Origin of the sequence: Fictibacillus barbaricus (assembly GCF_031457135.1) — a bacterium.
Lineage (GTDB): Bacteria > Bacillota > Bacilli > Bacillales > Fictibacillaceae > Fictibacillus > Fictibacillus barbaricus_A.
Window position 1 is genome coordinate 1 of the sequence record NZ_JAVDWA010000008.1, and the last position, 57,671, is coordinate 57,671.

The following is a 57,671-nucleotide window of genomic DNA, read 5'->3' on the forward strand; positions in this document are numbered from 1 at the left end:
GCTATCCGAGAAATACGAGCGCTATCCGAGAAATACGAGCGCTATCCGAGAAATACGAGCGCTATCCGAGAAATACGAGCGCTATCCGAGAAATAAGAGGCTATTCCGCATATCTACACCATAATGGGAGGCGTTTTAAATTCTTCCTGCTCTGCGCCTAGACTATTCTTTAGAACTCCTTGTGCATAAACTAAGGATGTTTTTGCTTCCATGTTAAGTCCTTTGAAATCATGCTTCGAAACAGTAGTTACTAACGGAAGTTCTAACGATTTTTTTATAGATCTTAAATATTGCTGACCAGTCTCTGTCATTCCTAATACCCGTATGTAAGCAGGAGGAAGGTCTAAAATTTGGTTCATATCTTCTTTCGTAATTTTGTTTAAGACATGAAGACACGCTCTTTGAAGTCTAGTCCATGTGTAACGCTTCGTTTTGAGTGCTTTCATAAAAGATTGGAAATCAGATGATAACTTCATCGCTTCAATCATTCTGTATTCTAAGCCTTCCTCTATTTCGTAAAAAAGGTTTATTTCAGAAGGACTTGAAGATAATAGTTGGTAACGCAGGAGAGGATAAAATCGTTCCCAGTTCATTAAACAACCCTTTTTTTCGATCTCTTCTGTTAGAGATTGAAAGGTAAATGAGGGCATATAATTTTGTGCTTTTTGAATATCGTGTGAAAATACAGCTTCGCGAATAGCTGTTGCGCTGGCTATATTCCCTTTACCAAGAGAAACATCATGATAACCTGCATTTTTTCTTTTTATCGAAAATGGCGTAATTTTTGAACCGAGTATACGTGCTGCTCGAATGTATTCGAACCCTAAAATATTATTAGGTTTGCTAAGGTCTAAATGAAGCGGTTTTTCAAGTGATACATATGCTTTTGCGGCTGCACCAGGGTATGATAGTCCTTGTGACATATATTCCTGGACAAATGCATCAAACTCTTCTGACTGAGTTTCGAGCAAATCGTGCGTATTTTGAAAGGCTGTAACATCTCCAGACTCACTTCCAAAACAAAATGATTCACTGCCGACAGCCTGCAGTAAAAAAATGCTGCCAAATGCAAAACGCTGTGCATGGCTAGTTGCATAGGAATAAGGCAATTCGATAACGAGGTCTGCACCACCTGAAAGAGCCATTTTAGTTCGAGACCACTTTGAGAGAAGAGCAGGTTCCCCGCGCTGAAGGAAATTGCCGCTCATTACAGCGATTATACATGAAGCTTTTGTCACTCTTTTCGTTTCCTGTAAATGATAATAATGACCATTATGGAACGGATTATATTCTACAACAACACCGGCAGCCTTCATTCTTGCACTCTCCCTTACAGAGCTGGAATCTTTTACGTTTACATTGTACTAAAAACAGTTTAAAATCAAAAGTACTGCTGTAAAGATATCATATTGACAATTTATATTTTGACCGATATAATTACTACTGTTGCCTTGAGGTGATAAAAGATGAAATGGTCACTACAAGAATTAAAAAATTTTTACCGTAAACCGTTAACGTTTGAACAAAATGTTGATGCTAGCGGTGTGATGGAAAAAGACCAAGAGATCAGAAGCATTGAACCTGTATATGTAGAAGGACATGCAGATGTAACTCAGCAAAAAGCCACTTTTTATTTGACGATAAAAGGAAGAATGGTGTTGCCTTGTGCTAACACTTTGGTTGATGTGGAATTTCCATTTTCGGTAAAAACAACGGAAATTTTTATTTTCGATCCCAATTATACGGAATATGAAGACGAAGAAAGCCTTCATAAAGTAGAGGGACATTACGTTGATCTTCTTCCTGTCATCGAAGAGCATATTTTGCTTGAAAAGCCGTTGAAAATTACTGCGGCTGATGTTAAGGAAAGTCCAGCTCCTGATGAAGGAGAAGGATGGCAGAGGGTTACGGATGAAGACCTAAAGAATCGGGTTGACCCGAGAATGGCCGGTCTAGCTAAATTTTTTGACAAAGACAAAGAATGAAAGAATAGGTTATAATGATTCTTTCAAGACCTTTAAGGAGGTGGATACAAAATGGCAGTACCTTTTCGCAGAACATCACAAACTCGCCAAGCGAAGCGTCGTACACACTATAAGCTTTCCATGCCTGGTATGGTAAAGTGTCCACAGTGCGGAGAATACAAGTTATCTCACCGTGTTTGTCGTGAGTGTGGATCTTACAAAGGAAAAGAAGTAGTAAGCAAGTAATGAATTAATGAAAAACAGGGAGCCTTTGCTTCCTGTTTTTTCATATACATAAAAATAAAGCGTTTTCTTCGGACGGGGGTATAGAAGTTGACTGAACAACCTGTACTTTGGCACAAAAGTAATCAAATAGGCTGGATTACATTAAACCGGCCATACGTAAGAAATGCTATAAATTTTGAAGTTATGAGTAAGCTGATGGTTTACTTAAATCAAGCAAAAAATGACGATGATGTAAAAGTTTTGGTTCTTACAGGAGCTGGAACGAAAGCTTTTTGCTCTGGAGGAGATTTAAGTGCCTTTCATACTTTAAAAACAGAACAAGAAGCATTAGGAATGCTATCAGAGATGGGGAAGGTACTTGATGAATTATTTTTCTTTCCAAAACCCACTGTTGCCTTACTGAACGGATTTGCGGTCGGCGGCGGATGCGAGCTGGCAGCAGCATGTGATATAAGACTTGCGCGTGCAGAAGCTAAAGTAGGTTTTATCCAGGGTGGATTAGGGATCACAACTGGCTGGGGCGGAGGGACTTATTTGTTAGAGAGGATCAGACAGGATAATGCGATGGATCTTCTTTACAGTTCTTCTCCCATTACTGCCAAACAAGGAATGGACCGCGGTTTTATTCAGTATGTGATAAAAGGAAACAGCTTAAAAGAAACGGAACGATATTTAAGCCGCTATACGAAACAGCCTCTTGGTGTTATAACTTCTTATAAATCTCTGCAGCTGCAAAGGCTTGATAAACAGAAATTAAAAGATAATGTAAGGCAAGAGATTTCAAGATGTGCAAAACTATGGGCATCAGATGAACACCATAAAAGAGTAGATGCATTCTTGAAAAAATAAACTCTCTTCTAAAGAATTCCATTTTCTTCATGCGATGTAACGCGGCAGTGCCTGCAGGATCAGGGTGCCAACCTCCTGAGTTTTCTTCTTCCAAGGCATGCTAAGAGGAAACTCTCTTCAGCAGAATTTCTTGCAGACGCAGGAGCTGCACTTCATCTGTCTTCTCGTGTGGGCTCACCTTACCCCTTCTGGAGAGTGAGCATCCTGAATCTGAAAACAGCCAAAAAATAATTCATTCCCCTCTTTTAGTAGAATATAATGTCTATCTTTTCTACTACTAGCATATTCATATTACAAACCACTAAAATGGGGGGATCTTTATGACGATTTTGCGCCAGGATGCCTGGACACAAGAGGAAGACACGATTCTAGCTCAAGTAACACTTAAGCACATCAGAGAAGGCAGTACACAGCTAGTCGCGTTTGAAGAAGTAGGAGAGAAGTTATCACGGACTCCTGCAGCTTGCGGCTTTCGGTGGAACTCACTAATCAGGAAACAATACGAAGGTTCGATCGCAGAAGCGAAGCAAGTGAGAAAAGATCGCAATAAAAGAAAAGGAAAACAAAATGCTTCATATCCTGAAAAGACTGCAGCAATAAGCAGTCCTGACATAAAATTAAAACATAGAAGCGGAAAACGTCTTTCGATAGATGATGTTATTGTCTTTTTGCAACAGCTGCAGGAGGAGAATCCATTGACAGAAAATCTGGAATCAGAAAATAAAACGCTGCTTCTAAAAATTCAAGAGATAAAAAAAGAGAATGGAAATCTCAAGAAAAAGCTAGAAAAAGTAAAGAAGGAATTTGATGCCGTTTCCCGTGATTATAAAGAATTATTACAAATCATGGATCGAGCAAGAAAGTTAGTAGAAGTTCCTGTGAATAATTAAAAAAAGATGGCCAGCTTAAGGCCATCTTTTCTTGTTCATTGATATGCACGGAAGAATCCAGTCTTCGTGCAATTTTATGTTAGAACAATATTTGTATTCCATTGATTTTCGCAGAATATCTTCGTTAAGCGAGTCGTTGCTCGCTAACTCCTTTTGGATACCATACATATGGATTTTGTCCGCGGTCACGATCTTGATTATATGTTACCGCTTCAAAGCCCATCTTTTCCCAAAAACCGCTGGATTGCTGTCTTCCATTCGTTTTAACTGGAAGATTGAATGTTTTTGCAAATTCAACTAATGCTCTGCCAAGCCCCTTTGTTTGGTGATGCGGAAGGACTTCTAACTTCCAAAGTTCTAAATAATCTTGCGGCGGATCAAAATATTGATCATACGCAGCTTCGATTCGGTATAAGCTCATTCTGGCAACTAATTTATCACCATAATAAATGCCATAAAAAGGAGACTCGCTGTCGTTCTCTATCATATTGTCCTGGAGATCTTCAAGCATTGACAGCTCCTGCACACCATATTCTTTGAAATGCTTGAACTCTTCCAATGTTTTGTAGTTAACTAGCAATTTTTTTACTTCGTATTTAACCATATTCTCTCCCCCTGCCATCCTGTACTTTTCTCTATAGATATAGTATATACTAATTATGCTAAAAATTCTTTAAAAATAAAATATTCATTTAGTTTGCGCTTTCAAAAAGGAAATTACACGTTTTTGTCGAAAAACGTAATGTTGACAACAGGAAGGAGGATGAATATGAAAAAAATCTTAATTGCTAACCGAGGGGAAATTGCGCTTCGGATAATAAAAACAAGTAAAGAAATGGGTATTGAAACGGTGGCTGTTTTCTCTGACGCAGACAAAGACCTGCCTTATGTAAAAGCTGCTGATTATGCAGTTCATATCGGGGAGTCACCGGTCGCCAAGTCTTACTTGCTAAGTGACGTAATCGTAGAAACTGCCATTAATCATAAGGTGGATGCTGTTCATCCTGGTTATGGACTTCTATCTGAAAACGATGAGTTTGCCAAAAAAATAGAAGCTGCAGGCATAAAATTTATCGGTCCTTCACCTCAGACCATTGAGAGTATGGGAGATAAAATTATGGCCAGAAGAACGATGCAGCAAGCAGGTGTTCCAATCGTCCCTGGAACGATTGAACCTATAGAAGATGTTGAAGAAGCGGTTAAACTTGCAGAGCAGATTGGTTATCCAGTTATGTTAAAAGCAAGCAGCGGCGGCGGAGGCATCGGGATGGTAAAATGCCAAAACGAAGAAGATCTTCATAAGCATTTCATCTCAAGCCAGCAAAGAGCCAAAAACTTCTTTGGTTCAGGCAGGATGTTTATAGAAAAATGTATCGAGAATGCACGCCACATTGAAGTTCAAATTGTGGGTGATACAAAGGGGAATATCGTTCATCTGTTTGAGCGTGACTGCAGTGTTCAGAGAAGAAATCAAAAGGTAGTAGAAGAATCACCATCTCCATTTTTAACTGAAAGCTTGCGTTTGAAGATAACTGATGCAGCAGTTAATGCAGCGAAAGCAGTTAATTATGTCAATGCTGGAACAGTTGAATTTGTAGTAAGTGAAACTGGAGAATTTTACTTTTTAGAAATGAATACTCGTCTTCAAGTAGAGCATCCAGTTACTGAAAGTATTACAGGAATCGATCTTGTAAGATGGCAGCTGCAAATTGCTGATGGTGAAGAATTACCGTTGGCACAAGCAGAAATTCAAAACAAAGGACATGCGATTGAGTTTAGACTTTATGCGGAAGATCCCGTTACATTTTTTCCGTCACCTGGGAAAATAGAGAAACTCGTATGGCCAGAATTAAAAAATGTTAGAATAGACTTAGGCTACGAAGAAGGAAACCAAGTCACGCCTTTTTATGATCCTATGATCGCGAAGATAATTGTAAGCGATTTCAGCCGGGAAGCATGTCTGAAGACAGCGGCTGCATTTTTTAATGAGATCCAGATATCTGGTCTTAAAACCAACATTCCTCTTTTTCAGAACATATTAAAAGAAGAAGGGTTTGAAAATGGGGATTACACAACGGATTTCTTAGCAAAAAGGTCTGTAGCTAAACCGTAATAAACAATTAAACCGTAAAAATGAGGAGAGAGAGAAATGAAAGAAATTACAGCATCTATGGCAGGGACAGTTTGGCAAGTGTTAGTTAGTGAAGGTGATGAAGTTACAGCTGGACAAACAGTAGTGATTCTGGAGTCTATGAAAATGGAGATTCCAGTAGAAGCCGCTGAAGCGGGAAATGTAGAGAGCATCAAGTTTGCATCAGGTGATTTTGTAAACGAGGGCGACGTATTAGTTACTTTAAAATAAACGTATGCATACATTCTGAGCGGGCGCTCACTCTCTTGAAGGAGGTATAATATGGTTGCTAAACTAGAAAATCAATTAAAAGAAAAAATCGATCAGATTGAAGCAGGCGGTGCTCAAAAATATCACGAAAAAAATAGTGCTCAAAATAAAATGTTTGTTCGTGACCGTTTGCAGCAATTATTTGACAATGGAGAATATCGTGTTGAAGATGCAAAGTTTGCTAACAATCAGGCTGGAGATCTTCCTGCAGATGGCGTTGTAACTGCCATTGGTAAAGTAGGCGGTAAAACGGTTTGTGTTATGGCGAACGATTCAACGGTTAAAGCAGGTTCTTGGGGAGCAAGAACAGTAGAGAAGATTATCCGTATTCAAGAAACAGCTATGAAATTAAAAGTGCCTATGCTATATCTTGTAGATTCCGCTGGTGCTAGAATAACAGACCAGATTGATATGTTCCCAAATCGCCGTGGTGCTGGAAAAATATTTTATAATCAAGTGAAAATGTCAGGAATGGTTCCGCAAGTATGTGTCTTATTTGGTCCTTCTGCTGCTGGCGGAGCTTACATCCCAGCTTTCTGTGACATTGTGATCATGGTTGATCAAAATGCGTCAATGTACTTAGGAAGTCCGCGTATGGCTGAAAAAGTAATCGGCGAAAAGGTGACATTGGAAGAAATGGGTGGAGCAAGAATGCATTGTTCTGTCAGCGGATGCGGTGATTTATTAGCATCTGATGAAACGGAAGCGATTTCAGAAGCACGCCGTTACTTATCTTACTTTCCAGGTAACTACAAAAAAGCTGCGCCGGTTGTGGAAGCTGCGGCTCCTAGAGCAGGAAGAGAGCTAGAGGAAATTGTACCTGAAAATCAGAACGTACCATTTGATATGTATGAGTTTATTGACCGTCTTATCGATGAAGATAGTTTTTTTGAGATGAAAAAACTATTTGCACAAGAAATCATAACAGGATTTGGGCGCATGGACGGAAAGCCAGTCGGGATTATTGCGAATCAGCCTAAAGTGAAAGGCGGCGTTCTATTCGTGGATTCAGCAGATAAAGCAGCACGTTTTATTACGTTATGTGATGCTTTCTCTATCCCGCTCCTTTTCTTATCAGACGTGCCAGGGTTTATGATCGGAACGAAGGTTGAACGAGCGGGAATCATTAGACATGGAGCTAAATTAATTGCTGCGATGAGTGATGTTACCGTTCCAAAAATTTCTGTTATTGTACGCAAAGCTTACGGTGCAGGACTTTATGCGATGGCCGGCCCTGCGTTTGAGCCAGATTGCTGTTTGGCTCTTCCGACAGCCCAAATTGCTGTAATGGGACCTGAAGCTGCAGTAAATGCGGTTTATTCCAATAAAATTAATGAAATTGAAGACGTTAAGGAACGCATTCAATTTGTTCAGCAAAAACAACAAGAATATAAAGAACACATTGATATTTACAAGTTAGCGTCAGAAATGATAATCGATGATATCGTTTCACCTTCTTCATTGCGCAGCGAACTTATAAACAGATATAAATTTTATGAAAATAAAGACATGGTGTTCAGCGAACGCAAACATCCTGTATATCCAGTATAAAAATCAAGGGGCTGACCCAAAAGCGTAAAACTTTTGAGGTCAGCCCTTTTTTTATGGTTTTTCTTTTAGCTTTTTTTCTTACAGTTGATTGGAGTGCAAGCTGCGAGACTCCTGCGGAAAGCGAGCAACCTGGAACGGAAATCAAATACTTTCAACAAAATTTTACGAAAGCAGCCTTTCTCTTATATGGTAAAATGACGCTAATAATCATTTGTTTTTGGAGGTTTTTTATGAGAGTCAGTGTAATTGGCGGTGGAGCCATCGGACTATTAATATGTTATTTTCTTAAAAAAAATCATCATGATCCTGTTCTATATACGCGAACAGTTGAACAGGCAAAAACAATCAATCAAAAAGGTTTAACTTATATAGATAAATTCGATAATGGAGAAACGGTTTTTTTTGAAGCGAAATCTGTTAAAGATTTTAAAGGAAGTGAAGAATTCGGTGTGGTAACGGTTACTCAAAATGCCATAAAGGACATGCGTTTTTTAAACCAGGAATCATTTAAGGGGATGAATTTGCTGTTCTTACAAAATGGGATAGGGCATATTGAATGGCTAAATAGTTTGCCGCAAGAAAACATCAGTGTCGGTGTTGTTGAACATGGTGCAATGAAAGAAGGCTTCGCTGCTGTCAGGCATGTTGGGACAGGAAAGATTAAAGTTTCTGAATTTAAGGGAAGGTCTGCCCCAGACTGGCAGCGATTCATATTTCCAGAGGAATGTTTTCCGGTCATAATGGAAAAGGACTGGGAAATGATGCTTTATAAGAAGTTGATCATGAATGCCTCAATCAACCCTGTAACAGCGATGCTGGGTATTCCTAACGGACAGTTAATAGAAAATGATTATGCGCATAAAATGATGAAGCAACTATTTGAAGAATCCGTTTCAGCATTAGATATGAATGAGATAAAATCCACATTATGGAAGGAGTTATCAAATCTGTGCAGGACTACTTCCTTGAATCGATCATCCATGCTGAAAAGTATAGAAAGTGGTAAAGAAACTGAAATTGATGGTATTACAGGTGAAATAATAAAGCATGCGGATCGAAAAAATTTAAAAGTGCCTGTTTCCCGATTTGTTTATTATGCTGTAAAAGTATTGGAATCGAGATGATCAGCAGCTGCCGTAGTTTTTTAGGCGGAAAAACAAAGATGTTTGTAATTACAAATGGTGCTTTGAAATGGATTTTTTTAGTTTAGAGCAAATCTGTTATTATCTGATGAGTTTATTTGCTATACTCGATAAGGATGTAATTGAACGCAGAAAGGAAGTACATAAATGAGACTGGAGGAAATGAAGCTTCAAACCTCGCCATTTCTTGAAGGGTACTTACAAGCAGATTTGGATGTTGCTCGTTTTTTTGATTATCAAAAACCATACGACAAGCAGGAATGGATGAAAAGACTGCAAGAACTGAAGCGTCATCCATTTCCGAGAAAAGAACTGACAGATTATTTGGTTTCTTACAATGAAAAGATCGGCTCTTCAAACAAAACAATGAATACCATTCAAAAATTAAATAATCCTGAAACGGTAACAGTTGTCGGAGGTCAGCAGGCTGGACTTTTAACAGGACCTTTACTCGTTATATATAAATGCATTAGTATTATTCAATTGGCTAAGCAAGCAGAAAAAGAACTCGGAGTGCCGGTGATTCCTGTTTTCTGGATTGCAGGTGAAGACCATGATATGGATGAAATCAACCATATTATGCTTCCGAAAAATAATACGGCAAAGAAAACTTCATTAAAAGCAGCCTCAGCTATTAAATCATCTGCTTCACTGTGGAAATGGAATCCCGATGATGTGAAACCTTGGATTTCAGAAGTTTTCCGCTCATTCGGTGAAACGGCTTATACACAAGATTTTAAGATGGAGACTGAAAGGATTTTGGAAGAATCAGATTCCATTGTTACTTTTTTTGCTAAACTGATTACGAAATGGTTTTCAGAAGAAGGACTTGTCCTCCTGGATTCGGGAGATCCGGAGTATAAGAAGATCCAAACACCTTATCTGAAAAAGATGATCATGAATAATCCGAAAATTGATGAAGCATTCAGAGCACAATCAAAAGAGCTTAACAAATTAGGATTTAATGACCCGATTGAAATCCAACCAGATAATGCTCATTTGTTTTATACAAAAAACGATGAAAGAATCCTATTATTTAGAGATGGAAGTAATTTCACATCGAAGGAAAAGGATTTTACGATCTCTGTAAATCAGCTTTTGGTAGAAGCAGATATGCATCCGGAGCGTTTCAGCAATAATGTTGTTACCCGGCCGCTCATGCAGGAATTTTTACTTCCGACTCTATCGTTTATAGCTGGACCTGGAGAAATAGCTTACTGGGCTACATTAAGGAAAGTCTTTTACCTATTTGACCGTAAAATGCCGATTCTTACACCAAGACTGTCTGTTACGCTTGTTCCAGAAAGAACGAATCGATTATTAGAAGAAAAAGGTCTCGAAGTCATACAAGTTCTCGAAAAGGGTACTGAAACGTATAAAAGAGAATGGTTTGAAGAGAACAGGCCAGTTGAAACGAATGAAGCTGTTCAAACGGTTAAAGCAGAAATGAAAGATTCGTATTCGAAGCTCATAAAACTAGCTCAAGTCATTGATGAAAATTTATTGCCAGTGACAGAAAAGAATTTGGATCGGATTTTTTCAGAGATTGAATATATTGAGAAAAAGATGGAACAGAGGCTTCGTAAAAAAGTGAAGGTTCCCTTAGCGCAATATGATGAAATCATGTTAGACCTAAAACCGACTGGGGTACTGCAAGAACGAGTGTGGAACGTGTATCAATATATGAATGAATCGGGACCGGAATTAATAAACCAACTCGTACAATACCCTTTTACATTCAATGAAAAACATAAAATTTTATATTTATAAATTTAATAGAAATATTTAAAAAAAATCCTGTAAGACAGCAGGATTTTTTTTTTTGTACACGAATAATAGTTGTAGTGGTGAAAAGTGGAGTGTTGTGGTAGATTTAGGGGAGAAAGTGGGTGGATCATATGTTCATGGGCGAATATCAGCACAGCATCGATGAAAAAGGACGTATGATCATCCCTTCTAAATTTCGTGATGAGCTTGGCTCAGAATTCGTTTTGACACGTGGATTGGATCAATGTGTATTCGGTTATCCTTTGAATGAATGGAAAGTAATTGAAGATAAACTCAAAACTTTACCATTTACGAAAAAGGATGCCCGTGCTTTTACCCGGTTTTTCTTTTCAGGGGCTGCTGAATGCCAGCTCGATAAACAGGGAAGAGTGAATATTGCATCCACACTAAGAGACTACGCAAAACTAGAAAAAGATTGCGTAGTTATAGGTGTCTCGAATAGAATTGAAATTTGGAGTAAATCGATTTGGGAAGAATACTTCTCCAAGTCAGAAGATTCTTTCGGAGAAATTGCAGAAAGTCTCATGGACTTCGATTTATAAAACCCTATAGTTTACAGCAGAAAGGAATTTTCCATGTTTGACCATATAACCGTTTTAAAACAAGAATCAGTAGATGCACTAAACATTAAACCAGATGGAATTTATGTTGATTGTACGTTGGGTGGGGCAGGTCATAGCAGCCTCATTCTATCAAAGCTTGAAACAGGACATTTGTATGCTTTTGATCAAGATGACAAAGCCATTGAAAATGCACGGGAAGTATTGAAGGATTATGAAGGTAAGTATACGATTATTCGCAGTAATTTCCGCTACATAAAAGATGAACTGAACAATCTTGGGATAGAAAAAGTTGACGGAATTCTATTTGATCTTGGTGTTTCGTCTCCACAGCTAGATGAAGCAGATAGAGGCTTCAGTTATCAGCATGACGCTGAGCTTGACATGCGAATGGATCGTACGAGTGAGCTAACTGCACGTGAGATTGTGAATGAGTGGTCTTTTAACGAGTTGATGAAAATTATTTCTCGTTATGGTGAAGAAAAATTTGCCAAACAAATCGCTAGAAAAATTGAAGCGGCCAGAGAGAAAAAAAATATTCAAACAACTGGTGAACTTGTCGAAATAATAAAAGATGCTATACCTGCACCAGCAAGACGAACAGGTGGACATCCGGCTAAAAGGACATTTCAAGCCATTCGTATCGCGGTTAACGATGAACTAAACGCCTTTGAGGAGGCTTTAAAAGACTCAATCGAGCTTTTAAATCTCGAGGGAAGAATTGCGGTTATCACCTTCCATTCTTTAGAAGACCGTGCATGTAAAAATATACTAAAAAAAGCGAGTCAAGGCCCGGAATTGCCACCGGGGCTACCTGTGATCCCTGAAGAATACAAACCAACTTTAAAATTGGTTACGAGAAAACCTATTGTACCTGATGAGGGCGAACTGGAAGATAACAGACGTTCGAGATCAGCCAAACTGAGAGTTGCCGAAAAACAGAAATAGAGAGGAGAATTATTTTGAGCAATTTAGCATACCAAGTACAAAAACAGCAAATCCAAACACAAACTAACCCTAGAACGATTGAAGCACCAGCCCGCAAACTTTTCACAAAAGGTGAAGTTATGATTTGGGGAGTAATGGGTGTCGTATTAATCGCAGGTCTTGTGTGGTTAATTTCATTATATGCTTCTGTATACCAAGCAACTGCTAAAATTGAAACGATGCGTAATGATATTACGGCTGAATCAAAAATTGTCGAGGATTACCATCTTCAAGTTACGGAATTAAGTAACCCTGAACGTATTATGAAGCTTGCTAAGAAACAAGGCTTTGTCCTTGATAGTAAGAATGTTAAAGTGGTTGAGAATTAAAAGTAGGTGCTGTTATGAAGTTAAAGCTAAAAAGAAAAAACGTTGGAGCAGGTATCCTTATGGCTGTGTTTACCTTGCTCTTTTTTATATTAGCAAGTAAGTTCTTTGTTGTTGCTTATTCCCAGTCAGCTGAAGGTGTTGACTTGATTGAATACGGTAAAAGAAAATGGCTTAAAAGCGATGAACTCGATGCAAAACGTGGAACAATCTATGATCGCAACGGTGAGGAAATTGCTGCTGATATCCCATCTTACAGTGTAATCGCAATTCTGGACAAGAAGTATCCTAATCATGTTAAAGACCCAGAAAAAGCTGCTGGAAAATTAGCTGGAGTTCTTGATACAGATGAAGGGGATCTAGAAGATCTTCTCAGTAAAAAGGGAAGATTTCAAGTGGAGATTCCTGCTGGAAGAAAAGTCTCTTATCGTACAAAGCAAAAGATTGATCAAATGAAAATTGAGGGTATCGACTTTATAAGAGAGTCAAGACGTTATTATCCAAATCAAACCTTTGCTTCCCATGTGCTCGGTTATACAGGGAAAGGTGATGATGGTGTCCAAAAAGGACTGATGGGTCTTGAAAAATCATTGGATAAATACTTAAAAGAAAAAGATGGAAAGGTTACTTTTATCGGGGATGCCTATAGCCGTGCCATTAATGATAAAAAAGAAAAGATACAGCCGCCTAAAAACGGAAATGAAGTATATTTGACATTAGATGAGAAAATACAGCTCTACCTGGAAGAAGCGATGGGAGAAGCTGCAAAAAAATACAAACCTGAAAAACTGATCGGTGTGGTTGCGGATCCAAAGACAGGCAGAATATTAGCGATGAGCAACTATCCGTCATTTAATCCGAATGAAAAGGATATCACCAACTATACTAACTTTGCTATTTCTGATCCTTACGAGCCAGGATCGACCATGAAGATTTTTACTTTGGCCGCTGCAATTGAAGAAGGTAAATATAACGGCAATGAAAAGTATCAGTCCGGTTCGTATAAACTGCCAAACATTACCAGACCTATCTATGATCATAATCGTACAGGGTGGGGAACGATCTCTTATGATGACGGTGTTAGAAACTCTTCGAACGTAGCTTTTTCAAAATTGGTTCGTGAAAAATTAGGCTATGAAAAATTTAGAAGCTATCTTTCAAAGTTTGGGTTAGACAAAAAAACGAATATTGATTTGCCAAATGAGAAAAGCGGTTCCATTCTTTATAACTATGAGGTTGAAAAAGTAACAACAGCTTTTGGACAAGGTACTACTGTTACACCTATTCAGCAGATACAAGCAGCCACAGCAATTGCGAATGGCGGGAAAATGATGCAGCCGTACGTGATTGATAGAATCATTGATCCGAAAACGAAAAAAACGGTTTTGGCACACGAGCCGAAAGTGGCAGGCAAACCAATCTCTGAATCTACGGCCAAAAAGGTAAGAGATATTTTAGGAACGGTTGTTACCGACGGGACAGGTAAACCATATATGATTGAGGGTTACGATGTTGCCGGCAAGACTGGTACGGCGCAAGTTCCGGGAAAAGACGGCAAATATTTATCAGGCTGGGGACAAAATATATTCTCCTTTATGGGTATGGCACCAAAGGATGATCCTAAATTGCTGATGTATGTGGCGATTGACCGCCCACATGTAGAATATCCGGAAATGGGATCTACACCTACTGCGAATATTTTCACGAGCGTCATGAAAAGCAGTCTGCAGTACTTAAATATCCAGCCTGAAGCGAAAGACTCGAAACAAAAATCTGCATCTTCCAAATCCTATGGCAAAGACCTGCCTGACTTTACAGGAAAGTCTGCAAAAGAGGCAAAATCACAGCTTGAACAATTAGGTATGAATGTTACCATAATTGGGTCAGGTGATGAAGTGACGAATCAAGAACCTTATGATGGAGCATATGTCATCAAAGGGGAAAAAGTCATCCTTCGCACAAGCGGTGATGTGAAGATGCCTGACTTGAAAGACTGGTCGTATATGGACGTTTTACGCTTAAGTAAATTGATGGGATTAAAAGAAACGATTACTGGCAGCGGGTTTGCCATAAAACAAAGTGTGAAACCTGGAGCTCTCATAAAAAAAGGAGATTTCTTAGTTGTTCAGCTTGAGGAGCCGAAAGAGACGGTGCCAAAACCAACTAGTGATGGCAGCAAGAATGGCGGAGAGCAAAATACGGACGATGAAGAAACCGTTGTGACTGAATAGAATCCAGCATTAAGTTCTATGCGCTTGTGTACAAGCATATATTTGAAACGAATCATACAGGGGAGGTATATGTGTGAGAGTTTCAAATGTAACAGTACGCAGGCGCTTAATTTTTGTTCTTATATTCGGACTAGCTTTCTTTTTTGTTATATCTGTCCGGTTAGGGTATGTTCAATTTGTACTAGGAGATATGCTTACTGACAAAGCTCTGGATTCATGGAGCCGAAATATTCCATTTGAGCCGAAAAGGGGCAAGATCGTTGATAGAAACGATGTAGCCCTAGCTACAAATGTCAGTGCACCGACTGTTTTTGTTGTTCCCAGACAAGTAAAAGAAGCGGATAAAACCGCTGCTGAACTGGCTTCTGTATTAGATATTTCGAAAACGGAGGTTTTTAAACGGATCACAAAAAAAGCATCCATTGTCAGAATTGATAATGGCGGCAGAAAAATTAGCAATATAAAAGCAAAAGAAGTTGAATCGTTAAATCTTCCCGGGGTTTTCGTGGCGGAAGACAGTAAAAGACATTACCCTTTTGGCTCATACCTTTCGCATGTGTTAGGGTTTGCAGGCATTGATAACCAAGGATTAACGGGACTTGAATTGTATTATGATAAACAATTAAACGGCAAAGAAGGACATGTCTCCTTTTTCTCAGATGCGCGCGGCAGAAGAATGCCGTCTTTATCAGATAAGTACGAAAAGCCAAAAGACGGGTACGATCTAAGGCTGACGGTTGATTCAAGAGTCCAGACAATTATCGAACGTGAATTGGACATCGCTCAAGCGACATATAATCCTGATGGAGCAATTGCGATTGCAATGAATCCGAACACAGGTGAAATACTGGGTATGAGTTCACGGCCGGATTTTGACCCGGAAGAATATAAAAGGGTTGCACCAGAAGTATATAATCGCAATTTACCAGTGTGGGCACAATACGAGCCAGGTTCGACGTTTAAGATTATTACTCTTGCAGCCGCACTTGAAGAAGGCAAAGTAGATTTAGAGCATGATACATTTAATGACCCGGGTTCTATCGAAGTCGCGGGACGGAAACTGAAATGCTGGAAGGCTGGCGGTCACGGACATCAGACTTTTTTAGAAGGTGTTCAAAATTCCTGTAACCCCGGGTTTGTCATTTTAGGACAAAGGCTTGGTAAAGATAAACTATTTGAATATATTCGAGATTTTGGCTTTGGTGAAAAGACAGGGGTAGATCTTGCGGGTGAGGGTAAAGGGATACTTTTTTCGTTAAATCGCGTTGGTCCCCTGGAATTGGCTACTACTGCATTCGGTCAAGGGGTATCGGTTACGCCGATCCAGCAAGTTGCAGCTGTGTCTGCGGCCGTAAACGGAGGTTATTTGTACGAACCATATATAGCTAAAGAATTAGTTGATCCTGTTACGGGTAAAGTGGTGAGTAAACAAACACCAAAGTTAAAGAGAAAAGTGATTTCTGAGAAAACCTCAGCGGAAGTAAGGCATGCACTTGAAAGTGTTGTCGCTCAAGGAACAGGGAAGAATGCATTTGTAGATGGTTATCGAGTTGGCGGAAAAACAGGTACAGCCCAAAAGGCAGAAGGCGGAGTGTATCTGAAGAATAATCATATCGTATCCTTTATTGGGATGGCGCCTGCCAACAAACCTGAAATTGTTGTATACGTGGCTATTGATAATCCAAAAGAAACATTACAGTTCGGTGGGGTAGTTGCTGCACCAATAGTTGGAAATATTATTGAAGACAGTCTTTCAGCAATGGGGATAAAAAAGCAAAAAGGACAGATTGAAAAAGAAAAAACATGGCTGGATGCTCCGGAGATTGTTGTTCCAAACTTAATAGGCAAAAAAACGAAGGATTTAACAAACCTGCTGTATAATTTAAAAATTGATGCTTCAGGACAAGGAAGCTACATTGTGCAGCAAGCGCCTCAACCTGGCGTAAAGCTTCAGGCAGGAAAGACAATCCGTTTATTTTTGGGTGACAAAAAAGATGTAGAAGATTAAAATAAAGAATGTACACATAGCCAAGCGCGTAACCTTGCCTTGGCTTATTTTTCTTAATGGCTCTGCTTATGATGCAGTTAAACTGTGTATCCAATAAGAGTTTCTAATAATATTTATTTAATAACTGTAGGCTCTTTCTAAAAGGCTATTATCTAAAAGATTGGTGCCTTTGGATCGTATTGTTCATTTTCAACATTGACAAGTGTGATTGGATTGAACGGTGCGAGACTCCTGCGGGAGGAGCGGGGCAGGTGAGACAAATTTGGTGCAACTAGCTAGCTCACCTTACCCCTCGCGGAAAGCGAGCATCCTGTAACGGAAATCAACCACTTACAAGAGCAACAAAGTATGCGGAAATAGCTTTTTAAAAAGACTGGTGCTTTTGAGTGATTTTCGTTAAGTTCTTCACTGCAAAGTTAATTGGAGCGTAGATGGCTAGACTCCAGTGGGATTAGTGTGACAGGTAAGACCCCTTATGGCGCAATGCGCAGAGGGGGCTAACCCGCACGCCCCGCGGAAAGCGAGCCACTGAAGCGGAAATTAACCTCTTTCAAAAGCATCAAAGTTTGTGATTATTACCTAATTAATAAATAATTAACATTGACTAGAGGAGAGGTCAGGATTAAATGGAATTAAAAGAATTGCTTACATATTTAGTGAATTATGAAATGGATATAGCAGCGAATCCTGAAATTACCTCCATTGAAATGGATTCAAGGAAAGCCGGGAAAGGCTGTCTATTTATTTGTATTGAGGGTCTTGTATTTGATGGACACGATTTCGCTGAAACAGCTGCAAAGAATGGGGCAACTGCTATTTTGTCTGAAAAAGATTTAAATGTAAATGTTCCAGTAATTAAAGTGAGAGATTCGAAAAAAGCAATGGCTATTATAGCTGATGCCTTTTACGGACATCCTTCACAAAAACTCCATCTTATTGGGATTACAGGTACGAATGGTAAAACAACAACATCACACTTGATTGAAAAAGTCTTTAGCGATTCTGGGAAAACTACTGGGATGATTGGTACGATTGAAATGAAAATCAAGGATCAAAGCTATAAAGTTGCCAATACAACGCCTGATTCTTTATTTCTTCAAAATGCTTTTCATAAAATGATAGAAGAAAAAGTAGATACAGCAGTAATGGAAGTTTCATCCCATGCACTTGTTCAAGGCAGAGTGTGGGGCTGTGATTACGATATTGCCGTATTTACTAATCTTACTCAAGATCACTTGGACTATCATAAGAACATGGAAGAATATCAGTTTGCAAAAAGTCTTTTGTTTTCTCAATTGGGGAATACTTATCAAAAGTCTACAAAGAAATTTGCTGTTTTAAATAACGATGATCCAGCTTCTGAGATGTTTAAAAGAATAACATCAGCAGAAGTCATCACATACGGCATTGACAATGATTGTGATATCCGAGCGACGAATATAACAATCGGTTCTCAAGGGACTTCATTTACACTTCAAACACCAAAAAGTAAAAGAGAAATAAATTTGAAGTTAATGGGTAAATTTTCTGTATATAACGTATTAGCATCAATTACTACATGCCTGCTTTCTGGAATAGAACTTGATCAGATCATTAAGTCACTGGAGAATGTGACAGGGGTTTCAGGCAGGTTTGAACCTGTGATTGAAGGTCAGGAATTTACAGTCATCGTGGATTATGCACATACTCCTGATAGTCTTGAAAATGTGTTGCGGACGATTAAAGAGTTTGCTAAAGGATCGATTACGGCAATTATAGGCTGTGGAGGCGATCGAGACAAAACAAAACGTCCTTTAATGGCAGGAATTGCTGCGGATTTAGCAGATAGGGCCATTTTCACGAGTGATAACCCGCGTACAGAAGACCCGCTTCAAATTTTAAAAGATATGGAAGCTGGCACAGATGCAAAAAATTATTTGACTATTCCAGACCGAAAAGAAGCAATTGAGTATGCGGTTGAACGGGCAAAAGCCGATGATGTTATACTGATTGCAGGTAAAGGCCATGAAACGTATCAGATTATTGGAAAAGATGTACTCGATTTTGATGACAGAATAGTAGCAAGGGAAGCAATTAAGGCGGTGAAAAAATGAAACTAGATATAAAAGAGTTAGTCCCGTTTGCCAATAAAACAGCAGGCAATATGGAGCAAACAGTGCTTGAAGGCATCTCAAAGGACACACGATTAAAAAGTAAAAACGCACTTTACCTTCCGATCGCCGGAGAGCGCTTTGACGGTCATGAATTTTTGTTTGATGCGATTAAACAAGGCTGTACGGCAACAGTTTGGCAGGAAGGGATAGACCTCCCAGCAGGCTTGCCAGAAGATTTTCCTGTTCTATATACTTCAGACACAATTGGCTTTTTGCAAAGAATCTCTAAGTTCTATTTAAAGAAAATTAATCCGATCGTAGTGGCTGTGACAGGAAGTAATGGAAAGACAACAACGAAGGATATGGTTGAAAGTGTGTCATCAACGACATTTAAAACATTTAAGACTCAAGGAAACTACAACAACCATATTGGACTGCCTCTTACTATTCTTTCTATGGAAGAAGGGACTGAGGTGCTTATTCTTGAAATGGGAATGAGCAATTTTAATGAAATCTCATTACTCAGCAAACTGGCAGAACCGGATGCAGCCATTGTTACGAATATTGGCGAGAGTCATCTCGAACAACTCGGCAGCCGTGAAGGAATCGCAAAGGCGAAACTTGAAATTGCAGACGGGCTTAAAACGGGTGGACTTCTGATCATTGATGGAGATGAGCCGCTTCTTTCTCATGTTAAAGGAGAAAATGTTCTGAAGGTTGGTTTTGGCGATACTTCAACACTTCGATTAGTGGATATGCAGACGGATCAAGAAGGTGTTTCATTTTCATTGGAAGAAGGCACAACCGTCTACAAAATTCCGATGCTGGGCAAACACAATATTAAAAATGCAGCATATGCGATTGCTGTTGGTCATTACTTAAATATAGAAGAAAATAAAATAAAAGAAGGCCTTGAAAGATTAAAAGTAACTCCGATGAGGCTTGAAATGGTAAAAGGGAAAAAAGGTTCATTATTAATTAATGATGCTTATAATGCTAGTCCTACAAGTATGATCGCTGCATTGTCGACCTTAGCCGATCTCCATGATTTCAGTACTAAGGCAGCAGTCCTTGGTGATATGGGCGAACTTGGGCCGAATGAGGAAGAAATGCATCGAAGTATTGCAAAACATATTAAGGATAACATCACTCATGTTATTGCTGTCGGCCAAAAAGGCGCATGGATTGCAGACGAGCTAGAAAAACAAAACACGAAGGACATAAAAGTTGTTCATTGCTTAACAAAAGAGGATGCTGCTGCACCGATTCAAGAGCTATTATCGGATCGCACTGCCATTTTATTTAAAGCTTCCCGCTACATGGCGCTTGAAACCCTAGTATCAACTTTTATAGAAGATGAACAGGAGTCGAAAAAATGATTGAGCAAGTCTTACTTTTTACATTAATTGCATCTTTTTTAATTGCTGTACTGAGTTCCCCCTTCTTTATTCCATTTTTAAGAAGGCTGAAGTTCGGTCAGAGTATTCGTGATGAAGGACCGAAGTCACATCAAAAGAAACAAGGAACCCCAACGATGGGCGGTATCGTTATTTTATTAGCGCTTGCAGTAGCTACATATGCAATGACAGCGAAATTTTTTACGATTACCACTGAGACTCACCTATTATTGCTCGTTACACTAGGTTTTGGACTTTTAGGATTTTTAGATGATTTTATTAAAGTTGTGAAAAAAAGAAATTTAGGATTAACTTCAAAACAAAAACTAATTGGCCAGCTGATTATTGCTGCTATTTTTTACATCGGATTAAAAACGATTGATTTCTCAACAAAGATTTCCGTACCCGGTACAGAATGGTCGTTTGACCTTGGCTGGTTTTATCCTGTCCTTGTCGTATTTATGCTGATTGGTGCATCTAATGCAGTCAACTTAACAGATGGGCTTGATGGGTTATTGGCTGGAACAGCTGCTATCGCATTTGGTGCTTTTGCTGTCCTTGCTTCAACGATGCTTCATTTTGAAACAGCTATCTTCAGTGTAGCAGTAGTTGGTGCGGTACTTGGATTTTTAGTATTCAACGCACATCCCGCAAAGGTTTTTATGGGTGACACTGGTTCGCTCGCTCTAGGCGGAGCGATTAGTGCTATCGCCATTTTAACCAAAATGGAAATTCTTCTTGTGATCATTGGCGGAGTATTTGTAATTGAGACCCTTTCTGTAATGATTCAAGTGGCATCTTTCAAACTAACTGGAAAAAGAGTATTCAAAATGAGTCCGCTTCACCATCATTATGAACTATCAGGCTGGAGTGAATGGCGTATCGTTGTAACGTTCTGGTTTGTAGGTCTTCTATTTGCTGCAATAGGAATTTATTTAGAGGTGTGGGTTTAAATGAAAAATAAAGAATTGTTTCAAGGAAAAAACATATTAATTGTCGGATTGGCTAAAAGCGGTTTTGCAGCAGCAAAACTGCTTCATTCTTTTGGGGCCAATGTAGTAGTAAACGACAAACAGCCTAGAGAAGGGAATCAGGAGGCGGAAGCTTTAGAAAAACTCGGAGTTGCCGTTGAATGCGGCGGTCATCCATTAACTTTATTGGATCAGCCGATTGACTTCATTGTTAAAAATCCTGGTATCCCATATCAAAATCCATTATTGGCAGAAGCCTCAAAACGCAACCTTCCTATTTACACAGAAGTGGAGATTGCAGGGCTTATATCTGAAGCTGAAATAATCGCAATAACAGGATCAAACGGGAAAACGACAACGACAACTCTCATTGGTGAAATGCTGAAAAATAGCAGCAAGTCGCCAATTGTAGCTGGAAACATTGGAACTGTGTTTTCTGAAGTAGCATCTCAAGCAACGAAAGAAGATATATTGGTAGCTGAACTTTCAAGCTTTCAATTAATGGGCACAGAAAAATTCCAGCCTCGAATCTCTGTCTTTTTAAATTTGTTCGAGGCTCACCTAGATTATCATGGATCATTGGAAGAATACGGAAAAGCGAAAGCGAAAGTTACAGAGAACCAGGATGAAAATGATTATGTCATTTATAATGCTGATGATCTTCAAGTAACTGAGCTAATGAAACATTCAAAAGCTCAGCACATCCCTTTCTCAGTACATAAGCAACTGAAAAACGGGGCTTATCTTAAAGATCATTCTCTTTACTTTCAAAATCAGAAGATCATTGAATTAAAAGAAATCGTATTGCCAGGTAAACATAACTTATCAAACATTTTGGCTGCCGCAGCGGCAGCCATTCTGGCAGGGGCAGAATTAGAACAGATTCAAATTGTATTAAAGACATTTGCAGGCGTAAAACACAGATTGCAATATGTGGGTGAATTTGAAGGAAGACGTTTTTATAATGATTCGAAGGCTACGAATATTCTGGCCACAAATGCGGCACTAACCGCATTCGAAACGCCAGTAATATTATTAGCAGGGGGTCTTGACCGGGGAAATTCTTTCGATGATTTAATTCCTTCTTTAAAGAATGTTAAAATTTTGGTGACATTCGGGCAAACGGCTGAAAAGCTTATTGAGGCTGGAAAACAAGCAGGAATAGAAACGATAAAACGTGCTGATAATGTGGAAGATGCCGTTCCCGCAGCGTTCAGTCTTTCACAAGCTGGTGACGTAATATTGCTCTCCCCTGCATGTGCAAGCTGGGATCAATATAAGACTTTTGAACAAAGAGGGGACATGTTTATCAACTCCGTGCATAAACTTTAATAAGGTTTGTACAAATAATTAGAGTTGAGGTGTTTCCCTTTGCCTGCAACGAAATCTACTCCAGATATGATTTTAATCATCGTAACGCTTTTATTGTTGTCGATTGGTATTATTATGGTTTACAGTGCGAGTGCAGATATGGCACTGTATAAATTTCACGATTCTCTCTTTTTTGCCAAGAGACAGCTGTTATTTGCCGGTGTCGGAATTGCAGCCATGTTTTTTCTCATGAATATTAACTATATGACTTGGAAGGTTTGGTCAAAAGTTATATTGATCATTTGTTTCTTTTTGTTAGTAGCCGTTTTAATTCCGGGAGTTGGTATGGTCAGAGGCGGTGCAAGAAGCTGGATTGGTGTAGGTGCCTTTTCGATACAGCCCTCTGAATTTATGAAGCTCGCTATGATTACCTTTTTAGCAAAATATTTATCTATGCATCAAAAGAAAATCACATCCTTCAAAAAAGGATTAATTCCAACACTTGGCTTGGTTATGATCGCTTTCGGAATGATTATGCTGCAGCCTGACTTAGGTACTGGGACTGTTATGGTAGGCACAAGTGTTGTTATGATTTTTGTTGCTGGTGCACGTATTTCTCACTTTGTTGGTCTTGGTCTCGTAGGGATAGCCGGCTTTGTAGGATTAATCATTTCGGCACCTTACCGTATTAAGAGAATCACATCGTTTTTAGATCCTTGGAGTGATCCCTTAAATAGCGGATTTCAAATTATTCAATCACTCCTTGCGCTTGGCCCTGGCGGATTATTAGGTCTAGGTCTAGGGCAGAGCAGACAAAAGTTTGGCTATTTGCCTGAACCGCAGACGGATTTTATTTTTGCTATTCTATCTGAAGAATTAGGATTCATAGGTGCCGTTTTCGTTTTGATTTTATTTAGCCTATTGCTATGGAGAGGGATTCGAATTGCTTTAGGAGCACCTGATTTATTCGGCAGTTTTTTAGCGATTGGGATCATCGGTATGGTGGCGATTCAAGTCATGATCAACATAGGTGTTGTTACGGGATTAATGCCTGTAACTGGAATTACCCTTCCTTTTTTAAGCTATGGCGGTTCATCCTTGACACTTATGCTTGCATCAATCGGTGTTTTGCTCAATATAAGCCGTTATTCAAGGTATTAATACTTGAGTTTCACAAGAAATTCTCTTATTCTAATCATATACACAGCAATCGTTACCCTGTCTGTTTTGACAGGGTATTCTTGTTTTATTTTGCTTTTTATGAAAAGCTGTTTTCTTACTCATTGTGGCTTTTGAAAGTATGTTGATTTCCGTTCCAGGTTGCTCGCTTTCCGCGGGGCAAGCGGTGAGCCACATTCGAACGTTTCACTTATAAGTGTCTCACCTTGTCTAGCTGCAGCGGTTAGCCCCTCGAGGTCAAAAGTTTAATGGTCATGAAGGCAAAAAGCGCCTTCTTAGTCCATTCCCCTTTTGCTTGTCGGGGCTGATCAAACCGCATTAGCTTTTCGGACTGACCGCCAGTCCCGCAGGAGTCTCGCACCTTACACTCCAATCAACTGTCATAGGACAATAAAATAATCCCAACTTTGTTGAGAGTGAATAAGCTAATCTCGCATTGGATAAAAAGCGGCAAAATTTAAAGGAAATAGCTTTTTATTTTTAAGAAATAGAAATAAATTGAATAGGTCGTACGAATACTACTTTGTTGATGTTTATGAACCTATTAAACATGGAAAAGAATAATGCATAGCATATAAAGATAGGTATGCGAAAGGTTATAGGGGGTTTTTTATAATGTTAGGACAATTAGCAGAAAAATTAAAAACTGAAAATCTAGGAAAAGTACTATTAAACGAACCATTAAAGAATCACACTACTTTTAAAATTGGCGGACCTGCTGATCTTCTTTTTGAACCAAAGGACCTGGAGAGTTTAAAAAAAGCTGTTGTTTATATGAAAGAGGCTAATGTTCCGATTCGTGCAATAGGCAGAGGATCAAATGTTTTAGTGGCAGATGGCGGAATTGAAGGGGTAGTCATCAAAATTGGTGATGGACTTAACCATCTAGAGAAGAGCGGTAATAAAATAACGGTTGGCGGCGGGTATTCTATTATTCCCCTCGCGACTGTATTGTCCCGTGAAGCGTATACAGGTCTTGAATTTTCAGCAGGCATACCTGGTTCCATAGGCGGTGCTGTATTTATGAATGCAGGTGCACATGGCTCAGATATGTCAAAAATTGTTGAGAGAGCATTGATTCTTTTTCCGGACGGTGAGCTCAAATGGCTTACGAATAAAGAGCTGGAATTTTCATATCGCACTTCGATCCTGCAAAAAAATGGCGGGATTTGTGTAGAAGCTGTTTTAGTGCTTGAAAAAGGCGACAAGGATACAATTATGGCTGAACTTAAGAAAAATAAGGACTACAGAAGAAACACGCAGCCATGGAACTTTCCATGCTGCGGAAGTGTATTTAGAAATCCGCTTCCAGACTATGCAGGAAACCTGATTGAAACGTCAGGCTTAAAGGGGACTCAAATAGGGGGAGCACAGATTTCTGAAATGCATGCGAACTTCATTGTTAATACTGGTGACGCCAAAGCAAAAGACGTTTTGGATTTAATTAGCTACGTCCAAAAAACGATCAAAGAAAAACAAGGAATCGAGCTTCAAACCGAAGTAGAGATTATTGGACGAAATGAATAACAAAATTTTGGATAAATAGTGCTATGCTGGGACTTATCCGTGCTATAATACAAGGAACAAGAAAAAAGTTTAACAACGACGTTTAGGAATGGAAAAGCTTTTCATTTTTTTGCCGATTTTATAGGTCGATAAAAAAGCCTACAAAAAGAGCTTGGCGTCTATTGGCCAAGTTCTTTTATTTGATAAATAAGCAAATCAAGGTTTTTCTTGTGCGAATTTACTAAAACGGGGGAAGAGGATGGACAAGGTAAAAGTTGTCAAGATTGAGGATCGCATTCCAAAGCTTAAAGAACATCGTAAACAAAAAGCAAATCGCCGTCTTATTTTTTACTTGTCCTTTTTCTTTCTGTTGTTGCTGGTTGTAGTATATTTTCAATCTGATTTGAGCCGCGTTAAAAGGATATCAGTTGAAGGAAATTATTTTGTTACGGATAAAGAAATTTTAGGTAAAAGTCTGCTATCCACTTCTACAAAATTTTTAAACGTGTCAGAATCGCAAATTAAAAATCGGCTTGAACCAATAACGGAAATCCGTTCAGTTTCAGTTGAAAAGAAATTCTATAACCACATTTTGATCCATGTAAAAGAATATCAGCGGGTAGGTTACTTTAAAAAAGAAAATACATATTATCCAATGCTCCAAAATGGAAGAATGCTAGATCCATTAAAGAAAGATGAACGGCCTGTTAATGCTCCTGTAATCGTTAGCTGGAAAGATCCTGAACAATTGGAATCCATGGCACAGGAACTTCAAAAACTGCCTGAAGGGATCATACACAGGATTTCAGAAATTAAACTTACACCTGATTCCAGCAATCTCGATAAATTAACTCTTTTTATGACTGACGGAAATAAAGTGGTTACATCCATCTCCAAGTTTTCAGAGAGACTTTCTGAATATCCTGTATTGATCAGTCAAATTAACCAAGATGAAAAAGGAACATTTTATTTAGGTATCAGTACGAGATTTGAACCTTACAACCGAGAAGCAACGGAGGAAACAAATGAGGAAAATTAAAGGGAAACACCTTTTTTTATCTCTTATTCTTCTAGTTACCGGGTTCATATTATCCTTTTCTTACCAAAGAGCTCAAATTCGGGAAAACGAGGTTACTCAAAGTAATGAATGGAAAAAAGAAGACTCATTGCGGAGTCAAATCTTAACCCTGCAAAAAACAAACAGAAGCTTGTCTGAGGATCTTCAAAAGCTCCAGAGAAATGTTGGAGCTAAGGAATCTAAACTAGCTGATCAGGAAAAAGCCTCTTATAGTTTAGTTAGAGATTTGAAAAAGCTCAGAATGGTAGTAGGTAATGTGAAAGTGAAAGGGGAGGGAGTTCAGGTAACTTTATCAGACTCCTCTTACGTACCCGAGGGTGAGAACCCAAATGATTATATTGTTCATGAAGAACATATTAGAAGTGTAATTGATGAATTGCATATCTCAGGGGCAGAAGCCATCGCAATCAATGGGCAAAGAATCTCACATGATACGTATATTTCGTGTGTCGGACCTGTCGTAAGCGTTGATGGAAATCAATATCCGGCGCCTTTTGTCATAACAGCAATTGGAGATTCACATGCTCTTGAAAAGGCTCTTAACCTCTATATTGTAAATAAAATTGTAAATGATGGTGTGGAAGTTCGCGTTGAACAAGAAAGCGCGATAGAAATGGAGCCATTTATTACAGAAGAGGGATGAGGAAGTTGAAAGAAAGACAATGGATGTTCGCAACTATTGCCCTCATACTTGGCGGAATGCTGGCTATTCAGTTTGAAACAACGAATAACCCTATCGTTCGGGATACTCGGGATCTTTATGAGCTTAGAGCCGATCTGGAAAAAGAAAAACAGCGGCAGCAGGAACTCAATGAGGAATTAGAGCGATACAATGCACTTTTGGACAATTACAAAGGAAATGGCAAGGAAGAAAAAATCGTCGCAATGGAAGAGGCTTTGGCAGATTTAAAAAAACAAGCAGGATTAACGACAGTTAGCGGACAAGGAATCGTGATTACAATCGAACCTTTTAATGACGAGCTAATTGGAGTAGATCGCCCAAAACCAAAGATTGAACCCGATATGCTTAGAAGACTAGTAAATGAACTGAATAGATATGATGCAAAAGAGATAAGCATTGGTGATCAGCGTATCATATCAAAAACACCAGTCCGGGAAGTAAATGGAGTCATTTACATAAACAATGAACCGATTTCTTCTTTTCCGATCGAGATCAAAGTGCTGGCAAAAAACAACGAGAAATTACAGCAAAAGATTATCGCTTCACCTGCTGTTGAAGAATTCGTACGGGAAAATTTTAACGTCGAATCCACTCCGAAATCCAAGGTGATTCTGCCAGCCTATGAAAAGCCTGTGAGGGTAAAGTTTATGAAACCGGTAAAGGAGGGAACATAAGATGTGGTTACCGGTACTTGGACTTTTACTAGGTCTTTTATTGGGTTTCATGTCAGATATCCGGGTTCCTCCAGAATACGCAAATTATTTATCAATTGCTGTACTGGCTGCACTTGATACGTTATTTGGCGGTATCCGTGCAAGCCTACAAGGGAGCTTTGAAGATAAAGTATTCATTACAGGTTTTTTCTTTAATATTTTATTGGCAGCCGGATTAGCTTATTTAGGGGTTCATCTTGGTATTGACTTATATTTGGCAGCAATTTTCGCCTTTGGTGTAAGATTGTTTAATAATATAGCTGTAATACGAAGATTGCTAATCTCTAAATGGACTGATTCACGTAAAAAGGCCTAAAAAATTTGAAAAAACCTTAAAAAAAAAGAGGGAAAGCCCGTTGTTTGTGGAATTTATTCCATAATTAAGCGAAAATAAAGGAAATTTGATTATCTTAATTGATGAAGATTTAATGGGAAGAAAGGTTAGGAGGTGCCACAGAATGAACAGCAATGAAATATATGTAAGTTTAGACATCGGTACATCCAATATTAAAGTAATCATTGGAGAAATGACCAGTGAGACCTTTAATGTAATTGGTGTTGGCCATGCAAAATCAGCTGGAATCCGCAAAGGTTCCATTGTAGATATCGATGAAACTGTTCGTTCAATCAGAAAAGCCGTTGAACAGGCAGAGAGAATGTTGGGTATTCCTATTAATGCTGTAATCGTGGGGGTTAAAGGAAACCATATTCAGCTGCAGCCGTGTCACGGTGTAGTAGCAGTATCCAGGGAAGATCGAGAAATCGGAGACGAGGATATTGCTAGAGTAATAGAAGCAGCACAAGTTATGTCTGTGCCGCCAGAACGAGAAATCATTGATGTGATTCCACGCCAGTTTATTGTGGATGGAACCGATGAAATTATTGATCCAAGAGGCATGTTAGGAGTCAGATTAGAAATGGAAGGAACCGTAATAACGGGATCCAAAACCATCTTACATAACTTACTTCGCTGTGTAGAAAGAGCCGGATTGACTGTGGCTGATATCTGCCTGGAACCATTAGCAACTGCTTCTATTGCCCTGTCTCGTGATGAGATGGAGCTTGGTGTGGCACTTATTGACATCGGCGGCGGTTCGACGACATTATCTGTATTCGACCAGGGAACGATGCAGCTTACATCCGTTCTTCCTATTGGCGGAGATTTTATTACAAAAGACATTTCAATCGGATTAAGAACTTCTGCTGAAGATGCTGAAAAGATTAAATTGAAACATGGTCACTCTTTTGTTGATTATGCTTCAAAGGATGAGACATTTAGCGTTTCACAGATCGGTTCATCACAGGAACAGGAAATTTCCCAATATGAACTTTCTTTAATCATTGAAGCTCGTATGGCAGAAATATTCGAGATGATTGATGACGAATTGCATCAGCGCGGGTATTCTGAATTGCCTGGAGGCTTTGTTATTACAGGTGGTGTCGCAGCAATTCCTGGAGTCCTTGAATTGGCCCAGGATATCTTCCAGCAAAACGTAAGAGTTTCCTTGCCTGATTACATCGGAGTAAGAGAACCTAAGTTTACTGCTGGTGTAGGGCTGATTCACTTTACTCATAAAAACATTAAAGTACAAGGCAAAGAAGTAGCTTCTGCATTATCAGATGAGGCTGCTCAGTCAGCACCGAAGAAAAAACAATCAAGCCAAAAACAACCTGTACAGGAAAAACAGCCTGGCGGTATGAAATCAAAAGTCAAAGACTGGTTCGGTTTATTTTTTGAATAACAGTTTGGAACTAGTCATTAGGAGGAAAGCTCATGTTAGAGTTTGATATGAATATGGATCAATTAGCAACGATTAAAGTAATTGGTGTTGGCGGCGGCGGAAGTAATGCCGTTAACCGAATGATTGAACATGGAGTACAAGGAGTTGAATTCATCTGTGTAAACACAGATGCTCAAGCATTAAATCTTTCAAAAGCTCCTGTGAAAATGCAAATCGGTACAAAATTAACTAGAGGATTGGGTGCTGGTGCTAATCCTGATATCGGTAAAAAAGCGGCTGAAGAAAGCCGTGAGCAAATCGAAGAAGCACTTGCTGGTGCTGATATGGTATTCGTAACAGCTGGAATGGGTGGAGGAACTGGTACTGGTGCTGCACCTGTAGTAGCCGAAATCGCAAAAGATTTAGGCGCACTTACGGTTGGGGTTGTAACTCGTCCGTTCACATTCGAGGGACGTAAGCGTTCTACACAAGCTGTTGGCGGAATTTCGGTTCTTAAAGAAAAAGTAGATACACTCATCGTGATTCCTAACGATCGTCTACTAGAAATTGTAGATAAAAACACACCAATGCTAGAAGCATTCCGTGAAGCTGATAATGTTTTACGACAAGGTGTACAAGGTATTTCTGACTTAATCGCAGTTCCAGGATTAATTAACCTAGACTTTGCTGATGTTAAGACAATTATGACTGAGCGTGGTTCTGCACTGATGGGTATCGGTGTTGGAACGGGTGAAAACCGTGCAGCTGAAGCAGCAAAGAAAGCCATTTCATCTCCGCTTCTTGAAACTTCTATCGATGGAGCAAAAGGGGTATTGATGAATATTACAGGCGGAGCAAACTTAAGCCTTTATGAAGTGAATGAAGCAGCTGACATTGTTTCTTCAGCTTCTGATCCAGAAGTAAACATGATCTTTGGTTCAGTAATCAATGAAGAACTTAAAGATGAAATTTTAGTTACTGTAATTGCAACTGGGTTTGATGAAAATGAAAAATTGGCAAACAATCAACAAAGAGAGCAACGCCCTAAAATGCAGTCCTCTCAAAATTCACACCAATCTAATACGAATCAAACTCAACCACAGTCTCAACCACAATCACGTGAGGAAAGTCCATCCGAGTCCAGAAATACATCGTATTCAAACGCTGATTCTGAAACATTGGATATCCCAACTTTCTTGCGTAACCGCAGCAGAAACAGAAGAAGATAAATTCAAAACCGCGTTCCTAAAATGGAACGTGGTTTTTTTGTTACCTATTTTATAAAGGTTAACTTTGTTGCTTTTGAATGATGTTAATCTCCTCTGCAGTGGCTCGCTTTCCGTAGGGTGTGCGGTGAGCCCATTCGTCGCCTTGCGACAATGAATGGGCTCACCTGTCTAACTTCGGCGTCTAGCCCCTCGAGGTCAAAAGTTAAATGGACCTGAAGGCAAAAAGCGCCTTCTATGCCCATTCCCCTTTTGCTTGTCGGGGCTGATCAATCCGCCTCTGTTTTTCGTACTGTCCCACTCATCCTGCAGGAGTCTCGCAATTCCGCTCCAATTAACTATTCAAAGAAGAATTGCTTGAATACCACTTACTAAATAGCAACTATCTTTCAGAAAAGAGCGTTGTTAGAAGACATAACTGGTACGTAGTTAAAAGAGCAAGGTGCGCGACTACTCGAAAATAATAGTAGAATTTTTCTTCGTGTGATGTAACGCATCCGAAGCCTTGCTTGAATTGCGGGAGGAACTCGCTTCGGTGTTGTATTTCGTTCAGACTTAGTAGCTTTTGACTTCTACCGTGGCTCACCGCCTGCCCCGCGGAAAGCGAGCAACCTGGAACGGAAATCAACTACTTTCAAAAGCAACAATGAATACAAAAACAGCCTTTAAAAAGATTGTTATTTTCAAATGTGTGCATCTAAATCATTATTGTTCGTGCTTATTTTTTACATATAAGAATTTATGACAAAAAAAGTGAAAATAAGAACTATACTGCACTCAAAAACTGACAGACTTTCAAACAACCTTTACGATATACTAACTTCAAAATTAAGAAAGGAGAAAACCAATGACCGTTTATTTGGACGTCATTTGGTTTCTTAATTTCTGCATTGATTATGTATTAATCTCGTTAACAGCTCATGTCTTAAAGCGCAATGCATCGAAAAAAAGAATCCTTCTAGCAACCCTTGCCGCTTCTAGTTACGTGATCTTAATTGTCTATCCACAGTTCATGATTTTTTCACAGCCTGTCCTAAAGTTCTTATTTTCTATTGTCATTATGCTCATTGCCTTTGGGTTTAAAAGATTTAGGTATACGTTGAAAAACTTGGCCATGTTTTATTTTGTTTCTTTCGTAACGGGTGGCGGGATTTTTGCGCTTCACTATTTTATGCAAACAGATGCTGAGATTATGAATGGTGTATTAACCACTAGAGGATCTGGAATGGGTGATCCAGTAAGCTGGTTGTTTGTTGTTACAGGTGTTCCGGTATTATGGTATTTCTCAAAAAAACGGATCGATGATATAACGGTTCAAAAAATGGATGCCGAAAGTATTGTTACGGTCATGATCAAGATCGATGAAATTGAAATTCAAGCAATTGGACTTATTGATACTGGCAATAAATTGTATGATCCAATCTCTAAAATGCCTGTAATGGTTCTTGATATGAACATTCATGGTTTTAACTTTCCAGAAGCGATTCAAACAGCTTCAAGAGATGTTTTATCAATAGGGAGTGAAGATAGTGATCACCCGTGGGTCAGCAGATTGAGGATAGTACCTTACCGTTCAGTAGGAAATCAGCAATTTTTAGCATGTATCAAGCCTGATTCGATTGAGATTGTAAAAGAAGGAAATCATGAAAAAACACCACCGAGTCTAGTTGGATTCAGCTGGACAGCATTGTCAAGTGAGGGGCAGTTCGATGCAATTGTTCATCCAAAAATGTATCTTCAGCATGTACAAGCTTCGTAAATGAGATTTTACTGTGGAAGGGGAGTAATTATGTTCAAGTGGCGTCTTAAAATCACGATGTTTTGGTATAAGTTATTATTTAAGCTCGGATTAAAATCTGATGAAATTTATTACATCGGCGGAAACGAAGCTCTCCCGCCTCCATTAAGCAAAGAAGAGGAAGCCGTTTTACTTGAGAAACTGCCTTCAGGAGATAAGGCTGCAAAATCTCTCTTAATTGAACGAAATCTTCGTCTCGTCGTTTATATCGCCAGAAAATTTGAAAATACAGGGATTAACATTGAAGATTTGATCAGTATCGGCACGATCGGGTTAATCAAAGCAGTTAACACATTTAATCCCGAAAAGAAGATTAAACTTGCAACATATGCCTCCCGCTGCATTGAAAATGAAATCTTAATGTATTTACGCCGCAACAACAAAACGCGATCAGAAGTTTCTTTTGATGAACCGTTAAATGTTGATTGGGATGGAAATGAATTGCTTCTTTCAGACGTATTAGGTACAGAAGACGACATTATCACGAAAAGAATCGAAGCTAATGTAGATCGAAAACTCTTATTGAAAGCACTGTTTACGCTAAATGATCGGGAAAAACAGATTATGGAACTCAGGTTTGGATTATCGGGCGGTGAAGAAAAAACACAAAAAGATGTTGCAGATATGCTGGGGATTTCACAATCGTATATATCCAGGCTGGAAAAAAGGATAATTAAACGGCTTCAAAAAGAATTTAATAAAATGGTGTAGAGCAGTATAGTACTTTGATTTGTAGCTGTTTTTTTACTTGATAAGAAAATCACAATTGCATAAATTTCCCTCCGTTCGGTGATACTTAATTTGAAATTAGCTCCCGGCAGGAGGGAAAAGACTTGACAAGAAATAAAGTTGAGATTTGCGGAGTTGATACATCAAAGCTTCCTGTTTTAAAAAATCCAGAAATGCGCATTCTCTTTGACAAGATGCATAAAGGTGACCCTGATGCGCGTGAAACACTGGTAAACGGTAATCTTAGACTAGTTCTGAGTGTTATACAGCGATTTAATAACCGCGGTGAGCACGTTGATGACCTTTTTCAAGTTGGCTGTATTGGGCTTATGAAGTCTATCGACAATTTCGATCTTGGTCAAAATGTTAAATTTTCGACTTATGCTGTTCCAATGATAATCGGAGAAATAAGACGGTATTTGCGTGACAATAATCCGATTAGGGTTTCAAGAAGCTTACGAGACATCGCGTATAAAGCGCTCCAAGTACGAGATCAGCTCATGAACAAACTTTCTCGTGAACCAACTGCACAGCAAATAGCAGAAGCGCTTGATGTTCCAAAAGAAGAAGTCGTATTTGCACTGGATGCTATTCAAGATCCTGTATCACTTTTCGAACCCATTTATAATGATGGCGGTGATCCAATATTCGTGATGGATCAGATCAGTGATGATAAAGCGAAGGATATGCAATGGATTGAAGAAATAGCTTTAAAAGAAGGTATGAGACGACTTAACGACAGAGAAAAAATGATATTAACGATGCGTTTCTTTCAAGGAAAAACACAGATGGAAGTTGCAGACGAAATTGGTATATCTCAAGCTCAAGTGTCCAGGCTCGAAAAAGCAGCTATCTCTCAGATGAATAAAAATATTCAAAGCAGTTAAACCCGTTTAATAGCGGGTTTTTTTTCGTCCATAAAAAAACATGAAACAGCCTGGTTAATCATATAATGAAAACAGAAAGGCGGGATGTCCTGATGAATAAAATATCTGATTTCCAAGTCAAGGATGTTGTGAATGTTGCAAACGGAAAAAAACTTGGTCATATTGCAGATCTTGAAATAAATCTAAACACCGGAAAAATTGATGCGATTATCATCCCAGGAGCAGGTAAAATGCTCGGATTTTTTGCCCGAGAGAACGACATCGTCATTCCGTGGCGCAATATTGTAAAAATTGGAGCCGATGTTATTCTTGTAAGACATATGGATGCAAGCGAATTACATGAATATACGAAAGAACCGTATGATCAATTGAAATAACGGTTCTTTTTTCTTTCTTATCTGCAAATGTGGTAAAATAAACATAAAACTTTCCAGGAGGACTGCACAAAATGAATACGTTTATGGAAACTGGAAAGCAAATGTCTTTGCAAGCATGGCAAAACGAAAATTCGCATATCTTAGCAGGTTTTACGATTCGGAATGGCGGATTTAGTACGGATTCATTTCAATCATTAAATATGGGATTTCACGTAGAAGACGATCCGAAAGTAGTTCAAAGAAACAGAAGGGCATTTGCGGAAGAGATCGGGTTTCCTATACAAAATTGGGTAGGAACGAAACAAGTCCACGGAACAAACATTGTAAAAGTATCACTTCAAGAACGCGGAAGAGGCTCCTTGGATTTTGAGACTGCGATAGAGAATACTGATGGAGTTTATACGGCTGATGAAGATGTATTATTAACTTCCCTTTATGCAGATTGTGTACCGCTTTATTTTTATTCTCAAAAAAACAATCTTATTGGTCTGGCACACGCTGGCTGGAGAGGGACTGTCGGTAAGATCGGCCCAAAAATGATTAAACTCTGGTGTGAAGTGGAAAAGGTAGATGTACGAGATATACAAGCTGCTATAGGGCCGGCAATTGGCGCCTGCTGTTATGAAGTAGACGAAAAAGTAATCACGGAAGTTAAAGCAGCATTAGACGGTCAAGAAGACAATACCGTTTATTCTGAAAGCAAAGCTGGGAAATATCAGTTAAACTTACAAAGGCTGAATGAAATTCTTTTAATCAATGCTGGATTAACTGCAGAAAATATTATCAAATCTCAGGATTGTACAAGCTGTAAAAACGACATCTTTTTTTCTCATAGGAAGGAAAATGGGAAGACAGGTCGAATGATGAGTTTTATCGGCAGAAAACATCATGGATAAGAAAGCTGTTTTTGGAAAGGAGCAAAATCACAGGTTGACTATTCAAGAAAATAAAGAACGAATAACAGAAAATATAAATCGCGTTTGTCGAGAAAAAAATAGAGAGCCAAAGGGCGTTAATTTAATAGCAGTAACGAAATATGTGAGTAATGAAACCGCTAAGCAAGCAGTCCAGGCAGGTATTGAACACCTGGGTGAAAATAGAGTAGAAGGTCTTCTTGAAAAAAAGGAGTATCTCACAGGATTCCCGGTTATTTGGCACTTTATTGGCACTTTGCAGACAAGAAAAGTTAAAGAAGTTATTGATCATGTAGATTATATACACTCTCTGGACCGTTTAAGCCTCGCAAAGGAAATTCAAAAAAGGACTGAACGAACCATTTCTTGTTTTATTCAAGTAAATGTTGCAGAAGAAGACTCAAAACATGGTTTATCAGTAAAAGAAGTACTACCTTTTGTCGATAAACTAAAAGAGTACGACAAAATAAAAATCGCAGGGCTCATGACGATGGCTCCATTTACAGAAGACGAGTCATTAATCCGAAATGTTTTTTCAACGTTAAAACAATTACAAGCAGACATTCAAGATAAGGGTTATCCTCACGCACCGTGCAGTGAGCTTTCCATGGGGATGTCGAATGATTATGTTATTGCAGTTGAAGAAGGAGCTACCTTTATTCGTATCGGTACGAGCTTAGTAGGAAAAGAATTTTAGGAGGTGGATTTAAATGGGCATCAAAACAAAATTCAGACGCTTTTTCGACTTAGAAGATGATTATGAATATGAAGATGAATTTGTAGAAGAGTCCTATGATGAGGAAGAAGAAATTACGCCTTCCCATACAAAAAAAGGGAAAGCCAATGTTGTCAGCTTGCAAAGCATACAGCAGCAAGTAAAGGTAGTGCTTGTTGAACCTCGTGTTTATGCAGAGGCTCAAGACATTGCAGATCAGCTTAAAAACCGCAGAGCAGTGGTTATGAATTTACAGCGGATTCCGCATGATCAGGCAAAACGGATTGTAGATTTTCTGTCTGGAACTGTTTATGCGATCGGTGGAGACATTCAGAAACTTGGTCCGAATACATTCTTATGTACTCCAGAAAATGTAGATGTTTCTGGAACGATATCTGAAATGATGGACGAAGATTAATGCGGGCAGGTGAGGTTGTTTGTTAGATACAATTGCTACAATACTTATAAAATTATTAGATGTTTATTATTACATGATAATCGGATACATATTACTATCCTGGTTTCCTAATGCTAGAGAATCCTCCTTCGGTCAAGTGCTGTCCAGATTGGTGGAACCCTATTTGTCACCATTCAGAAAAATAATTCCGCCTCTAGGTATGATTGATCTGTCACCAATCGTTGCGTTAGTCGCTTTACATTTTGCGCAATATGGTGTTCGTGTAGTAGCAAACATGCTTAACAATACTTTCTAGGCAGGAATTGAATGATGAGTATATATCAGCATTACAGACCTGAAGAACATGAATTTGTCGATCGCACAGTCAGATGGAAAGCGGAAGTCATAGAAAGATACAGTCCAAAACTAACTGATTTCCTTGATCCGCGAGAGCAAGAGATTGTGAGAAATATCGTTGGAAATGATGCAGGAATACGCCTCTCTATGTGGGGAGGCTCTTCTTATTCTGAACGAAAAAGAGCGCTCATCTATCCGGATTATTATGAAGCAGGATCAAATGATTATCAGCTCGTTTATTATGACATTACATATCCTTCTAAATTTTCAACGATTGAACACCGAGATGTGTTAGGGGCTTTAATGAACATCGGAGTAAAACGAAGCAAGTACGGTGATATTCTTGTACAAGATCATCAAGTGCAATTTGTATGTGCTGAAGAAATCTCTGGTTTTATTGAAATGAACTTAACGAAAATCGGGAAAACTGGTGTGAAACTTAAACACATCGAGGAACACGAACTAGCGGTTATTGAAGCGGATTATGACGAAAGAAGCGGTACGGTTTCTTCTTTGCGTTTAGATGTAATTATCGCCGAAATTTACAAACTTTCACGGTCGAAAGTTTCACCTCTTATCGTTCAAGGCAGAGTGAAGCTGAATCATAAAATAACGGAACAGACATCTGTTGAAGTTAGAGAAGGTGATGAATTTTCACTTCGCGGTTTTGGCAGAAGCAAACTGATCGCGATTGAAGGCACCACTAAGAAAGAAAAATGGCGTGTTCGGTACGGACTTTTAAAATAAGGCTTGTTACAAAAGGCTCTTTTCTGGAAGATTGTTGCTTCTGAGGCATTTTTGTAATTGACCCCAATGTCAGGTTGATTGGAGTGTAAGGTGTGAGACTCCTGCGGGACAGGCGGGCAGGTGAGACACTTATACGCGAAGCGTACGAATGTGGCTCACCGTCTGCCCCGCGGAAAGCGAGCAACCTGAAACGGAAATCAACTACTTTCAAAAGCAACAATGAATACGAAAAGAGCCTATCTAAAAGATGACTGCTTATGAGTTAGTTGTTTCAAAGACATCACTTACTAGGTGAGTGGACTGAAAGTGGTGAGACTCCTGCAGGCTCACCGCACACCCTGAGGAAAGCGAGCCACTGCAGAGCAAATTAACATCCTTCAAAAGTAACAAAGTTTGCGAAAACAGCAAAAATAATTTCCGCGCTGAGAAGGAAAACAGGAAAAATTGTCGAAATTAGGTAAAAAAACAATGCATCTATGGAGGTGGCTTTAGTGCCCTTAACACCGTTAGATATTCATAACAAAGAATTCACTAGAGGTTTCAGAGGATATAGCGAAGACGAAGTGAATGACTTTTTAGATCAGGTAATTAAAGATTATGAATCGGTTATTCGTGAAAAGAAATCACTGGAAGAAACGGTAGAAAAGCTGGAAGAGAAAATTTCGTATTTTAAAAACATTGAGGAAACGCTGAATAAGTCCATTCTCATCGCACAAGAAACAGGCGAAGAAGTTAAACGTACAGCTAACAAAGAAGCACGATTAATCATTAAGGAAGCGGAGAAGAACGCTGACCGCATTATTAATGAATCATTATCAAAATCAAGAAAAATCTCTATGGAAATCGATGAACTTAAAAAGCAATCTTCGGTTTATCGCACGCGATTCAGAATGTTGATTGAAGCGCAATTAGAGATGCTTAAAAACGATGATTGGGATTCTTTAAATGTTCCTGAGAATCTAGAAGGTTATGAGCTGCAGGAAGCAAAGACGGAAGCTTGACATTCGTTTAAAAAATCGCATATACTTTTGTAAGATTATATAAATGACGTAGACAGGGAAAGTAAGATACTTTCACTCTATTAAAGCGAACCGGGATTTGGTGCAAGCCTGGTATAGAGCAGTATTCGAAGATCACCCTTGAGTTCCTGAACTGAAATTGCCAGTAAGTTTGGGCGCTTCATCCACGCTACGGATGGCTAAGCGGGTTTTTAATGATAAAAACCTATTAGGGTGGTACCGCGGGATAACCTTCTCGTCCCTACTTTTCATAAGTAGTGGACGGGAAGGTTTTTTCGTTGCACATTATGAATGTATTACTTGTTGCACGGGGGAGTAACAACGTTGTGACAAGTATGCGTTAACCTCTAAATGCCGAAGAAGCACTGAGTCTGCTTGATTGAATACAAGGAGGATTTGTTTATGAATTATAAAGACACGCTTTTAATGCCAAAAACAGAGTTCCCAATGCGCGGCAACTTGCCTCAGCGTGAGCCTGTTGTACAAGAAAAATGGAATGAAATGAATATTTATCAAAAAGTGATGGAGAACACGAAAGATCTGCCGCCATTTATTTTGCATGATGGGCCTCCATATGCAAACGGAGATATTCATATTGGCCATGCTGAAAATAAGATTTTGAAAGATATCATTGTCCGTTTTAAATCAATGACAGGTCATTATTCTCCATATGTTCCTGGTTGGGACACTCACGGATTACCGATCGAAACGGCCTTAACTAAGAGCGGGAAAGTAAAACGCAAAGAATTGTCAGTTGCAGAATTCCGTAAGCTATGTGAAGAATATGCGTTAAAACAAGTTGATCATCAGCGTGAACAATTTAAGCGTTTAGGGGTGCGCGGTGACTGGGATCATCCATATATCACTCTTGAAAAAGGATACGAAGCAAGACAAATTGAAGTTTTTGGTGAAATGGCAAAAAGAGACCTTATCTATAAAGGGTTAAAACCAGTTTACTGGTCACCATCATCAGAATCAGCACTTGCTGAGGCAGAGATTGAATATCAAGATAAGCGGTCAGCTTCTATTTTTGTAGCATTCGATGTGAAAGATGGAAAAGGTGTTCTCGATACGGATGAAAAACTGGTTATCTGGACAACAACACCTTGGACGATTCCAGCTAACCTGGGAATCTCTGTACATCCGGATTTAGACTATGTTTCCGTTCAAACTGAAAATGGGAAATATGTAGTAGCAGAAGCTTTATTAGAGTCTTTAAAGAAAGACTTTGAATGGGAGCAAGCAGAGGTAGTAAAACGATTCAAAGGTGCTGAAATTGAGCATGCAGTGGCAAAACATCCGTTGTATGACCGTGATTCACTTGTTATGCTTGGTGATCACGTAACTACGGATGCAGGTACTGGGTGTGTTCATACTGCACCGGGACATGGAGAAGACGATTTCTTAGTTGGTAAACGGTATGGACTTGATGTATTATGCCCGGTTGACGACCGTGGAGTGATGACGAAAGAAGCTCCTGGATTTGAAGGATTGTTTTATGACGAAGCGAATAAGCCAATCACTGAGCAGCTTAAAGAAAAAGGCGCATTATTAAAACTTTCTTTTATCACTCACTCTTACCCGCATGACTGGAGAACAAAGAAACCTGTCATTTTCCGTGCTACAGCACAATGGTTTGCTTCCATCAAAGGAATCCGTGAAGATATGCTTCAAGCGATTGAAGAAGTAAACTGGGTTCCTAACTGGGGTGAAACAAGACTTCATAACATGATTAAAGATCGTGAAGACTGGTGTATCTCCCGTCAGCGTGCTTGGGGTGTACCGATTCCTGTTTTTTATGGCGAAGATGGGGAAGCCATTCTTACGGAAGAGACGATCAGCCATGTTGTAGAATTGTTTAGAGAGCATGGATCAAACATTTGGTTTGAAAAAGATGCAAAAGAGCTGCTTCCTGAAGGGTTCACATCTCCTCACAGTCCGAACGGCCGTTTCTCAAAAGAAACGGACATTATGGACGTTTGGTTCGATTCTGGAACATCACATTGGGGTGTTTTAGAAGAAAGAGAAGATCTTGTCCGTCCGGCTGACCTTTACTTAGAAGGGTCTGACCAATATCGCGGATGGTTTAACTCATCTCTTTCTACTTCTGTAGCCATCACAGGAAAAGCGCCATATAAAGCAATCTTGAGCCATGGATTCGTTCTTGACGGAGAAGGCCGAAAAATGAGTAAATCGATCGGCAACACCTTAGATCCGATAAAAGTAATGAAGCAGTTAGGTGCTGATATTATTCGCCTATGGGTGTCTTCAGTCGATTATCAATCGGACGTACGTGTATCGGATGACATTTTAAAACAAGTTGCAGAAGTTTATCGTAAAATCAGAAACACTCTTCGTTTCTTATTAGGTAATCTGCATGGCTTTGATCCGCAACAGCATTCAGTTGCATTTGATGAAATGCCTGAACTTGAAAAATACATGATGGTAAAACTGGATAAAGTCGTTTCTAAAGTTAAAAAGGCTTATGAAGAATATCAGTTCATCACGGTATACAACACAATCCATAATTTCTGTACGATTGAATTAAGTTCTTTCTATTTAGATATGGCAAAAGACACTTTGTATATTCAAGCTGAAGATGATCATAAGCGCAGAAGCATTCAAACCGTGCTATATGAGACTTTAATGGCACTAACAAAGCTTTCTGCACCAGTTTTAGCTCATACCGCTGACGAAGTGTGGGAGTACATTCCAGGAGTTGAGGAAGCAAGTGTTCAATTAACAGTAATGCCTGAAGCGAAGAATTACACAGGTACTGAACAGCTTGAAAAAGACTGGGATACATTTATGGATGTTCGTGATGAAGTTCTAAAAGCATTGGAAGAAGCAAGAAGCCAAAAAACGATTGGTAAGTCATTAACCGCTGCAATCACATTATATCCTTCAGAAACACTTAAAGGATGGCTTGAAAGTGTTGAAGATTTAAACAAACTATTCATCGTATCAAAAGCAACAGTTGCAGGAAAGAAAGCAGCAGCTCCAGAAGATGCACAGCATTTTGATCACGTTGCTGTCGTTGTTAAACCTGCTGAAGGTGAAACATGTGAGCGCTGCTGGGTAGTGTCAGAAGATGTTGGCCATAACGAAAGTCATCCGACACTTTGTGCTAGCTGTGCTGATATCATTGAAAAAAATTATGCATAATAAATCCCGCTTCGGCGGGATTTTATTTTTGGCTTCCATCCTAAGTTTAAGGAAATGACTTGTGATTTAATTACTTTTTTCGCCATCCTTTGGACAAATTAAAATTGTAGAATTTCTGATTGCTGTGCTACAATTCATAAAGACAACATTTCTGAATCGGAGGAGTTCTATTGTTTTATTATCTTTTTTCATTGTTAGTTATTGCACTAGATCAGCTGACAAAATGGACGATCGTTAAAAATATGAACCTCGGGGAATCTATTCCTGTCATTGATGAAGTATTTTACATAACCTCGCACAGAAACAGAGGCGCAGCGTTTGGTATTTTACAGGATCAGCGATACTTTTTTATCATTATTACACTTGCAGTAGTTGGAGCAGTGGTATATTACATGCAAAGACATGCTTCAGACAAATTATTGAAATTTGCTTTAGCCCTCGTTTTGGGTGGGGCAATCGGAAACTTTTCCGACAGATTGATAAGAGGAGAAGTTGTTGATTTTCTTAATGTATATATCGGAAATTATGATTTTCCGATTTTTAATGTTGCAGACAGCGCTTTAGTAATTGGTGTAGGCTTAATTTTTATTCAAAGCTTCATGGAAAGCAGCAAGAAGGAGACAAAGAATGAACAAGTTTGAATATACGGTAACAACTGAGCAGGTAGGAACCCGTATTGATAAGGTTTTATCTGAAGTCCAGGATGATTGGTCACGGTCACAGATTCAAAACTGGATCAAAGAAAAACAAGTTATCGTAAATCATAATCCGATCAAGTCTAATTATAAATGTCAAAATGGCGATATGATTGAAATCGAAATACCCGAGCCCCAAGAATTGGATGTTGTTCCAGAAGAGATGAATCTTGATATTGTATATGAAGACAGCGATGTCCTTGTAGTAAACAAACCTAGAGGCATGGTCGTTCATCCGGCACCTGGTCACCATAGTGGTACATTGGTTAATGGGCTGATGGCTCATTGCAAAGATTTATCTGGTATTAATGGAGTTTTACGCCCAGGGATCGTACACCGTATTGACAAAGACACGTCAGGGCTATTGATGGTTGCGAAAAATGACATGGCTCACGAATCACTTGTGGATCAGTTAAAAGCTAAAACAACTACTCGAATTTATAAAGCGATTGTACACGGTGTGATGCCTCATGATCATGGAACAATTGATGCTCCGATCGGCCGTGATAAAAGTGACCGTCAAAAAATGACGGTAACTGATGATAACAGCAGAAATGCTGTTACCCATTTCAACGTAATCAAGCGCTATAAAGATTTTACATTTGTTGAGTGTCAGCTTGAGACAGGGAGAACCCATCAAATTCGTGTTCATATGAAATATATTGGCTTTCCGTTAGCTGGTGATCCTAAGTACGGTCCGTCTAAAACGCTTCCTATTGAAGGGCAAGCTCTTCACGCACAGACATTAGGATTTGAACATCCTCGAACAGGTGAATATATGGAATTTGAAAGAGAGATTCCACTAGATATGGTTGAACTGCTTGATTTATTAGATAAAAGAAGTTGACAAAGACGAGCAGCTCTGACATAATCAAACTAACTTAATGAGTCCTTTAAACATTAGTCCCGTGAGGCTGAGAAGGAAACGGCAATAAAGAGTATCCAGCAGGATTACTCTATCCTCTCGTCATGCGGACGGGAGGATTTTTTTTTGAAAGAAGGAGAGGGTTAGCATGTCTAAGACAGTAATTATGGACGAGCAGGCGATTAGAAGAGCTTTAACCCGAATCGCACATGAAATCATTGAGCGAAATAAAGGGGTTAAGGATATTATATTAACTGGCATAAAAACCCGTGGTGAATTTTTAGCGAAAAGACTGGCTGAGAGGATTGAACAGATCGAAGGCAACTCTGTATCAGTTGGGGTTATTGATATAACGCTGTATCGGGATGACTTGAAAATCAAAACTGAAAATCAGGAACCTCAATTAAAAGGAACAGATATTCCAGTACAGGTTTCAGATAAAAAAATCATTTTAGTAGACGATGTACTTTTTACAGGCAGAACAGTCAGAGCAGCGATGGATGCGGTAATGGACCTTGGCCGCGCTGCAAATATACAGCTTGCAGTACTGATCGACAGAGGGCATAGAGAACTGCCGATCAGAGCGGATTATGTAGGGAAAAATGTTCCGACTTCAAGCAAAGAAATTATTTCAGCATCATTAGTGGAAGTGGATGGACTCGATGAAGTAGCCATCGCATCAAATGAATAGTTAGTCCCTTTAATACAGTCCAGAGAGGCTGACAAGGGAGGATATGACATATGTACAAGAAATTACTGTACATGTGCGCCTCCTTCAGCCTCTTTTGCCAAAAGCAAGAGAGGTTTTTTTATTATAAGCATTTCAAATCAGGAGGTCATAAATATATGAAAAATAATAATAAAGCAATTTTAGATGTACACGAGAAACCGAAGGCAGCACAATGGCTAACATTATCACTTCAGCACTTATTCGCAATGTTTGGTGCGACTGTACTCGTTCCTTTCTTAGTAGGACTTCATCCTGGTGTCGCACTCGTTTCAAGCGGACTCGCAACACTCGCTTATCTTCTCGTAACAAAAGGGCAGATTCCTGCTTATCTTGGATCAAGTTTCGCCTTTATCACACCTATCATCACTGTAAAAGCATTAGGTGGACCTGAGGCTGCAATGGTAGGAAGTTTCTTGGCAGGTCTTGTATATGGCGTAGTTGCTCTTTTTATAAAAGGATTCGGATTTAAATGGCTCATGAGAATACTTCCGCCAGTTGTGGTTGGACCCGTCATTATTGTAATCGGTCTAGGGCTTGCAAATGTTGCTGTGGGAATGGCTATGAATAACCCAGCAACAAAAGAGTACAGCTTGACTCACTTCACGGTTGCACTCTTTACGCTCGCAGTAACAATCATCTGTTCGATCTTCTTTAGAGGAATACTTGGGATCATCCCAATCTTAATCGGAATTATTTCCGGATTTACATTCGCGTACTTTAGAGGCATAGTGGATTTTACGAAAGTAGCAGAAGCCAGATGGATTCAAGCACCGGAATTTATGGTGCCATTTGTAAACTATACACCTCACTTTTCTTGGAGTATAGCAGCTATCATGATGCCGGTCGCTGTTGTAACAATCTCAGAGCATATCGGCCATCAGCTTGTTTTATCTAAGGTAGTTGGAAGAAACTTTATTGAAAAGCCAGGTCTTCATCGCTCCATATTAGGAGATGGATTAGGGGTTATGATCGGATCAATGATCGGCGGACCTCCAGTAACAACTTATGGTGAAAACATTGGGGTACTAGCCATTACACGCGTCTATTCTGTATTCGTAATCGGGGGAGCTGCAGTGACAGCCATTCTGTTCGGATTCTCTGGAAAAGTTACTGCTCTGATCAGCACAATTCCAACGGCTGTAATGGGCGGGGTATCAATCCTGCTGTTCGGAATCATCGCATCCTCAGGATTAAGAATGCTCGTAGATAACAATATCGACTTTGGAAACAAAAGGAACTTGATTATCTCTTCTGTAATCCTTGTTACTGGAATTGGCGGGGCAGCCCTGAAGTTCAACGCAAACTTTGAAATTGCAGGAATGGCACTCGCTACAATGATCGGGATTTTCTTGAACCTTGTACTGCCAGGTAAAGAAAAAGAACAAGATTTGAATAGCATGTTTAAAGCCGAGTCAAAAGACAACGGTACAGCTGCATAGATCACCTTTTAATTAAGTACGAGAGACTTAAAAGGGTGTACGAATGAGAAGAAGCATAATTCTTCTGTTCAGGGCACCCTAAAACATTTTAGGGTGCCATTTTTTATACCAAAAAGGAGAGCTGAGGATGAATCATCTACTTTCAATGAATGAGCTGTCATTAAATGATATTCAGTACATTTTAAACAAAGCAACAGATTATATAAAAGGCAGAAAAGAACACCGCATGCAGGATTTTATGGTTGCTAACTTGTTTTTTGAACCAAGTACGCGAACAAAGTTCAGTTTTGAAGCAGCAGAACACAGACTTGGAATAAAAGCGTTAAATGTAGAAGGAAGCACCTCTAGTCTCCAAAAAGGGGAAACACTGTATGACACGTTAAGAACACTTGAAGAAATCGGGGTTTCCGCATTCGTGATCAGACATCCTCAAGACCGCTATTTTGATGGGTTAGCTGAAAAAGTAAATGTGCCAATTATAAACGCAGGGGATGGCTGCGGCAATCATCCAACCCAATCTCTCCTCGATCTGTTAACGATTCAGCAGGAATTCATTGTATTGCAGGGGCTGACAGTAGTGATCGTGGGAGACATCCTACATAGCCGTGTCGCTCGATCAAATGCAGAAGTTCTCCGGAAAATGGGAGCAAAGGTGTTATTTTCAGGGCCAAAAGAATGGTTTGTCGATGAGTGGAGAAAGGACTTTATCCCGATGGATGAAGCAGTAAAGACTGCTGACGTCATGATGATGCTTCGGATCCAGCACGAAAGACACACTAAGAGCATGCTTTTGCCAAAGGAAGAATATCATCAGAAATTCGGATTGACTGTGGAACGCGAACAGAACATGAAGTCTCATAGTATCATTATGCATCCTGCACCAGTTAACAGAGGTGTTGAGTTAGCGGACGAACTCGTAGAATGTCAGCGCTCAAGAATTTTTAAGCAAGTACAAAATGGCGTTTATATTCGAATGGCTGTTCTTAAATGGGCACTAACAACAAATCAGGAGGCGGTTGCAAATGGGTTATTTACTAAAAAATGGCAGAGTTCTTGACGGGAACAACCAATTGATCAAAAAAGATATTTTAATTCAAGATAATAAGATAAAAGAAATCGGCAGCCAAATAGCAGAGAATCATCATGAAGTGCTTGATGTAAACGGAAAGCTTATCACACCAGGATTTGTTGATCTGCATGTACATTTACGAGAGCCAGGCGGTGAGCATAAAGAAACAATAGCAACAGGCACTAAAGCAGCTATCAAAGGCGGATATACAACGCTTGCGGCCATGCCAAACACACGTCCTGTTCCAGATTCTATCGAGACCATGGAGTTTGTTCAGAAAAAAATAAAAGAAACGGCAAATTGCAGAGTTTTACCTTACGCATCGATCACGACTAGACAAATCGGTAAAGAAATGACCGATTTTAACGCTTTATTGAACAAAGGAGCTTTTGCATTTACGGATGATGGGGTGGGAGTACAGTCAGCTGGCATGATGCTAAGTGCAATGAAAGAAGCCAGCAAACAAGGTGCTGTCATCGTTGCACATTGCGAGGACAATACCCTATTAACAAAAGGAGCTGCATTTCACGAAGGGAATTTTACCGAAAAAGAAGGCTTGCCAGGTATTCCATCAGTAAGTGAATCCGTTCATATTGCAAGGGATGTTTTGCTCGCTGAAGCGGCAGACGCAAGGTACCATGTTTGTCACGTGAGCACGAAAGAATCAGTCAGAGTGATTAAAGATGCAAAGCGCGCAGGTATAAAAGTGAGTGCAGAAGTTACCCCGCATCATTTGATTCTTTGTGATGAAGACATTAAAAGCGGTGATACTCATTTTAAAATGAATCCGCCTTTGCGAAGTGCTGCTGACAGAGAAGCTTTGATTCAAGGTTTAAAAGAAGGGACATTGGATTTTATCGCGACTGACCATGCACCGCACAGTAAGGATGAGAAAGATCAAAGTGTTGATCTGGCTCCATTTGGAATCGTTGGTCTAGAATCGGCATTTCCACTTCTTTATACCGAACTGGTTTTAAAAGAAAAAGTACTTACGCTGCAGGAACTGGTCGATCTGATGACAAAAAAACCTTCAGAGACATTCGGTCTTCCATATGGCTGCTTAACTGAAGGCGGACCGGCAGACATAACAATAGTTGATTTGGAACAAGAAGAAGCAATTAACGCCGATAAGTTTGAATCAAAAGGAAAGAACACCCCATTTAACGGCTGGATATGTAAAGGGTGGCCAGCTGCAACCATATTTGATGGGAAGCTTGTTTATCAGAAGGAGGAGAGCTGCGTATGAAACGTTACTTAATTTTAGAGGATGGCACTGTCTTTGAAGGTTTAGCATTTGGATCTGATAAAGAGTCAAATGGTGAGGTAGTTTTTACAACGAGTATAACAGGGTATCAGGAAGTGTTGACAGACCCTTCCTATTGTGATCAGATTATCGTTTTCACCTACCCGCTCATCGGAAATTATGGCATTAATCGTTCAGATTATGAGTCAATCCGTCCGGCAACAAGCGGAATCATCGTAAATGAGCAAGCAGACTTTCCAAGCCACCATGAAGGTATGCAGTCTTTAAGCAGCTGGTTAACTGCTAAGGATATACCTGGCTTATATGGAATAGATACTCGCAAGCTTACGAGAAAAATCCGTAAGCACGGTACGCTGAAAGGGAAATTATCAAACTCTCTCAACAATGTCACTCATATAATAGAAGAGATGATAGAAATGCCTCTAAATACGGATCAAGTAAAAAAAGTATCCACAAAGACTCCCTATCATTTACCAAATAGCGGATATCGAGTTGTCGTAGTGGATTTTGGGGTAAAAAGCGGGATGCTTCGGGAATTATCAGCGAGAAACTGTGATGTGATTGTTGTTCCTTATAACACTTCAGCTTCTGATATCATCCGTCTGCAGCCCGATGGTATTTTACTGAGCAACGGCCCTGGAGATCCGAAAGATGTACAATGCGGAATATCAATGATTAAAGAATTACTGAACCATAACATTCCTATCCTCGGAATCTGTTTAGGTCATCAGCTACTTGCACTTGCGTGTGGAGGAAATACTGAGAAATTAAAATTTGGTCATAGAGGATCAAATCATCCGGTAAAAGATTTAACTACTGGCAAGATCGCGCTGACTTCACAAAATCACGGATATGCCGTTACAGAGGATTCGTTAAAAAATACTGAACTTGCATTTACACACCAGGCAGTAAATGATGGAACAGTTGAAGGGTTGAAGCACAAAGTTAAACCGGCCTTCTCCATCCAATATCACCCTGAAGCTTCACCAGGACCGCATGACTCGAATCCGATATTTGATGAATTCATGAAGATGATAAAAACAACGAAGAAAGAAGGTTTGATGATTTATGCCTAAACGACATGACATTCGCAAAATTTTAGTAATAGGTTCTGGCCCCATTGTTATTGGACAAGCAGCTGAGTTTGATTATGCTGGAACTCAAGCGTGTCAGGCTTTAAAAGAAGAAGGATATGAAGTGGTACTCGTAAACTCAAATCCTGCAACAATCATGACGGATCCGAACATGGCAGATAAAGTGTACATCGAACCTTTAACACTTGAATTTGTAAGCAGAATCATCCGTCAAGAACGTCCCGACGGTCTGCTCGCTACATTAGGGGGCCAGACGGGATTAAATCTGGCAGTTGAACTTTCAGATTCAGGTATTTTACAAGAATATAATGTTGAACTGCTCGGAACAAAGCTGCATTCAATCCAGCAGGCTGAAGACCGCGATTTATTCCGGAACTTGATGAATCAGCTTAATGAACCAGTGCCTGAGAGTGCCATTGTCAGAAACATGGATGAGGCAAAGGCTTTTGTACAAGAGAACGGATATCCTGTCATTATCCGTCCCGCCTTCACTTTAGGCGGAACCGGAGGCGGAATCGTAAACAACGAAGAAGAGTTTTTAGAAATTACACCAGCAGGTTTGCATGCAAGTCCCGTTGGACAAGTGTTAATCGAAAAGAGCATTGCTGGCTTTAAAGAGATTGAATATGAAGTAATGAGAGATAAGAATGATACAGCTATTGTAGTTTGTAACATGGAAAACTTTGACCCTGTAGGGATTCATACGGGTGATTCCATCGTAGTCGCACCAAGCCAGACATTATCAGACCGTGACTATCAGATGCTGAGAAACGCATCACTCAAGATTATAAGAGCACTCGAGATTGAAGGGGGCTGTAATGTTCAGCTTGCACTCGATCCAGACAGCTCTCAATATTACATCATAGAAGTGAATCCGCGAGTGAGCCGATCATCCGCTTTGGCATCAAAAGCGACAGGATATCCGATCGCGAAACTAGCTGCCAAAATTGCGGTAGGATACACGCTGGATGAAGTTAAAAACCCTGTTACAGGAACAACCTATGCTTGTTTTGAGCCAGCACTTGATTACATTGTTTCAAAAATTCCGAGATGGCCGTTCGATAAATTTGAAGGAGCGAACCGTAAGCTTGGAACTCAAATGAAAGCAACGGGAGAAGTAATGGCTATCGGCCGCAACTTTGAGGAGTCGCTTTTAAAAGCGGTCCGCTCACTTGAAATTTCTGCTTTTCACATCGAACTAAAAGGTAAAGCTTTTTCTAAAAAAGAAGTCGAGGAAAAGATTCTAGAAGCGGATGATGAGCGGCTGTTTTATATCGCTGAAGCTCTTAGAATGGGAATCACTGTTGAAGAAATACATGATTGGACAAAGATTGACTTATTCTTTTTAGAAAAACTGTATGGCATTATCTTGCTGGAAAAAAGAATGAAAGAACGGAAACATGATACAGGCCTTTTACGAAAAGCTAAACAAAAAGGTTTTAGTGACAAATGGATCGCTGAAGCATGGGAAATGGACGAATTTGAACTTTATAAGCTTAGAACCGAAGAACGAATAAAGCCTGTATTTAAGATGGTAGATACATGTGCAGCTGAATTTGAATCGGAAACACCTTATTATTATGGAACGTATGCAGATGAAGACGAGTCAGTTATTACAGATAAAAAGAGCGTAGTCGTATTGGGATCAGGACCGATCAGAATCGGACAGGGAATTGAGTTTGATTATGCGACGGTTCATACCGTATGGGCGATACAGGAAGCGGGATATGAAGCGATTATTATTAATAACAATCCTGAAACGGTGTCAACTGACTTCAGTATGTCTGACAAATTATACTTTGAACCATTGACAATAGAAGATGTAATGCATGTTATCGACCATGAAAAACCAGAAGGAGTGATCGTCCAGTTTGGGGGACAGACAGCGATCAATCTTTCAGAAGAGCTTGAAAGAAGAGGCATTAAGATTTTAGGTACATCTATAGACAGCATGGACCTTGCAGAAGACCGCGAGCGGTTTGAACAAGTGATGAAAAAACTGGAGATCCCGCAGCCTGCAGGGAAAACAGCATTCTCAGTAACAGATGCAGTCGCAATCGCATCATCAATCGGTTATCCGGTACTAGTTCGCCCTTCATATGTACTTGGCGGAAGAGCAATGGAGATTGTTTATCAAGAAAGCGAACTGCTGCAATATATGGAGAATGCAGTTAAAGTAAATCCTGATCATCCCGTGCTTGTTGACCGGTATCTTATTGGAAAAGAAATTGAAGTAGATGCCATTTCTGACGGAGTGGATGTATTTATACCTGGGATGATGGAACATATAGAACGGGCTGGTGTCCATTCAGGTGACTCGATTGCTGTATATCCGCCGCAAACCTTGCCGGCAGCGATTAAAGAAAAGATCATTGACCGCACAATCTCAATAGCTAAAGGCTTGAAGATTATCGGTTTGCTGAACATCCAGTTTGTGTGGCACAAAGATGAAGTATATGTATTAGAAGTGAATCCGCGATCAAGCAGAACGGTACCATTTCTAAGTAAGATTACGGGAGTGCCGATGGCAAATATCGCGACAAAAGTTATTTTAGGAGAAAGCTTAACCTCTCTAGGATACAAAACAGGCTATCAAGATGAAGCTGAGGAAGTTTCTGTTAAAGTACCTGTGTTTTCTTTTGCAAAACTTCGAAGAGTCGATACTTACCTCGGACCTGAGATGAAATCAACAGGGGAAGTTATGGGTCGTGATAAGAATCTGCAAAAAGCACTTTACAAAGGGCTCATTGCATCCGGTATGAAGATTCCAGCTTATGGAACGGTACTCTTTACTGTAGCGGATAAAGACAAAACAGAAGCACTTAAAATGGTAAAAAGGTTTTCTGAGATTGGATATTCGATCATGGCGACTGAAGGAACAGCACTTATGATCGAAAACGAAAACATTCCTGTAGAAACTGTCGGGAAAATCGGCAGCTCAGGAAGAAACTTATTGGAAGTCATTCGAAAAGGTGAAGTTCAATTTGTGGTAAATACCTTAACAAAAGGAAAACAGCCTGCTAGAGATGGTTTCAGAATCAGAAGAGAATGCGCAGAGGGCGGGGTTGTATGTCTAACAAATCTAGATACAGCAGTTGCGCTTTTAGAAGTATTAGAATCTATCTCTTTCTCAGCACACGCGTTGTCGTCATTTACAAAAAATGAAAAGGTGTTTGTATGAAAAAACATCTTCTGACGGTTGTTTCAAACAAGGAGATTGCACATCGTATATTTGAATTGAAATTGTCAGGTCCTGGTGTAAAGATGATGGTTACACCGGGGCAATTTCTTCATGTGAAAGTCGGGGAACATACGAGCAAGCTTTTAAGAAGACCGCTTTCGATCTGCGACGTTAACTTGGAAAAGGAAGAAGTGACATTACTTTATCGTGCCCAAGGAGAGGGAACGATACAACTCAGCGAAAAACAAAGCGGAGAAAAAGTCGATGTCCTTGGACCTTTAGGAAATGGATTTACATCAGAAACAATCAACCTAGGAAAAAGAGCATTATTAGTCGGCGGAGGAATCGGAGTGCCGCCGCTCTATTATCTCGGTAAAAAAATGACTGATAAAGGAATAAAGGTTTCATTTGTTCTAGGTTTTCAATCTAAAAAAGACAGCTTTTATCTTGAAAGGTTTCAGGAATTGGGAGAAACCCGTGTTACAACAATCGATGGTTCACTTGGAATAAATGGCTTCGTGACGGATGCAATGGGGCCGCTATTAGAGGACGAGCCATCCATTTATTCAGTAGGTCCTGCAGTCATGCTTAAAGCAGTGGAAGAAAAAGCAGCTGGATTGGATGGCTATCTGTCTTTAGAAGAACGTATGGGGTGTGGAATTGGTGCTTGTTTCGCCTGTGTATGTCCAACAGATACAAGAGAATCTGGATATGTAAAAATTTGCAGTGACGGGCCAGTATTTAAAATGGGGGAGGTCGTATTATGAATCGGTTAAACGTGAATTTGCCGGGACTTCAGATGAAAAACCCCATAATACCTGCTTCTGGCTGTTTCGGATTTGGTAAGGAATACGCGAAATGGTACGACTTAAGTGTTTTAGGCGGCGTAACGATCAAAGCAGCTACGTTAGAAGGACGCTTCGGTAATCCAACTCCAAGGGTTGCTGAAACAGAAAGCGGCATGCTGAACGCCATTGGTCTGCAAAATCCTGGTGTGAAAAAAATTATGGAACAAGAAATTCCGGAGTTAGAACCTTATCATATACCCATTCTTGCCAATATCGCAGGTTCAACTGAAGAAGAGTATATCGAAGTAACAAAACAAATTTCATCCCATCCATTAGTTTCCGCAGTTGAACTAAACATTTCTTGCCCGAATGTGAAAGAAGGCGGGATTCAATTTGGTACCGACTATAAGTCAGCTGCTTCACTTACCCGTAAAGTAAAAGCTGCTTCTTCAAAACCTGTCTATGTAAAGCTTTCACCAAACGTTGCGAACATTGTAGAGATGGCGTTAGCTGTTGAAGAAGCAGGAGCAGATGGATTATCGATGATTAACACATTAATCGGCATGAAACTGGACTGGAAAACGGGAACACCTATTTTGGCAAATAAAACAGGCGGTTTATCTGGTCCTGCGATCAAACCGGTTGCCATTAGAATGATCTATGAAGTTAGCAGTAAAGTTTCTCTTCCGATTATCGGAATGGGAGGCGTCAGCTGTGCTGAAGACGTGATTGAAATGATGTCAGCAGGTGCTTCGGCAGTTGCAGTTGGAACGGCTAACTTTGTAAACCCCTATGTTTGTCCTGAAATTATTGAGAAGCTGCCGGCATTGCTTGATGACATTGGTATCGATCAAATAAGTGAACTGACAGGAAGGAGCACTGTGAAATGGAAAACCCCGTTATCGTCGCGTTAGATTTTGAAAATGGAAAAAAAGCGAAGGAGTTTTTATTATCATTTGAAGGTGTAACTCCATTTGTAAAAGTAGGAATGGAACTGTTTTATGCGGAAGGAATCTCTTTTTTAAGCTGGTTAAAAGAACGGAAATTTCCGGTTTTCTTAGATTTAAAGCTTCATGACATTCCAACTACTGTATACAAATCGATGAAAGTTCTTGGTACAGTCGGTGTCGATATGATAAATGTACACGCTTCAGGTGGAACAAATATGATGAAAGCTGCAAAAGAAGGATTGCTCGATTCTGGCGCACATCAAACAAAACTGATTGCTGTTACACAATTAACAAGCACTGACGAAAAAATGCTTTCCGATGAACTTCTGATCCAGCAATCAAATTTACTAGAATGTGTTACACATTATGCTGAGCTAGCAAAACAAGCAGGTCTGGATGGCGTCGTTTGCTCTGCACATGAAGTTAAGAGCATTAAAGAAACATGCGGGAATTCTTTTCTAACTGTAACGCCTGGAATACGACTGTCGAACCAGCAAGTACATGATCAAGTAAGAATCTCTACACCACATGACGCTGCTCTTAAAGGAGTGGACTATATGGTGGTCGGCAGAAGTATAACGCAGTCTGCTAATCCAGCGGATGTTTATGGGAAAATCATAAATGAATGGAGAGAAGTTCATGAAAACAACAATCGCTCACCAATTGCTTAACATAAAGGCTGTTTCATTATCACCTGAAGAACCATTTACTTGGTCATCTGGCATGAAATCTCCAATCTATTGTGATAACCGGCTCATCCTAGCGTATCCTGAATTCCGAAGTCAAGTAGCCGAGGAGCTTGTATCCTTGATAAAATCTCACTACCCTGATATCGATCTGGTCGCAGGTACTGCAACAGCAGGTATTCCACATGCTGCTTTTGTAGCCGAGAAGATGCAGCTGCCGATGTGCTATGTCAGATCAAGTGCGAAAAGCCATGGTAAAGGAAAGCAGATAGAAGGGTTGGCTGAAAATAGTAAAAGAGCAGTCGTAATAGAAGATTTGATTTCTACAGGAAAAAGTTCGATCCAAGCTTGCCAGGCACTTCGTGAGTCTGGTATTGAAGTAGCCGGAGTAGTGGGAATCTTTAGCTATGGTTTACAAAAAGCAGAAGAGGCTTTTAAAAACGAAGGACTATCCTTTCAAACCGCGACAAATTTTAGTACATTAATAAAGGAAGCTGAAAAAGGCGGCACGATAAGTAACAGAGGACTTTCTTTATTAAATGACTGGCAGAAAGACCCTGAAAACTGGGAGACCGCAAACATTTCCAAATAGAAAAGGAGATGAAGGTTACCTTGCGCAAAATGAATGGGGAAGAATTTGATGAGCTTGTTTCTTTCTTTGACAGCATGGCGAGAACTTCATGGCTTAAACAAATTCACGACACGTTAAAAGAAATGACGGGATTATGGAATGGGAAAGATGTTTTAGATGTTGGATGCGGAACAGGAAGATTGTTGCTTAGAGGGGCAGAAGAAGCAAATAGATTAGTTGGTGTCGATCTATCTTCAGAAATGGTAAAAGCAAGTATTCAGCAATTTTTTTATCATGAGTTAAGCGGAAAAAGTGAGTTTCTAGTAGCAGACGCTGAGAAGCTGCCTTTTAAAGATGACTCCTTTGATCTTGCTCTATCTACTTGTGTTATGTTCCTATTGCCTGATCCTGTACAGGGAATAAAAGAAATGTGCCGTGTTTTGAAAACGGGAGGGCAGATCGCAATGCTCAATCCGTCAGAAAAAATGAGTCAGGAAACTGCTGTGCAGTATGCAAAAGAAAAGGGGATTTCCGGGTTTGAAAGAATTGCCCTTTTAAAATGGTCAAATGTCAGTACGAAACGGCACAGATATACAACTGAAGAAATGACAGAGCTGCTGGAGAACCTTCAGTTCACAGAAATTAGCCATAGTGAAGTACTTGGCGGACTAGCGATTATTACGATTGCAAAGAAAAAGGAAACGACTCTAAAGTGAGTTTTACACTTTAGAGTCGCTTTTTTTGTTTACTATATACCGTGTTTTTTAAGATAAATTATTAATTCGGAAATAAATGATGATTTGAGCTGAAATTCGTTCCATTTCATTAATTTCACTGTGAATCTCAAAAAATCCACGGTTCTCATAACTTAATTCATGTATCTTTTATTTCTTCAGTCTCCACACAACATCCTCATCTGGAGTAACATAGAGGGTCTGTTGATTGTCATAAATAACAAAACCGGGTTTTGAACCATTTGGCTTTTTTACATGTTTAATCAATGTGAAGTCTACAGGGACTGAACTGGAGTTTTTCGCTTTACTATAGAATCCAGCTAAGACAGCTGCTTCCTTCAGTGCCGTTTCACTCGGTGAATCCGACTTGATCACAACATGTGAACCAGGGATATCTTTCGTATGAAGCCATGTCTCGTTAGATCTAGACAATTTAAAAGTCAAATAGTCATTTTGTTTGTTATTCTTGCCAACAAGTATCTCTGTCCCATCTGTTGAAATAAAACGTTCAGGTTTTGGAATTGATTTTTGTTTTTTCTTTTGTTTGGACTGTCTATGTTTTAAATATCCGCCCTCACTAAGCTCTTCGCGAATTTCTTCAACATCTTTCATGGACGCCGAATCCATTTGAACGATTAGGCGTTCAAAGTAAAGCAGTTCTTCTTCTGATTTTTCGATTTGTTCTTTAATGATCGAAACAGATTTTTTAAGCTTTGCATATTTTTTAAAATAGGTTTGTGCATTATCCGCAGGATTTTTAAGGGGATCGAGATCTATTTTTATGAGAGGCTGACCTTCTTGAAAATAGTCTTCAACTTCTATTTCTGTGTCCCCTTTTTTAGCTAAATACATATAAGCAGTTAAAAGTTCCCCTTTTCTTTGAAATTCTTCCGCGTTTACGGTTTGCTTCAATTCTTTTTTCAGTTTTCCGATTTTTTTTGCGATTTTATCATATTCATTAGACAGATACTTTTCTAGATCGTTTGCTTGCTGCTTAATGCGGTCACGATCTGCTTTGCCATAATAAAACTTGTCGAGCAAACGGCTAACGTCTTCAAACTTTCTTACTTCTCCTGATACATGATTTAAATCAATGATAGAAAAGTATTCTTTCGTATCCTTCGTAATCATCTGCGGTTCATAACGATGATCGGCCAGCTGAGTGATAACAGAAAGAAAAGATTCTGCTATTTTCTCTTTTATTGAAAGCCCTGCCCGGCTCACGATTTCTTTTGCGATAAGAGGAGAAAGCCCGCTGAAAGTGGATACGATCTGCTTGTCTAATTTTCCTTCGTTCCAATTAAGCTTATTAATAAATTCTTCTTTTGTATGAATAGAAAATGGATTTACTTTTTCTTGTGCTGGAGGGAGAACGTAAGCGAAACCAGGTAATATCGTCCGATGACGGTTTTGAAAACTAGGTACATGCTTGATGCTGTCTATGATCTTGCCTGATCTTTCATCGGTTAAAATAATATTGCTATGTCTCCCCATAATCTCGACGTAAAGAACTTTAGTAGTCTCGTCTCCAATTTCATCTCTGTTTTTTACAGTGATTTTGATGATTCTCTCCATTTCAAGCTGCTCAATGGATTCTATGAATGCACTTTCCAAATGTTTTCTTAACAGCATACAAAACATAGGCGGTGTGTCTGGATTTTCGTATTGATGTTCTGTTAA

The 57,671-nt window shown here is 39.5% G+C and carries 52 protein-coding genes, 1 pseudogene and 1 other annotated feature (1 of these 54 running past the window's edge); of the genes and pseudogenes, 50 read left to right on the forward strand and 3 right to left on the reverse strand.

Translation table 11 applies throughout. The features are described from left to right. Window positions 1-113 precede the first annotated feature (113 nt). Window positions 114-1,316 carry a nucleotidyltransferase gene (locus J2X07_RS16940; RefSeq protein ID WP_310261429.1) on the reverse strand — a complete coding sequence of 401 codons (1,203 nt, stop codon included), beginning with the start codon at window positions 1,314-1,316 and terminating at the stop codon, window positions 114-116. A gap of 150 nt (window positions 1,317-1,466) precedes the next feature. Between J2X07_RS16940 and J2X07_RS16945 the strand changes: the two genes are divergently transcribed. The 4 genes from J2X07_RS16945 to J2X07_RS16960 all read left to right on the forward strand — a co-directional run bounded on the left by J2X07_RS16945 (window position 1,467) and on the right by J2X07_RS16960 (window position 3,949). Beyond that, window positions 1,467-1,985 carry a YceD family protein gene (locus J2X07_RS16945; RefSeq protein ID WP_310261432.1) on the forward strand — a complete coding sequence of 173 codons (519 nt, stop codon included), beginning with the start codon at window positions 1,467-1,469 and terminating at the stop codon, window positions 1,983-1,985. Window positions 1,986-2,036: 51 nt separating this feature from the next. Further along, window positions 2,037-2,210 carry a 50S ribosomal protein L32 gene (gene rpmF, locus J2X07_RS16950; RefSeq protein WP_066240492.1) on the forward strand — a complete coding sequence of 58 codons (174 nt, stop codon included), beginning with the start codon at window positions 2,037-2,039 and terminating at the stop codon, window positions 2,208-2,210. Window positions 2,211-2,297: 87 nt separating this feature from the next. Then, complete coding sequence (locus tag J2X07_RS16955; RefSeq protein WP_310261438.1) at window positions 2,298-3,059, forward strand: enoyl-CoA hydratase/isomerase family protein; 762 nt, start codon at window positions 2,298-2,300, stop codon at window positions 3,057-3,059. Between the two features lie 320 nt (window positions 3,060-3,379). Beyond that, window positions 3,380-3,949: an RsfA family transcriptional regulator gene (locus tag J2X07_RS16960; RefSeq protein WP_310261441.1), complete on the forward strand. Its 570-nt coding sequence runs from the start codon at window positions 3,380-3,382 to the stop codon at window positions 3,947-3,949. Between the two features lie 124 nt (window positions 3,950-4,073). On the opposite strand, the gene J2X07_RS16965 is transcribed toward J2X07_RS16960, so the two are convergent. Next, window positions 4,074-4,553, reverse strand: a complete 480-nt coding sequence (locus J2X07_RS16965; protein ID WP_310261444.1) for an N-acetyltransferase — start codon at window positions 4,551-4,553, stop codon at window positions 4,074-4,076. 165 nt (window positions 4,554-4,718) lie between these two features. On the opposite strand from J2X07_RS16965, the gene J2X07_RS16970 reads away from it, so the two are divergent. The 46 genes and pseudogenes from J2X07_RS16970 to J2X07_RS17195 all read left to right on the forward strand — a co-directional run bounded on the left by J2X07_RS16970 (window position 4,719) and on the right by J2X07_RS17195 (window position 55,973). After that, entirely contained in the window at window positions 4,719-6,062 is a 1,344-nt protein-coding gene (locus J2X07_RS16970; protein WP_310261446.1) for an acetyl-CoA carboxylase biotin carboxylase subunit, read from the forward strand. Between the two features lie 36 nt (window positions 6,063-6,098). Continuing rightward, the gene (locus tag J2X07_RS16975) at window positions 6,099-6,311 is read left to right on the forward strand and encodes an acetyl-CoA carboxylase biotin carboxyl carrier protein subunit (protein ID WP_310261449.1); all 213 of its coding nucleotides are present in this window, start codon (window positions 6,099-6,101) and stop codon (window positions 6,309-6,311) included. Window positions 6,312-6,362: 51 nt separating this feature from the next. Then, the gene (locus J2X07_RS16980) at window positions 6,363-7,901 is read left to right on the forward strand and encodes an acyl-CoA carboxylase subunit beta (RefSeq protein ID WP_310261453.1); all 1,539 of its coding nucleotides are present in this window, start codon (window positions 6,363-6,365) and stop codon (window positions 7,899-7,901) included. A gap of 230 nt (window positions 7,902-8,131) precedes the next feature. Continuing rightward, the gene (locus J2X07_RS16985) at window positions 8,132-9,025 is read left to right on the forward strand and encodes a ketopantoate reductase family protein (RefSeq protein WP_310261456.1); all 894 of its coding nucleotides are present in this window, start codon (window positions 8,132-8,134) and stop codon (window positions 9,023-9,025) included. A 165-nt stretch (window positions 9,026-9,190) separates the two neighbouring features. Then, entirely contained in the window at window positions 9,191-10,813 is a 1,623-nt protein-coding gene (bshC, locus tag J2X07_RS16990; RefSeq protein ID WP_310261459.1) for a bacillithiol biosynthesis cysteine-adding enzyme BshC, read from the forward strand. A 128-nt stretch (window positions 10,814-10,941) separates the two neighbouring features. After that, the gene (gene mraZ / locus J2X07_RS16995; RefSeq protein WP_310261707.1) at window positions 10,942-11,373 is read left to right on the forward strand and encodes a division/cell wall cluster transcriptional repressor MraZ; all 432 of its coding nucleotides are present in this window, start codon (window positions 10,942-10,944) and stop codon (window positions 11,371-11,373) included. A gap of 33 nt (window positions 11,374-11,406) precedes the next feature. Continuing rightward, window positions 11,407-12,339: a 16S rRNA (cytosine(1402)-N(4))-methyltransferase RsmH gene (rsmH, locus tag J2X07_RS17000; RefSeq protein WP_310261462.1), complete on the forward strand. Its 933-nt coding sequence runs from the start codon at window positions 11,407-11,409 to the stop codon at window positions 12,337-12,339. 14 nt (window positions 12,340-12,353) lie between these two features. Beyond that, entirely contained in the window at window positions 12,354-12,707 is a 354-nt protein-coding gene (ftsL, locus tag J2X07_RS17005; protein WP_310261464.1) for a cell division protein FtsL, read from the forward strand. A gap of 14 nt (window positions 12,708-12,721) precedes the next feature. Next, entirely contained in the window at window positions 12,722-14,935 is a 2,214-nt protein-coding gene (locus J2X07_RS17010; RefSeq protein ID WP_310261467.1) for a penicillin-binding protein, read from the forward strand. A gap of 73 nt (window positions 14,936-15,008) precedes the next feature. After that, window positions 15,009-16,943, forward strand: coding sequence for a stage V sporulation protein D (locus J2X07_RS17015; protein WP_310261469.1), 1,935 nt, complete (start codon window positions 15,009-15,011; stop codon window positions 16,941-16,943). 626 nt (window positions 16,944-17,569) lie between these two features. Beyond that, complete coding sequence (locus J2X07_RS17020; protein WP_310261472.1) at window positions 17,570-19,036, forward strand: UDP-N-acetylmuramoyl-L-alanyl-D-glutamate--2,6-diaminopimelate ligase; 1,467 nt, start codon at window positions 17,570-17,572, stop codon at window positions 19,034-19,036. Continuing rightward, window positions 19,033-20,415: a UDP-N-acetylmuramoyl-tripeptide--D-alanyl-D-alanine ligase gene (locus J2X07_RS17025; protein WP_310261475.1), complete on the forward strand. Its 1,383-nt coding sequence runs from the start codon at window positions 19,033-19,035 to the stop codon at window positions 20,413-20,415. The genes J2X07_RS17020 and J2X07_RS17025 overlap by 4 nt, the downstream gene beginning before the upstream one ends. Next, entirely contained in the window at window positions 20,412-21,386 is a 975-nt protein-coding gene (mraY, locus tag J2X07_RS17030; protein ID WP_310261477.1) for a phospho-N-acetylmuramoyl-pentapeptide-transferase, read from the forward strand. Before J2X07_RS17025 ends, mraY begins: the two co-directional genes overlap by 4 nt. Then, a complete protein-coding gene (gene murD, locus J2X07_RS17035; RefSeq protein ID WP_310261480.1) occupies window positions 21,387-22,736 on the forward strand; it encodes a UDP-N-acetylmuramoyl-L-alanine--D-glutamate ligase in 1,350 nt (449 codons plus the stop codon). Window positions 22,737-22,775: 39 nt separating this feature from the next. Beyond that, window positions 22,776-23,876: a stage V sporulation protein E gene (gene spoVE, locus J2X07_RS17040; protein WP_310261483.1), complete on the forward strand. Its 1,101-nt coding sequence runs from the start codon at window positions 22,776-22,778 to the stop codon at window positions 23,874-23,876. A 633-nt stretch (window positions 23,877-24,509) separates the two neighbouring features. After that, a complete protein-coding gene (gene murB, locus J2X07_RS17045) occupies window positions 24,510-25,421 on the forward strand; it encodes a UDP-N-acetylmuramate dehydrogenase (protein WP_310261487.1) in 912 nt (303 codons plus the stop codon). Window positions 25,422-25,659: 238 nt separating this feature from the next. Next, the gene (locus tag J2X07_RS17050) at window positions 25,660-26,439 is read left to right on the forward strand and encodes a cell division protein FtsQ/DivIB (protein WP_310261491.1); all 780 of its coding nucleotides are present in this window, start codon (window positions 25,660-25,662) and stop codon (window positions 26,437-26,439) included. Further along, window positions 26,426-27,121, forward strand: coding sequence for a DUF881 domain-containing protein (locus tag J2X07_RS17055; RefSeq protein WP_310261493.1), 696 nt, complete (start codon window positions 26,426-26,428; stop codon window positions 27,119-27,121). The genes J2X07_RS17050 and J2X07_RS17055 overlap by 14 nt, the downstream gene beginning before the upstream one ends. Before the next feature lie 5 nt (window positions 27,122-27,126). Then, the gene (locus tag J2X07_RS17060; RefSeq protein ID WP_310261495.1) at window positions 27,127-27,834 is read left to right on the forward strand and encodes a DUF881 domain-containing protein; all 708 of its coding nucleotides are present in this window, start codon (window positions 27,127-27,129) and stop codon (window positions 27,832-27,834) included. Window position 27,835: 1 nt separating this feature from the next. After that, window positions 27,836-28,189, forward strand: a complete 354-nt coding sequence (locus J2X07_RS17065; RefSeq protein WP_310261497.1) for a small basic family protein — start codon at window positions 27,836-27,838, stop codon at window positions 28,187-28,189. A 142-nt stretch (window positions 28,190-28,331) separates the two neighbouring features. Further along, entirely contained in the window at window positions 28,332-29,615 is a 1,284-nt protein-coding gene (gene ftsA, locus J2X07_RS17070) for a cell division protein FtsA (RefSeq protein ID WP_310261500.1), read from the forward strand. A 32-nt stretch (window positions 29,616-29,647) separates the two neighbouring features. After that, a complete protein-coding gene (gene ftsZ / locus J2X07_RS17075; protein ID WP_310261503.1) occupies window positions 29,648-30,823 on the forward strand; it encodes a cell division protein FtsZ in 1,176 nt (391 codons plus the stop codon). A gap of 844 nt (window positions 30,824-31,667) precedes the next feature. Continuing rightward, window positions 31,668-32,579, forward strand: coding sequence for a sigma-E processing peptidase SpoIIGA (gene spoIIGA / locus J2X07_RS17080; RefSeq protein ID WP_310261504.1), 912 nt, complete (start codon window positions 31,668-31,670; stop codon window positions 32,577-32,579). Between the two features lie 30 nt (window positions 32,580-32,609). Next, the gene (gene sigE, locus J2X07_RS17085) at window positions 32,610-33,329 is read left to right on the forward strand and encodes an RNA polymerase sporulation sigma factor SigE (protein ID WP_310261505.1); all 720 of its coding nucleotides are present in this window, start codon (window positions 32,610-32,612) and stop codon (window positions 33,327-33,329) included. A gap of 122 nt (window positions 33,330-33,451) precedes the next feature. Beyond that, on the forward strand, window positions 33,452-34,234 hold the full coding sequence (sigG, locus tag J2X07_RS17090) for an RNA polymerase sporulation sigma factor SigG (protein ID WP_066240567.1): 783 nt from the start codon (window positions 33,452-33,454) through the stop codon (window positions 34,232-34,234). A gap of 92 nt (window positions 34,235-34,326) precedes the next feature. Further along, on the forward strand, window positions 34,327-34,611 hold the full coding sequence (locus tag J2X07_RS17095) for a YlmC/YmxH family sporulation protein (protein ID WP_310261507.1): 285 nt from the start codon (window positions 34,327-34,329) through the stop codon (window positions 34,609-34,611). A gap of 71 nt (window positions 34,612-34,682) precedes the next feature. Continuing rightward, a complete protein-coding gene (gene pgeF / locus J2X07_RS17100) occupies window positions 34,683-35,507 on the forward strand; it encodes a peptidoglycan editing factor PgeF (RefSeq protein WP_310261509.1) in 825 nt (274 codons plus the stop codon). Between the two features lie 34 nt (window positions 35,508-35,541). Further along, on the forward strand, window positions 35,542-36,222 hold the full coding sequence (locus J2X07_RS17105; RefSeq protein ID WP_310261514.1) for a YggS family pyridoxal phosphate-dependent enzyme: 681 nt from the start codon (window positions 35,542-35,544) through the stop codon (window positions 36,220-36,222). A 13-nt stretch (window positions 36,223-36,235) separates the two neighbouring features. Beyond that, complete coding sequence (locus J2X07_RS17110) at window positions 36,236-36,658, forward strand: cell division protein SepF (protein ID WP_310261516.1); 423 nt, start codon at window positions 36,236-36,238, stop codon at window positions 36,656-36,658. A 19-nt stretch (window positions 36,659-36,677) separates the two neighbouring features. Further along, complete coding sequence (locus J2X07_RS17115) at window positions 36,678-36,953, forward strand: YggT family protein (protein WP_310261519.1); 276 nt, start codon at window positions 36,678-36,680, stop codon at window positions 36,951-36,953. 14 nt (window positions 36,954-36,967) lie between these two features. Further along, window positions 36,968-37,741: an RNA-binding protein gene (locus tag J2X07_RS17120; protein WP_310261710.1), complete on the forward strand. Its 774-nt coding sequence runs from the start codon at window positions 36,968-36,970 to the stop codon at window positions 37,739-37,741. A 491-nt stretch (window positions 37,742-38,232) separates the two neighbouring features. Then, complete coding sequence (locus J2X07_RS17125; protein ID WP_310261522.1) at window positions 38,233-38,742, forward strand: DivIVA domain-containing protein; 510 nt, start codon at window positions 38,233-38,235, stop codon at window positions 38,740-38,742. 40 nt (window positions 38,743-38,782) lie between these two features. After that, window positions 38,783-39,006 (forward strand) — a binding site (T-box leader). Between the two features lie 156 nt (window positions 39,007-39,162). After that, window positions 39,163-41,925 (forward strand): isoleucine--tRNA ligase, encoded by a 2,763-nt coding sequence (gene ileS, locus J2X07_RS17130; RefSeq protein WP_310261525.1) that lies wholly within the window; start codon window positions 39,163-39,165, stop codon window positions 41,923-41,925. Window positions 41,926-42,095: 170 nt separating this feature from the next. Next, on the forward strand, window positions 42,096-42,566 hold the full coding sequence (gene lspA, locus J2X07_RS17135; protein ID WP_310261528.1) for a signal peptidase II: 471 nt from the start codon (window positions 42,096-42,098) through the stop codon (window positions 42,564-42,566). Beyond that, window positions 42,553-43,467, forward strand: coding sequence for an RluA family pseudouridine synthase (locus J2X07_RS17140; RefSeq protein WP_310261531.1), 915 nt, complete (start codon window positions 42,553-42,555; stop codon window positions 43,465-43,467). The genes lspA and J2X07_RS17140 overlap by 14 nt, the downstream gene beginning before the upstream one ends. Window positions 43,468-43,633: 166 nt before the next feature. Further along, complete coding sequence (gene pyrR / locus J2X07_RS17145) at window positions 43,634-44,176, forward strand: bifunctional pyr operon transcriptional regulator/uracil phosphoribosyltransferase PyrR (RefSeq protein ID WP_310261534.1); 543 nt, start codon at window positions 43,634-43,636, stop codon at window positions 44,174-44,176. A gap of 155 nt (window positions 44,177-44,331) precedes the next feature. Further along, window positions 44,332-45,654, forward strand: a complete 1,323-nt coding sequence (locus J2X07_RS17150) for a solute carrier family 23 protein (RefSeq protein WP_310261537.1) — start codon at window positions 44,332-44,334, stop codon at window positions 45,652-45,654. A gap of 127 nt (window positions 45,655-45,781) precedes the next feature. Then, on the forward strand, window positions 45,782-46,711 hold the full coding sequence (locus J2X07_RS17155) for an aspartate carbamoyltransferase catalytic subunit (RefSeq protein ID WP_310261540.1): 930 nt from the start codon (window positions 45,782-45,784) through the stop codon (window positions 46,709-46,711). Then, window positions 46,677-47,969 (forward strand): dihydroorotase, encoded by a 1,293-nt coding sequence (locus J2X07_RS17160; protein ID WP_310261542.1) that lies wholly within the window; start codon window positions 46,677-46,679, stop codon window positions 47,967-47,969. Before J2X07_RS17155 ends, J2X07_RS17160 begins: the two co-directional genes overlap by 35 nt. Next, window positions 47,966-49,089 (forward strand): annotated as a pseudogene (locus J2X07_RS17165) (carbamoyl phosphate synthase small subunit). The gene J2X07_RS17160 and the pseudogene J2X07_RS17165 overlap by 4 nt, the downstream one beginning before the upstream one ends. Then, the gene (carB, locus tag J2X07_RS17170; protein WP_310261548.1) at window positions 49,056-52,262 is read left to right on the forward strand and encodes a carbamoyl-phosphate synthase large subunit; all 3,207 of its coding nucleotides are present in this window, start codon (window positions 49,056-49,058) and stop codon (window positions 52,260-52,262) included. Before J2X07_RS17165 ends, carB begins: the two are co-directional and overlap by 34 nt. After that, window positions 52,259-53,029, forward strand: coding sequence for a dihydroorotate dehydrogenase electron transfer subunit (locus J2X07_RS17175; RefSeq protein ID WP_310261550.1), 771 nt, complete (start codon window positions 52,259-52,261; stop codon window positions 53,027-53,029). The genes carB and J2X07_RS17175 overlap by 4 nt, the downstream gene beginning before the upstream one ends. Continuing rightward, window positions 53,026-53,964, forward strand: a complete 939-nt coding sequence (locus J2X07_RS17180; RefSeq protein ID WP_310261552.1) for a dihydroorotate dehydrogenase — start codon at window positions 53,026-53,028, stop codon at window positions 53,962-53,964. The genes J2X07_RS17175 and J2X07_RS17180 overlap by 4 nt, the downstream gene beginning before the upstream one ends. After that, window positions 53,937-54,671: an orotidine-5'-phosphate decarboxylase gene (gene pyrF, locus J2X07_RS17185; RefSeq protein WP_310261555.1), complete on the forward strand. Its 735-nt coding sequence runs from the start codon at window positions 53,937-53,939 to the stop codon at window positions 54,669-54,671. Before J2X07_RS17180 ends, pyrF begins: the two co-directional genes overlap by 28 nt. Then, a complete protein-coding gene (pyrE, locus tag J2X07_RS17190) occupies window positions 54,640-55,278 on the forward strand; it encodes an orotate phosphoribosyltransferase (protein WP_310261558.1) in 639 nt (212 codons plus the stop codon). Before pyrF ends, pyrE begins: the two co-directional genes overlap by 32 nt. Before the next feature lie 29 nt (window positions 55,279-55,307). Then, window positions 55,308-55,973: a class I SAM-dependent methyltransferase gene (locus tag J2X07_RS17195; protein ID WP_310261712.1), complete on the forward strand. Its 666-nt coding sequence runs from the start codon at window positions 55,308-55,310 to the stop codon at window positions 55,971-55,973. Window positions 55,974-56,141: 168 nt separating this feature from the next. On the opposite strand, the gene J2X07_RS17200 is transcribed toward J2X07_RS17195, so the two are convergent. Then, a protein-coding gene (locus J2X07_RS17200; RefSeq protein ID WP_310261561.1) for an Rqc2 family fibronectin-binding protein crosses the window boundary here: on the reverse strand, window positions 56,142-57,671 show its 3' portion. The gene runs 180 nt beyond the window's last position; only the last 1,530 of its 1,710 coding nucleotides appear in the window; the start codon falls outside the window, past its right edge; its stop codon occupies window positions 56,142-56,144.

Excerpts from the sequence above, each read along its gene's own strand:
- J2X07_RS16940 (WP_310261429.1), bottom strand. The coding sequence starts at position 1,316 with ATGAAGGCTGCCGGTGTTGTTGTAGAATATAATCCGTTCCATAATGGT.
- J2X07_RS16945 (WP_310261432.1), top strand. The coding sequence starts at position 1,467 with ATGAAATGGTCACTACAAGAATTAAAAAATTTTTACCGTAAACCGTTA.
- rpmF (WP_066240492.1), top strand. The coding sequence starts at position 2,037 with ATGGCAGTACCTTTTCGCAGAACATCACAAACTCGCCAAGCGAAGCGT.
- J2X07_RS16960 (WP_310261441.1), top strand. The coding sequence starts at position 3,380 with ATGACGATTTTGCGCCAGGATGCCTGGACACAAGAGGAAGACACGATT.
- J2X07_RS16965 (WP_310261444.1), bottom strand. The coding sequence starts at position 4,553 with ATGGTTAAATACGAAGTAAAAAAATTGCTAGTTAACTACAAAACATTG.
- J2X07_RS16970 (WP_310261446.1), top strand. The coding sequence starts at position 4,719 with ATGAAAAAAATCTTAATTGCTAACCGAGGGGAAATTGCGCTTCGGATA.
- J2X07_RS16975 (WP_310261449.1), top strand. The coding sequence starts at position 6,099 with ATGAAAGAAATTACAGCATCTATGGCAGGGACAGTTTGGCAAGTGTTA.
- J2X07_RS16980 (WP_310261453.1), top strand. The coding sequence starts at position 6,363 with ATGGTTGCTAAACTAGAAAATCAATTAAAAGAAAAAATCGATCAGATT.
- J2X07_RS16985 (WP_310261456.1), top strand. The coding sequence starts at position 8,132 with ATGAGAGTCAGTGTAATTGGCGGTGGAGCCATCGGACTATTAATATGT.
- bshC (WP_310261459.1), top strand. The coding sequence starts at position 9,191 with ATGAGACTGGAGGAAATGAAGCTTCAAACCTCGCCATTTCTTGAAGGG.
- mraZ (WP_310261707.1), top strand. The coding sequence starts at position 10,942 with ATGTTCATGGGCGAATATCAGCACAGCATCGATGAAAAAGGACGTATG.
- rsmH (WP_310261462.1), top strand. The coding sequence starts at position 11,407 with ATGTTTGACCATATAACCGTTTTAAAACAAGAATCAGTAGATGCACTA.
- J2X07_RS17010 (WP_310261467.1), top strand. The coding sequence starts at position 12,722 with ATGAAGTTAAAGCTAAAAAGAAAAAACGTTGGAGCAGGTATCCTTATG.
- J2X07_RS17020 (WP_310261472.1), top strand. The coding sequence starts at position 17,570 with ATGGAATTAAAAGAATTGCTTACATATTTAGTGAATTATGAAATGGAT.
- J2X07_RS17025 (WP_310261475.1), top strand. The coding sequence starts at position 19,033 with ATGAAACTAGATATAAAAGAGTTAGTCCCGTTTGCCAATAAAACAGCA.
- mraY (WP_310261477.1), top strand. The coding sequence starts at position 20,412 with ATGATTGAGCAAGTCTTACTTTTTACATTAATTGCATCTTTTTTAATT.
- murD (WP_310261480.1), top strand. The coding sequence starts at position 21,387 with ATGAAAAATAAAGAATTGTTTCAAGGAAAAAACATATTAATTGTCGGA.
- murB (WP_310261487.1), top strand. The coding sequence starts at position 24,510 with ATGTTAGGACAATTAGCAGAAAAATTAAAAACTGAAAATCTAGGAAAA.
- J2X07_RS17050 (WP_310261491.1), top strand. The coding sequence starts at position 25,660 with ATGGACAAGGTAAAAGTTGTCAAGATTGAGGATCGCATTCCAAAGCTT.
- J2X07_RS17055 (WP_310261493.1), top strand. The coding sequence starts at position 26,426 with ATGAGGAAAATTAAAGGGAAACACCTTTTTTTATCTCTTATTCTTCTA.
- J2X07_RS17065 (WP_310261497.1), top strand. The coding sequence starts at position 27,836 with ATGTGGTTACCGGTACTTGGACTTTTACTAGGTCTTTTATTGGGTTTC.
- ftsA (WP_310261500.1), top strand. The coding sequence starts at position 28,332 with ATGAACAGCAATGAAATATATGTAAGTTTAGACATCGGTACATCCAAT.
- ftsZ (WP_310261503.1), top strand. The coding sequence starts at position 29,648 with ATGTTAGAGTTTGATATGAATATGGATCAATTAGCAACGATTAAAGTA.
- spoIIGA (WP_310261504.1), top strand. The coding sequence starts at position 31,668 with ATGACCGTTTATTTGGACGTCATTTGGTTTCTTAATTTCTGCATTGAT.
- sigE (WP_310261505.1), top strand. The coding sequence starts at position 32,610 with ATGTTCAAGTGGCGTCTTAAAATCACGATGTTTTGGTATAAGTTATTA.
- J2X07_RS17095 (WP_310261507.1), top strand. The coding sequence starts at position 34,327 with ATGAATAAAATATCTGATTTCCAAGTCAAGGATGTTGTGAATGTTGCA.
- pgeF (WP_310261509.1), top strand. The coding sequence starts at position 34,683 with ATGAATACGTTTATGGAAACTGGAAAGCAAATGTCTTTGCAAGCATGG.
- J2X07_RS17110 (WP_310261516.1), top strand. The coding sequence starts at position 36,236 with ATGGGCATCAAAACAAAATTCAGACGCTTTTTCGACTTAGAAGATGAT.
- J2X07_RS17120 (WP_310261710.1), top strand. The coding sequence starts at position 36,968 with ATGAGTATATATCAGCATTACAGACCTGAAGAACATGAATTTGTCGAT.
- ileS (WP_310261525.1), top strand. The coding sequence starts at position 39,163 with ATGAATTATAAAGACACGCTTTTAATGCCAAAAACAGAGTTCCCAATG.
- J2X07_RS17140 (WP_310261531.1), top strand. The coding sequence starts at position 42,553 with ATGAACAAGTTTGAATATACGGTAACAACTGAGCAGGTAGGAACCCGT.
- pyrR (WP_310261534.1), top strand. The coding sequence starts at position 43,634 with ATGTCTAAGACAGTAATTATGGACGAGCAGGCGATTAGAAGAGCTTTA.
- J2X07_RS17150 (WP_310261537.1), top strand. The coding sequence starts at position 44,332 with ATGAAAAATAATAATAAAGCAATTTTAGATGTACACGAGAAACCGAAG.
- J2X07_RS17155 (WP_310261540.1), top strand. The coding sequence starts at position 45,782 with ATGAATCATCTACTTTCAATGAATGAGCTGTCATTAAATGATATTCAG.
- J2X07_RS17160 (WP_310261542.1), top strand. The coding sequence starts at position 46,677 with ATGGGTTATTTACTAAAAAATGGCAGAGTTCTTGACGGGAACAACCAA.
- carB (WP_310261548.1), top strand. The coding sequence starts at position 49,056 with ATGCCTAAACGACATGACATTCGCAAAATTTTAGTAATAGGTTCTGGC.
- J2X07_RS17175 (WP_310261550.1), top strand. The coding sequence starts at position 52,259 with ATGAAAAAACATCTTCTGACGGTTGTTTCAAACAAGGAGATTGCACAT.
- J2X07_RS17180 (WP_310261552.1), top strand. The coding sequence starts at position 53,026 with ATGAATCGGTTAAACGTGAATTTGCCGGGACTTCAGATGAAAAACCCC.
- pyrF (WP_310261555.1), top strand. The coding sequence starts at position 53,937 with ATGGAAAACCCCGTTATCGTCGCGTTAGATTTTGAAAATGGAAAAAAA.
- pyrE (WP_310261558.1), top strand. The coding sequence starts at position 54,640 with ATGAAAACAACAATCGCTCACCAATTGCTTAACATAAAGGCTGTTTCA.
- J2X07_RS17195 (WP_310261712.1), top strand. The coding sequence starts at position 55,308 with ATGAATGGGGAAGAATTTGATGAGCTTGTTTCTTTCTTTGACAGCATG.